At 74.1% G+C, this 56920-nt stretch carries 49 protein-coding genes and 1 pseudogene (1 of these 50 only partly in view); 19 read left to right on the forward strand and 31 right to left on the reverse strand.

What is annotated here, in order from left to right:
- Window positions 1-24 precede the first annotated feature (24 nt).
- Window positions 25-1941, reverse strand: coding sequence for an acetolactate synthase large subunit (locus AB0H28_RS07275; protein ID WP_358035533.1), 1917 nt, complete (start codon window positions 1939-1941; stop codon window positions 25-27).
- A 182-nt stretch (window positions 1942-2123) separates the two neighbouring features.
- Window positions 2124-4523 carry a bifunctional diguanylate cyclase/phosphodiesterase gene (locus AB0H28_RS07280; RefSeq protein WP_358035952.1) on the reverse strand — a complete coding sequence of 800 codons (2400 nt, stop codon included), beginning with the start codon at window positions 4521-4523 and terminating at the stop codon, window positions 2124-2126.
- Between the two features lie 146 nt (window positions 4524-4669).
- Between AB0H28_RS07280 and ilvD the strand changes: the two genes are divergently transcribed.
- Entirely contained in the window at window positions 4670-6517 is a 1848-nt protein-coding gene (ilvD, locus tag AB0H28_RS07285) for a dihydroxy-acid dehydratase (RefSeq protein WP_358035535.1), read from the forward strand.
- An 88-nt stretch (window positions 6518-6605) separates the two neighbouring features.
- Window positions 6606-7316: a hypothetical protein gene (locus AB0H28_RS07290; RefSeq protein WP_358035537.1), complete on the forward strand. Its 711-nt coding sequence runs from the start codon at window positions 6606-6608 to the stop codon at window positions 7314-7316.
- Here the strand turns inward: AB0H28_RS07290 and AB0H28_RS07295 are convergent.
- From AB0H28_RS07295 to AB0H28_RS07315, 5 genes are all read right to left on the reverse strand, one after another.
- Window positions 7313-7492, reverse strand: a complete 180-nt coding sequence (locus AB0H28_RS07295) for a hypothetical protein (RefSeq protein ID WP_358035539.1) — start codon at window positions 7490-7492, stop codon at window positions 7313-7315. The two genes, AB0H28_RS07290 and AB0H28_RS07295, sit on opposite strands and share 4 nt — an antisense overlap.
- 89 nt (window positions 7493-7581) lie before the next feature.
- A complete protein-coding gene (locus AB0H28_RS07300; RefSeq protein WP_358035541.1) occupies window positions 7582-10026 on the reverse strand; it encodes a glycoside hydrolase family 2 protein in 2445 nt (814 codons plus the stop codon).
- A complete protein-coding gene (locus AB0H28_RS07305) occupies window positions 10023-10898 on the reverse strand; it encodes a carbohydrate ABC transporter permease (RefSeq protein WP_358035543.1) in 876 nt (291 codons plus the stop codon). The genes AB0H28_RS07300 and AB0H28_RS07305 overlap by 4 nt, the downstream gene beginning before the upstream one ends.
- A complete protein-coding gene (locus AB0H28_RS07310; protein WP_358035545.1) occupies window positions 10895-11908 on the reverse strand; it encodes a sugar ABC transporter permease in 1014 nt (337 codons plus the stop codon). The genes AB0H28_RS07305 and AB0H28_RS07310 overlap by 4 nt, the downstream gene beginning before the upstream one ends.
- An 82-nt stretch (window positions 11909-11990) precedes the next feature.
- A complete protein-coding gene (locus AB0H28_RS07315; RefSeq protein WP_358035547.1) occupies window positions 11991-13274 on the reverse strand; it encodes an extracellular solute-binding protein in 1284 nt (427 codons plus the stop codon).
- A gap of 370 nt (window positions 13275-13644) precedes the next feature.
- On the opposite strand from AB0H28_RS07315, the gene AB0H28_RS07320 reads away from it, so the two are divergent.
- On the forward strand, window positions 13645-14664 hold the full coding sequence (locus AB0H28_RS07320) for a LacI family DNA-binding transcriptional regulator (protein WP_358035549.1): 1020 nt from the start codon (window positions 13645-13647) through the stop codon (window positions 14662-14664).
- Between the two features lie 18 nt (window positions 14665-14682).
- On the opposite strand, the gene AB0H28_RS07325 is transcribed toward AB0H28_RS07320, so the two are convergent.
- Window positions 14683-17196: a GGDEF domain-containing phosphodiesterase gene (locus AB0H28_RS07325; protein ID WP_358035551.1), complete on the reverse strand. Its 2514-nt coding sequence runs from the start codon at window positions 17194-17196 to the stop codon at window positions 14683-14685.
- 438 nt (window positions 17197-17634) lie between these two features.
- Between AB0H28_RS07325 and AB0H28_RS07330 the strand changes: the two genes are divergently transcribed.
- Window positions 17635-18039, forward strand: coding sequence for a PH domain-containing protein (locus AB0H28_RS07330; protein ID WP_358035553.1), 405 nt, complete (start codon window positions 17635-17637; stop codon window positions 18037-18039).
- On the opposite strand, the gene AB0H28_RS07335 is transcribed toward AB0H28_RS07330, so the two are convergent.
- The gene (locus tag AB0H28_RS07335) at window positions 18033-18959 is read right to left on the reverse strand and encodes a 2-hydroxyacid dehydrogenase (RefSeq protein WP_358035555.1); all 927 of its coding nucleotides are present in this window, start codon (window positions 18957-18959) and stop codon (window positions 18033-18035) included. The two genes, AB0H28_RS07330 and AB0H28_RS07335, sit on opposite strands and share 7 nt — an antisense overlap.
- Before the next feature lie 142 nt (window positions 18960-19101).
- Between AB0H28_RS07335 and AB0H28_RS07340 the strand changes: the two genes are divergently transcribed.
- The 3 genes from AB0H28_RS07340 to AB0H28_RS07350 all read left to right on the forward strand — a co-directional run bounded on the left by AB0H28_RS07340 (window position 19102) and on the right by AB0H28_RS07350 (window position 23933).
- On the forward strand, window positions 19102-20907 hold the full coding sequence (locus tag AB0H28_RS07340; protein ID WP_358035557.1) for a SpoIIE family protein phosphatase: 1806 nt from the start codon (window positions 19102-19104) through the stop codon (window positions 20905-20907).
- A gap of 170 nt (window positions 20908-21077) precedes the next feature.
- Window positions 21078-22253 carry a PQQ-dependent sugar dehydrogenase gene (locus AB0H28_RS07345; protein WP_358035559.1) on the forward strand — a complete coding sequence of 392 codons (1176 nt, stop codon included), beginning with the start codon at window positions 21078-21080 and terminating at the stop codon, window positions 22251-22253.
- A 54-nt stretch (window positions 22254-22307) separates the two neighbouring features.
- Window positions 22308-23933, forward strand: coding sequence for a metallophosphoesterase (locus AB0H28_RS07350; protein ID WP_358035561.1), 1626 nt, complete (start codon window positions 22308-22310; stop codon window positions 23931-23933).
- A gap of 1 nt (window position 23934) precedes the next feature.
- On the opposite strand, the gene AB0H28_RS07355 is transcribed toward AB0H28_RS07350, so the two are convergent.
- On the reverse strand, window positions 23935-26283 hold the full coding sequence (locus AB0H28_RS07355; protein ID WP_358035563.1) for a pyruvate dehydrogenase: 2349 nt from the start codon (window positions 26281-26283) through the stop codon (window positions 23935-23937).
- Window positions 26284-26385: 102 nt separating this feature from the next.
- Window positions 26386-27882 carry an Asp-tRNA(Asn)/Glu-tRNA(Gln) amidotransferase subunit GatB gene (gene gatB / locus AB0H28_RS07360; RefSeq protein ID WP_358035565.1) on the reverse strand — a complete coding sequence of 499 codons (1497 nt, stop codon included), beginning with the start codon at window positions 27880-27882 and terminating at the stop codon, window positions 26386-26388.
- A gap of 140 nt (window positions 27883-28022) precedes the next feature.
- Between gatB and AB0H28_RS07365 the strand changes: the two genes are divergently transcribed.
- Entirely contained in the window at window positions 28023-28274 is a 252-nt protein-coding gene (locus AB0H28_RS07365) for a hypothetical protein (RefSeq protein WP_358035567.1), read from the forward strand.
- An 89-nt stretch (window positions 28275-28363) separates the two neighbouring features.
- Window positions 28364-28927 carry a hypothetical protein gene (locus tag AB0H28_RS07370; protein WP_358035569.1) on the forward strand — a complete coding sequence of 188 codons (564 nt, stop codon included), beginning with the start codon at window positions 28364-28366 and terminating at the stop codon, window positions 28925-28927.
- Here AB0H28_RS07370 and gatA read toward each other — a convergent pair.
- The 4 genes from gatA to ligA form a co-directional block, all read right to left on the reverse strand.
- Complete coding sequence (gene gatA, locus AB0H28_RS07375) at window positions 28908-30383, reverse strand: Asp-tRNA(Asn)/Glu-tRNA(Gln) amidotransferase subunit GatA (protein ID WP_358035571.1); 1476 nt, start codon at window positions 30381-30383, stop codon at window positions 28908-28910. The genes AB0H28_RS07370 and gatA overlap by 20 nt on opposite strands.
- Window positions 30380-30685: an Asp-tRNA(Asn)/Glu-tRNA(Gln) amidotransferase subunit GatC gene (gene gatC / locus AB0H28_RS07380; RefSeq protein ID WP_091580658.1), complete on the reverse strand. Its 306-nt coding sequence runs from the start codon at window positions 30683-30685 to the stop codon at window positions 30380-30382. The genes gatA and gatC overlap by 4 nt, the downstream gene beginning before the upstream one ends.
- A gap of 106 nt (window positions 30686-30791) precedes the next feature.
- Window positions 30792-33530, reverse strand: a complete 2739-nt coding sequence (locus AB0H28_RS07385) for an EAL domain-containing protein (protein ID WP_358035573.1) — start codon at window positions 33528-33530, stop codon at window positions 30792-30794.
- Between the two features lie 140 nt (window positions 33531-33670).
- On the reverse strand, window positions 33671-35806 hold the full coding sequence (gene ligA / locus AB0H28_RS07390; protein WP_358035575.1) for an NAD-dependent DNA ligase LigA: 2136 nt from the start codon (window positions 35804-35806) through the stop codon (window positions 33671-33673).
- A 207-nt stretch (window positions 35807-36013) separates the two neighbouring features.
- Between ligA and AB0H28_RS07395 the strand changes: the two genes are divergently transcribed.
- The gene (locus tag AB0H28_RS07395) at window positions 36014-36586 is read left to right on the forward strand and encodes a type II toxin-antitoxin system PemK/MazF family toxin (protein ID WP_358035577.1); all 573 of its coding nucleotides are present in this window, start codon (window positions 36014-36016) and stop codon (window positions 36584-36586) included.
- A 12-nt stretch (window positions 36587-36598) separates the two neighbouring features.
- Here AB0H28_RS07395 and AB0H28_RS07400 read toward each other — a convergent pair whose 3' ends face one another.
- The 7 genes from AB0H28_RS07400 to AB0H28_RS07430 form a co-directional block, all read right to left on the reverse strand.
- The gene (locus AB0H28_RS07400) at window positions 36599-37609 is read right to left on the reverse strand and encodes an ADP-ribosylglycohydrolase family protein (RefSeq protein WP_358035954.1); all 1011 of its coding nucleotides are present in this window, start codon (window positions 37607-37609) and stop codon (window positions 36599-36601) included.
- A 29-nt stretch (window positions 37610-37638) separates the two neighbouring features.
- On the reverse strand, window positions 37639-38007 hold the full coding sequence (locus tag AB0H28_RS07405) for a VOC family protein (protein WP_358035579.1): 369 nt from the start codon (window positions 38005-38007) through the stop codon (window positions 37639-37641).
- Window positions 38008-38043: 36 nt separating this feature from the next.
- On the reverse strand, window positions 38044-39048 hold the full coding sequence (locus AB0H28_RS07410; RefSeq protein ID WP_358035581.1) for a methionine synthase: 1005 nt from the start codon (window positions 39046-39048) through the stop codon (window positions 38044-38046).
- Window positions 39049-39540: 492 nt separating this feature from the next.
- Window positions 39541-40617, reverse strand: a complete 1077-nt coding sequence (mnmA, locus tag AB0H28_RS07415) for a tRNA 2-thiouridine(34) synthase MnmA (protein ID WP_358035583.1) — start codon at window positions 40615-40617, stop codon at window positions 39541-39543.
- A 40-nt stretch (window positions 40618-40657) separates the two neighbouring features.
- The gene (locus tag AB0H28_RS07420) at window positions 40658-41833 is read right to left on the reverse strand and encodes a cysteine desulfurase family protein (RefSeq protein ID WP_358035585.1); all 1176 of its coding nucleotides are present in this window, start codon (window positions 41831-41833) and stop codon (window positions 40658-40660) included.
- Between the two features lie 102 nt (window positions 41834-41935).
- Window positions 41936-42607 (reverse strand): class F sortase, encoded by a 672-nt coding sequence (locus AB0H28_RS07425; RefSeq protein ID WP_358035587.1) that lies wholly within the window; start codon window positions 42605-42607, stop codon window positions 41936-41938.
- A complete protein-coding gene (locus tag AB0H28_RS07430; protein WP_358035589.1) occupies window positions 42604-43434 on the reverse strand; it encodes a DUF4397 domain-containing protein in 831 nt (276 codons plus the stop codon). Before AB0H28_RS07430 ends, AB0H28_RS07425 begins: the two co-directional genes overlap by 4 nt.
- Before the next feature lie 239 nt (window positions 43435-43673).
- Here AB0H28_RS07430 and AB0H28_RS07435 point away from each other — a divergent pair, with 239 nt between their 5' ends.
- Both AB0H28_RS07435 and AB0H28_RS07440 read left to right on the forward strand, forming a co-directional pair.
- Entirely contained in the window at window positions 43674-44279 is a 606-nt protein-coding gene (locus AB0H28_RS07435) for a sigma-70 family RNA polymerase sigma factor (protein ID WP_358035591.1), read from the forward strand.
- Entirely contained in the window at window positions 44233-44994 is a 762-nt protein-coding gene (locus AB0H28_RS07440; RefSeq protein ID WP_358035593.1) for an anti-sigma factor, read from the forward strand. The genes AB0H28_RS07435 and AB0H28_RS07440 overlap by 47 nt, the downstream gene beginning before the upstream one ends.
- A 106-nt stretch (window positions 44995-45100) precedes the next feature.
- Here the strand turns inward: AB0H28_RS07440 and AB0H28_RS07445 are convergent, their stop codons facing one another.
- From AB0H28_RS07445 to AB0H28_RS07460, 4 genes are all read right to left on the reverse strand, one after another.
- A complete protein-coding gene (locus tag AB0H28_RS07445) occupies window positions 45101-46060 on the reverse strand; it encodes an electron transfer flavoprotein subunit alpha/FixB family protein (protein ID WP_358035595.1) in 960 nt (319 codons plus the stop codon).
- A gap of 11 nt (window positions 46061-46071) precedes the next feature.
- Window positions 46072-46851 carry an electron transfer flavoprotein subunit beta/FixA family protein gene (locus AB0H28_RS07450; protein WP_358035597.1) on the reverse strand — a complete coding sequence of 260 codons (780 nt, stop codon included), beginning with the start codon at window positions 46849-46851 and terminating at the stop codon, window positions 46072-46074.
- Between the two features lie 188 nt (window positions 46852-47039).
- Window positions 47040-47444 carry a hypothetical protein gene (locus AB0H28_RS07455; protein ID WP_358035599.1) on the reverse strand — a complete coding sequence of 135 codons (405 nt, stop codon included), beginning with the start codon at window positions 47442-47444 and terminating at the stop codon, window positions 47040-47042.
- A 2-nt stretch (window positions 47445-47446) separates the two neighbouring features.
- The gene (locus tag AB0H28_RS07460) at window positions 47447-48244 is read right to left on the reverse strand and encodes a GNAT family N-acetyltransferase (RefSeq protein ID WP_358035601.1); all 798 of its coding nucleotides are present in this window, start codon (window positions 48242-48244) and stop codon (window positions 47447-47449) included.
- Window positions 48245-48285: 41 nt separating this feature from the next.
- On the opposite strand from AB0H28_RS07460, the gene AB0H28_RS07465 reads away from it, so the two are divergent.
- The 3 genes and pseudogenes from AB0H28_RS07465 to AB0H28_RS07475 all read left to right on the forward strand — a co-directional run.
- On the forward strand, window positions 48286-48672 hold the full coding sequence (locus AB0H28_RS07465) for a DUF202 domain-containing protein (RefSeq protein WP_358035956.1): 387 nt from the start codon (window positions 48286-48288) through the stop codon (window positions 48670-48672).
- A gap of 109 nt (window positions 48673-48781) precedes the next feature.
- Window positions 48782-49081, forward strand: a complete 300-nt coding sequence (locus AB0H28_RS07470; RefSeq protein WP_358035603.1) for a DUF202 domain-containing protein — start codon at window positions 48782-48784, stop codon at window positions 49079-49081.
- 26 nt (window positions 49082-49107) lie between these two features.
- A pseudogene (locus AB0H28_RS07475) lies at window positions 49108-49410 on the forward strand (PLDc N-terminal domain-containing protein); the annotation flags it as partial.
- A 72-nt stretch (window positions 49411-49482) separates the two neighbouring features.
- Here the strand turns inward: AB0H28_RS07475 and AB0H28_RS07480 are convergent.
- The gene (locus AB0H28_RS07480) at window positions 49483-51105 is read right to left on the reverse strand and encodes an acetolactate synthase (RefSeq protein ID WP_358035605.1); all 1623 of its coding nucleotides are present in this window, start codon (window positions 51103-51105) and stop codon (window positions 49483-49485) included.
- 72 nt (window positions 51106-51177) lie between these two features.
- Complete coding sequence (locus AB0H28_RS07485; protein WP_358035607.1) at window positions 51178-51951, reverse strand: enoyl-CoA hydratase-related protein; 774 nt, start codon at window positions 51949-51951, stop codon at window positions 51178-51180.
- Between the two features lie 99 nt (window positions 51952-52050).
- Between AB0H28_RS07485 and AB0H28_RS07490 the strand changes: the two genes are divergently transcribed.
- On the forward strand, window positions 52051-52566 hold the full coding sequence (locus tag AB0H28_RS07490) for a DUF6232 family protein (RefSeq protein ID WP_358035609.1): 516 nt from the start codon (window positions 52051-52053) through the stop codon (window positions 52564-52566).
- Here AB0H28_RS07490 and AB0H28_RS07495 read toward each other — a convergent pair.
- Entirely contained in the window at window positions 52512-52958 is a 447-nt protein-coding gene (locus AB0H28_RS07495; protein WP_358035611.1) for a nuclear transport factor 2 family protein, read from the reverse strand. The two genes, AB0H28_RS07490 and AB0H28_RS07495, sit on opposite strands and share 55 nt — an antisense overlap.
- 139 nt (window positions 52959-53097) lie before the next feature.
- On the opposite strand from AB0H28_RS07495, the gene AB0H28_RS07500 reads away from it, so the two are divergent.
- The gene (locus AB0H28_RS07500) at window positions 53098-53580 is read left to right on the forward strand and encodes a DUF6232 family protein (RefSeq protein ID WP_358035613.1); all 483 of its coding nucleotides are present in this window, start codon (window positions 53098-53100) and stop codon (window positions 53578-53580) included.
- Entirely contained in the window at window positions 53577-53948 is a 372-nt protein-coding gene (locus tag AB0H28_RS07505) for a hypothetical protein (RefSeq protein ID WP_358035615.1), read from the forward strand. The genes AB0H28_RS07500 and AB0H28_RS07505 overlap by 4 nt, the downstream gene beginning before the upstream one ends.
- Before the next feature lie 8 nt (window positions 53949-53956).
- On the opposite strand, the gene AB0H28_RS07510 is transcribed toward AB0H28_RS07505, so the two are convergent.
- Window positions 53957-55486, reverse strand: coding sequence for an alpha/beta fold hydrolase (locus AB0H28_RS07510; RefSeq protein WP_358035617.1), 1530 nt, complete (start codon window positions 55484-55486; stop codon window positions 53957-53959).
- Between the two features lie 105 nt (window positions 55487-55591).
- Here AB0H28_RS07510 and AB0H28_RS07515 point away from each other — a divergent pair, with 105 nt between their 5' ends.
- Window positions 55592-56350, forward strand: a complete 759-nt coding sequence (locus tag AB0H28_RS07515; protein ID WP_358035619.1) for a hypothetical protein — start codon at window positions 55592-55594, stop codon at window positions 56348-56350.
- Window positions 56351-56418: 68 nt separating this feature from the next.
- Here the strand turns inward: AB0H28_RS07515 and AB0H28_RS07520 are convergent, their stop codons facing one another.
- Window positions 56419-56920: the 3' portion of a ribokinase gene (locus tag AB0H28_RS07520; protein WP_358035621.1), read on the reverse strand. 395 nt of this gene lie beyond the right edge of the window; 502 of the gene's 897 nt are visible here — the last part of the coding sequence; the start codon falls outside the window, past its right edge — the gene reads right to left on this strand; the stop codon is at window positions 56419-56421.

Below are 56920 nucleotides of genomic sequence, written 5' to 3' on the forward strand. Positions count from 1 at the left end.
TGCGCTCGGTGCACTCGCTCATGACTAGATGTCGTCCTCGTCGAAAGCGGGGCGGACGCCCCGGGCGAACATGATCTCGTCGTTGCTGGTGCCGGCGGCCACCATCGGCCAGACCATCGCGTCCTTGCCGACCACGAAGTCGATGACCACCGGCGCGTCGTCGATCGCCATGGCCGCCTCGATGGTCTTGTCGACGTCGGCGGCGTTCTCGCAGCGCAGCCCGACGCAGCCGAGCGCCTCGGCCAGCTTGACGAAGTCCGGGATGCGGTGCTTGTGGGTGCCCAGCTCGGTGTTGGAGTAGCGCTCCCCGTAGAAGAGGGTCTGCCACTGGCGGACCATGCCCAGGTTGCCGTTGTTGATCACCGCGATCTTGATCGGGATGCCCTCCAACGCGCAGGTGGCCAGCTCCTGGTTGGTCATCTGGAAGCAGCCGTCACCGTCCACTGCCCACACCGTGGTGTCCGGGCGGCCGACCTTCGCGCCCATCGCCGCCGGCACGGCGTAGCCCATGGTGCCCAGGCCGCCGGAGTTGAGCCACGTGTTCGGCTTCTCGTACGAGATGAACTGGCTGGCCCACATCTGGTGCTGGCCGACCCCGGCCACGTAGATCGCGTCCGGGCCGGCGATCTCGCCCAGCCGCTTGATGACGTGCTGGGGGGAGAGCGTGCCGTCGGCCGACTCCTCGAAGCCGAGCGGGTACCGCTCGCGCAGGTCGTCGAGCTGGGTCCACCAGTCGGCCAGGTCGACCGCCGGGTGGGTGGCCTGCTCGGCGGTGACCGCCGCGATCAGCTCGTCGATCACGTGCCGCGCGTCGCCCACGATCGGGACGTCGGCGTGCCGGTTCTTACCGATCTCCGCCGGGTCGATGTCGGCGTGCACCACCGTGGCGTCCGGCGCGAACGAATCCAGCTTGCCGGTCACCCGGTCGTCGAATCGGGCGCCGAGCGCCACGATCAGATCGGCCTTCTGCAGGCCGTAGACCGCGGCGACGGTGCCGTGCATGCCGGGCATGCCCAGGTGCTGGCGGTGCGAGTCGGGGAACGCGCCGAGCGCCATCAGCGTGGTGACCACCGGAATCCCGGTCTGCTCGGCCAGCCGGCGCAGCCCCTCGGTGGCACCGGCCTTGAGCACGCCGCCGCCGACGTAGAGCACCGGACGCCGGGCCCCGGTCATCAGCCGGGCCGCCTCGCGGATCTGCTTGCCGTGCGGGTGCAGGGTGGGCCGGTAGCCGGGCAGGTCCAGCGTCGGCGGCCAGGAGAAGGTGGCCGGCGCCTGGAGGACGTCCTTGGGGATGTCGACGAGCACCGGGCCGGGACGGCCGGTCGAGGCCAGGTGGAACGCCTCGGCCAGCACCTGGGGGATCTCGTCGGCGGTCTGCACCAGGAAGTTGTGCTTGGTGATCGGCAGCGTGATGCCCTGGATGTCGGCCTCCTGGAAGGCGTCCGTGCCGATCGACGGCCGGGCCACCTGGCCGGTGATCGCCACCACCGGCACCGAGTCCATGTAGGCGTCCGCGATCGGGGTGACCAGATTGGTCGCGCCCGGGCCGGACGTGGCGATGCAGACGCCCACCCGGCCGGTGGCCTGCGCGTAGCCGGTGGCCGCGTGCCCCGCGCCCTGCTCGTGACGGACCAGGATGTGCCGGACGGTGGAGTCGTAGAGCGGGTCGTACGCGGGCAGGATCGCGCCACCCGGGATGCCGAAGACCACGTCGACGCCGAGCGCCTCCAGCGACCGCACCAGCGAGCCGGCGCCGGAGACCTGCGCGGTGGCGGACTGCCGCACGGGCGCGGCGGCGGTGTCCGCGGCGGCCGGGACGCTCCGGCTCGCGGCGGGGGCGGCACCGGCCCGGGCGGCGTGGTCGGGGTCGCCGGCCGCACCGGCACCCGGGCGGGCCCGCCGGGCGGAATGGGCGAGGGTTTCGGGCGTGGGTCTCGTCATGGCGGTTCAGGCCTTCGGCTGTGAGTGGGTGACGCGGTTGTCAGGGTGGGGGCTGCGAGCGCCCCGGCGATGGTCCGACGGCAACAAAAAAGCCCACGTGCAGGATGCACGGGGCCAGCGCACTCTCAGGCGGAGAGTGCGCTCAGGTAAGTACTCGCAGCGACCGGTTCGACGACATGCGGCTAAGCCTGACGCATCTCACGCGATGAGTCAACTGATCCCACATTCTGGTTCACGGACGTGGGCGCGTCACCCGTCGGCACCCCGTCCGCACCGGGTGCGAGCTGCGACGACGCGTCGACCGAGGGCCGCGGGGCGGGCGGGTTGTTCCGCAGCCGGGGCAGCAGCGGCGACGGGGTGCGCACCGGCGCGGACGGCGACGCGGACGGGAGCGACGCGGAGCGGTTGCCCGGCGCGGTGGCCGCCTCCAACATCGCCTCCAGGTGCTCGGCCGGCACCCCCCAGCCGAAGAGCGCGCCCTGCCCGAACCGGCAGCCGGCCGCCACCACGGCGGCCAGCTCGATGGGATTGGTGACCCCCTCGGCGATCACCTCCAGCCCGAACTGGTGACCGAGACGCATGACGATGTCGACCATCGGCGCGAACGCCGGGCCCTCCCGGCCGATCGGCCGCACCGGCTCGTGCTCGGCGACCAGGCCGTGGTCGATCTTGAGAATGTCGATCGGCAGCCGGCGCAGCTGCCCGAGCGAGGAGTAGCCGGCCCCGAAGTCGTCCAACGCGATGCGCACCCCGGTCAGCCGCAACGCGGTCAGCCGCCGGATCAGCTCGTCCAGATCGGTGGCGACGGCGTGCTCGGTCACCTCCAGCACCAGCCGCTGCGGCGGCACGTGGTGCGCGCGCAGCGCGTCGGCGACCTGGACCACGTATTCCGGGGCGTGCAGCTCGCGCGGCGACACGTTCACCGACACCCAGACGTCGTGCCCGTCGGCCAACCAGCGGGAGAGCTGGAAACACGCCTGGTGCAGCACCCACGCGCCGAGTTTGCCGATCATCCCGCACTCCTCGGCGAGCGGGATGAACTCGTCCGGCCGGACGTTGCCCAGCTCCGGGTGGTGCCAGCGCAGCAGCGCCTCGGCGCCGACCGGCCGGACCGAGGGCAACGAGGCCACCGGCTGGAAGACCAGCCGCAGCTCGTCGCGCTCGATCGCGCCGCGCAACTCGTGCTCCAGCCGGGTCCGCCGGCTCAACAACTGGTCGTAGGTGGCGTCGTAGCGCTCGATCCGGTTCTTGCCGCGCTGCTTGGCGTAGCGCAACGCCAGGTCGGCGTTGCGCAGCAGCAGCTCCACGTCGTGGGCGGCCTGGCTGCCGGCCACCCCGATGCTGACCGAGAGGAAGATCGGCCCGTCCGCCTCCTCGTACGGGCGGCCGAGCACCCCGAGCAGCCGGTCGGCCACCGGGCCGGGCTCCGCCGAGCCGTGCATCAGCACCGCGAACTCGTCGCCGCCCAGCCGGGCGGCCAGATCACCCGGGCGGAGGTTGCCGCGCAGCCGCCGGCCCACCTCGGCCAGCACCGCGTCACCGACATCGTGCCCGCGCATGTCGTTGACGTTCTTGAAGCCGTCCAGGTCGAGCCCGAGCAGCACGCAGGGGGCACCGGTCTCGGCGCACCGGTGCAGCGCGCGCAGCAGGCCACGCCGGTTGGCCAGGCCGGTGAGCGGGTCGGTGTGCGCCAGCTCGCGGAAGTGCGCCTCCCGCTCGGCCAGCCGGACGGCGTAGCCGCGGACGTCGTTGAGCGCCAGGTACTGCCGGGCCACCAGCGCGAAGCCCTCGACGCTGCCGGCCACGATGCCGTACCCGTCGAACCGGCCGCCCTGCGTCAGGTGGTACATCGCGGACGCGGCGATGGCGAACATCGGCACGAAGGCGTACTCGCCGTCGCGGCGGATCAGGTCGACGTCGAACCGGGTCGAGTCGGCCCGGCGCCCGGCGACGGCGACGGCCAGCAGGCCGACGGCGGTCACCACGGCACCCGTCGCCAGCACCTTCGGGCCACCCTGGCAGAGCCCGGCCGACACCCCCAACCCGCCGGCGGTCACCGCGATCGCCCCGGCGCCCAGCAGGGCCAGCCAGCCCCGGGGCGGCGCGGCCCGCAGCACCAGGATCAGCGTCAACCCGGCGATGAGGGCCGCGCTGACGGTGGCCAGCAGGATGGGTGGGCAGCCCACCGGGGTCGCCGCGCCGAGCAGGCGGGTCGGCTCGCTGAACGCCACCCAGCCGACGAACCAGAGCGCGGTGGCCATGATGACGCCGTCGAGGAGAAGCCGGGCGGTGGCGGCCCGGGTCGCCGCCGCGCCGGGCAGCCGGAGCAGCGCGGCGCCGAGACCGAGCCCGGCGAGCGTGGTGGACGCCGTGACGAGCGTCGCCCAGCCGGTGCGCTGGCCCTGCCGGTGCGCCCAGTGGTCGCCGGCGGCCAGCAGGCCGAGGAGACCGAGGAGCAGGCCGACCACGGCGACCGCGCCGGCGGCGGCCAGCAGCACGGGCGCCTGTCGCCGGGGGCGGGCGCGGCGACGGGCCGACCGGGCGAGCAGCACGGCGGCGCCCGCCGCAACCAGACCGCTCAGCGCCGCGACGGCGACCACGCCCGAGGACGACTGCACGGGTCAACTCTGCCGGATCCGCGCCCTCCGTGGGGCACCGGGTGTGCAACTGTTGGGACACAGGGTGCACGGCCGCCGGTGGCCGGACCGGCGGTGTCAGACTGGCACGCATGCCTGAGCTGCGGTCGAGGACATCCACCCATGGTCGGACGATGGCCGGCGCCCGGGCCCTCTGGCGGGCCACCGGGATGACCGACGACGACTTCGGCAAGCCGATCGTCGCCATCGCCAACAGTTTCACCCAGTTCGTGCCCGGTCACGTCCACCTGAAGGACCTCGGCGGCCTGGTCGCCGACGCGGTGGCCGAGGCCGGCGGCGTGGGGCGCGAGTTCAACACCATCGCCGTGGACGACGGCATCGCCATGGGCCACGGCGGCATGCTCTACTCGCTGCCCAGTCGGGAGCTGATCGCCGACGCGGTGGAATACATGGTCAACGCGCACTGCGCGGACGCCCTGGTCTGCATCTCCAACTGCGACAAGATCACCCCCGGGATGCTGCTCGCCGCGCTGCGACTGAACATTCCCACCGTCTTCGTCTCCGGCGGCCCGATGGAGGCCGGCAAGACGGTGGCGATCGAGGGCGTGGTGCACTCCAAGATCGACCTGATCGACGCGATGATCGCCTCGTCCAACGAGGCGGTCACCGACGACCAGCTCGGCGAGATCGAGCGCTCCGCGTGCCCCACCTGCGGCTCCTGCTCCGGCATGTTCACCGCCAACTCGATGAACTGCCTCACCGAGGCGATCGGCCTGGCGCTGCCCGGCAACGGGTCGACGCTGGCCACCCACGCCGCGCGCCGGTCGCTGTTCGTCGAGGCCGGCCGCACCGCCGTGGAGATCGCCAAGCGGTGGTACGACGAGGACGACGCCTCGGTGCTGCCCCGCGCGATCGCCGGCCGGGCCGCGTTCGAGAACGCGGTCGCCCTCGACGTCGCGATGGGCGGCTCGACCAACACGATCCTGCACCTGCTCGCCGCCGCCCGGGAGGCGGAGCTGGACTTCGACGTCGCCGACATCGACGCCATCTCCCGGCGGGTGCCGTGCCTGGCCAAGGTCGCGCCCAACTCGCCCGACTACCACATGGAGGACGTGCACCGGGCCGGCGGCATCCCGGCCATCCTCGGCGAGCTGGACCGCGCCGGCCTGCTGCACCGCGACGTGCGCGCGGTGCACTCCCCCACCCTCGACCGGTGGCTCGCCGACTGGGACGTGCGCGGCGGGTCGGCCACCCCGGAGGCGGTCGAGCTGTTCCACGCCGCGCCCGGCGGGGTGCGCACCACCGAACCGTTCTCCACCACCAACCGCTGGTCGTCGCTGGACACCGACGCGGCCGGCGGCTGCATCCGCGACCGGGAGCACGCCTACAGCGCCGACGGTGGGCTGGCCATCCTGCACGGCAACCTGGCGCCGGACGGCTGCGTGGTGAAGACCGCCGGGGTGCCCGAGGAGTGCCTGACGTTCCGCGGCCCGGCGAAGGTCTTCCAGTCGCAGGACGACGCGGTGACCGCCATCCTCGCCAAGGAAATCGTCGCCGGGGACGTGGTGGTGATCCGCTACGAGGGCCCGAAGGGCGGCCCCGGCATGCAGGAGATGCTCTACCCCACCTCGTTCCTCAAGGGCCGGGGCCTGGGCCGCGCCTGCGCGCTGCTCACCGACGGGCGGTTCTCCGGCGGCACCTCCGGCCTGTCCATCGGGCACGTCTCACCGGAGGCGGCCTCCGGCGGGCTGATCGCGCTGGTCCGCGACGGCGACGAGATCGTCATCGACATCCCGGGCCGGTCCATCTCGCTCGACGTGCCCGCCGACGAACTCCAGGCCCGCCGGGTCGCGGAGGAGAAGCGCGACCGCCCCTACACCCCCAACGACCGGCAGCGCCCGGTCTCGGCCGCGCTGCGCGCGTACGCCTCGATGGCGACCTCCGCCAGCGACGGCGCCTACCGCCGCGTCCCGGAGTAAGGAGGGGCCCCTTGTTAACGCCTCCGGCATAGCAGGGGCCCCCGCTTAACACCCGCCGCCGGTAGGGTCCGGCGACGTGGAGACGACGGTGAGTTACGCGCGACTGGTCCGACCGGCGATCGACCGGGTCTACGTGGGCGCCCGCTGGGCGGCCCGGCCCCGGATGGAGGCGTTCTACGCCGAACGCGGCTGCGACCTCGGCACGGAGAACAGCCTGTTCTCCGGCGTGCTGGCCCGGCCGGTGCCCGCCGAAGCGCTCGCCGACGGCCTGGTCTACACCTCCGGCAGCATGGACAAGGAACTGGCGCAGGGCGTCTTCGTCCGGGACGACGAGGGCGCCTGGCACCTCACCGAGCTGGGCCGGGAGCTGGCGTCGTTCGCGCAGCGGGCCACCGGCGAGGCCGCCGAGGAGAAGTGGGCGATGCTGCCCAGGGTCCTGCCCGGCCTGAGCATCGTGCCCCGGCTGGTGGCGTTGGTCGGCCGGGTACTGGCGCACGGGCGGGCCAGCGGCGGGCCGGCGTTCCAGGCCATGTCCCCGCCGTACGAGCCGGACGGCGCGTCGCCCGCGCTGCTGCTGGTCACCCGGCTGGGTTCGCTGCGGCACCACCGCGCGGACGCGCACCGGGCCGCGTGGCGGGCCGCCGGGCTGACCGCCGACGGGATCCGCGCGCTGCCGGACGGGCCGGAGCGCGCCGCGATCGAGGCCGAGACCGACCGCCGCGACGAGCCGGCGTACGCGGTGCTCACCGAGGCGGAACGCTGGGAGCTGCTGGCCGGTCTCGCGGCCCTGCCGAACTAGCCGTCGCCGCCGGGCCCGCCCGGAGCGTCGGCCGGGTCCGTGCCGTCCGCGGGCAGGCCGGCCTCCCGGGGCCACGTGTGCGGGTCGTCCCGGTCGGCGCGCGGGTCCTCGGGCGTCACGTGCTCGGGGTCGGCGCCGCCGGCGTGTTCCTCGGAAAGCTCAACCGGATCAGTCATGCCGTCCGGATACCCAGCGCGCTCCGCCCGAACCGGCTTGTTAAGCGGGGCCCCCTGTTATGCAGAATGCGTTAACAGGGGGCCCCTGCTTAGCTGTTCACGCAGCGCAGCACGGGCCGGCGCGTCAGTGCCGCCGCGTCGAGCGGGCGCGCGGCGCGCACCGTGAAGACGGCGCTCTCCCCCGGCAGCAGCGTCACCAGCGCGGTGTCGACCTGCGCGGACGGGTCCAGCCGGTCGGGGAACAGCGTCAGGTCGCGCAGCACCGTCCGCGCGGTCACCCGGACCCGCTGGCCGCCGTCCGCCGGCTCGACCGCCGCGTCCCACTGCGCCGCCGGCCAGTCGACGTCGCGGTCCTCGGCGAAGAACCACAGCGCCCGCTCCGCGGTGTCCCCGGCCTCCGCGACCAGCAGCTCGCGGCGTTCCTCGTCCGGCCGTGCCAGCTCCGCCGGCAGCGCCAGCACCACCGAGGAGTACGCCGGCACGTGGAGGTCGACCGAGGTCTTCGCCCTCGGCTCCCCGGTGAGGGTGTGCCGGGTGACGGTGGCCGGCGCGGTCCACGCCCGGGCGGTCTCGTTCACCGCGACCAGCGCCAGCCCACCGTCGCGCGGCTGCACGGTGAGCAGCCGGTCGGCGTAGGCGCGGCGCAGCGCGTACCACAGGGGTTTGCGCCGGCCGTCGCCGTCGACGGCGGCCCAGGAGGTGACCGGCCAGCAGTCGTTGAGCTGCCAGACGATGGTGCCCATGCAGACCGGCCGGTGCGAGCGGAAGTGTTCGACGCCGAGCTGGATGGCGCGGGCCTGGTTGAGCTGGGTCAGGTAGTGCCACTCGTCGAAGTCGGCCGGCGGCGGCAGGTGGGCGTCGAGCCCGCGTTGGAGCTTGCGGTCCCCGTCGGCCGCCTTCTGGTGATGGGCCATGCCCGGTGAGTCGTGCGCCAGCGGATCGTCGGAGATGGCCCGGCGCAGCGTCGCGTACGCGGGTGGGGCCTGGTAGCCGAACTCGGCGACGAAGCGCGGCACGTACGCGCGATATCTGGTGTAGTCGTCGTCGTTCCACACGTCCCAGATGTGCGTGGTGCCGTGCGCCGGGTCGTTGGGGTGCAGGTCCTCGCGGCCGGACCACGGGCTGCCCGGCCAGTATCCGACGGTCGGGTCGAGTTCGCCGACGACCGCGGGCAGCAGCTCCAGGTAGTAGCCGCGCCCCCAGGTGCGGCCGGCGAGGGGCTCCTGCCAGTCCCAGTCGTGCCAGCCCCAGATGTTCTCGTTGTTGCCGGTCCAGAGCACCAGTGACGGGTGCCCGGCGAGGCGGGTCACCTGTTCCCGGGCCTCCGCCTCGACCTCGGTGCGGAACGGCTCCTCCTCCGGGTAGGCGGCGCAGGCGAACAGGAAGTCCTGCTGCACCAGCAGCCCGAGGGAGTCGGCCAGCTCGTAGAAGTCGTCCGACTCGTACCGGCCGCCGCCCCAGATCCGCAGCAGGTTGATGTTCGCGCCGACCGCCTGGCCGAACCGTTCGGCGAGGCGGGCCCGGGTGACCCGGTTGGGGAACGCGTCGTCGGGAATCCAGTTGACGCCCTTGACGAAGATCGGCACGTCGTTGACGTGCAGCGTGAACGGGGTGCCGTGCGCGTCGGGTGTGGTGTCCAGGCGGACCGAGCGGAAGCCGATGCGGCGGGACGCGGCGTCCAGCTCCCGCCCGTCGGCGGCGTGCACCGTGACGTGGAGGTCGTGCAGCGGCTGGTCGCCGTATCCGACCGGCCACCACAGCGCCGGGTCCGGCACGGTGAGGGTGAGCACGGCGACCCGCTCCCCCGCCGGCACGGTGACGTCGGCGGCGACGCCCGCGACGGTGGCGCGCACGATCAGCGGCTCGTCGCCGGCCCGCTCGACGTCGACGTGCAGCTCGACCCGGCCGACGCCGTCCGACACGGTGACCAGCGGCCGGACCGACGCGAGCCGGGCGGTGGACCAGGCGTGCAGGCCGATGCCCTGCCAGATGCCGGCGGTGACCACCGTCGGTCCCCAGTCCCAGCCGAAGTTGCAGGCGGTCTTGCGGATGAAGTGGAACGGCTGCGGGTAGGCGTTGGGCCGGTCGCCGAGCCGGTCCCGGTGCGCCTCGGCATAGCGGTACGGCGAGTCGAAGCGTACGGCGAGGGTGTTGTCGCCGGGACGGAGCAGCGCCCGGACGTCGAACCGGTAGGACCGGTGCTGGTTCTCGGTGCGCCCCACCTCGACGCCGTTGAGCGTGACGGTGGCGACGGTGTCCAGGCCGGCGCAGGCCAGGTCCACCCGGTCTTCGCTGCCGATCGGCTGCCAGGCGAACGTGGTCTCGTAGACCCAGTCGGTGCGCCCGATCCAGTGCAGCCGGTTCTCGTTGTCGTCCAGGTAGGGATCGGGGACGAGGCCGGCCGCCAGCAGGTCGGTGTGCACGCACCCGGGCACTGTCGCCGGCACCGCCGTGCCGGCGATCTCCGGTGGCACCCGCGGGCCGGGCTCGGCCCGCAGCGTCCAGCCCTCGTGCAGCAGCGTGGAACGGCTCACGACTTCACCGCGCCTTCCATGATTCCGCGGACGATCTGGCGTCCACCGATGAACAGCATGAGCAGCAGGGGGATGGTGGCGATGAACGCGCCGGCCAGCACCCGCCGGTAGATCACGTAGTTGCCGCTGGCCAGGTCGGAGACCGCGACCATCGAGGTGGGGTAGTCGGTGCCGCTCAGCGTGATCAGCGGCCACTGGAAGTCGTTCCAGGTGGCCACGAACGTGAGCAGGCCGAGCACCGCCAGGGCCGGGCGGATCGCGGGCAGCACGATGGTGGCGTACACCCGCATGGTCGTGGCGCCGTCGACCCGGGCCGACTCGACCAGCTCGTCCGGGACGGTGTTGACGATGAACTGCCGCATGTAGAACACGCCGAACGCGGTGACCAGGCCGGGCGCGATGACCGCGAGCAGGGTGCCGTTCCAGCCGAGCTTGCCCATCACGATGTAGAGCGCGACGATGCCGAGCTGGTTCGGCACGGTCAGGGTGAGCACCACGACGAGCATCAGCGCGTTGCTGCCCCTGAAGCGCAGCTTGGCGAACGCGAACCCGGCCAGCGAGCAGAAGAACAGCACCGACGCGGTCACCACTGTCGACACGATGACGCTGTTGACGAGCGAGGCGGCGAAGTAGACGTCCTGGAGGGAGAAGACCTCGTCGACGTTTGTCAGGAACCGGTCGCCGGGGATGACCGCCGGCGGGAGTTTCGCCAGCGCCTCGTCGTTGCTGGTGGCGATGACGAACATCCAGTAGAGCGGGAACGCGGCGAACAGCATGCTGACCGCGAGGAGCAGGTAGGTCCAGAGGCCGGCCTGGGTGTCCTGCGGGGCCCGGGCCATGGGCCGCCGCCGGCGCGGGGCGATGACGCTCATCTGCGACCTCCGGAGAGTCGGTTCGTCAGCAGGTAGTTCAGGCCGGCGACGACCAGGATGATCAGGAACAGGGCCCAGGACATGGCGGCGGCGTAACCGAGGTTGAGATCCCTCCAACCGACCTTGTAGATGAGCTGGGCGATGGTCTGCCACTCGCCGTTCGGCCCGCCGGTGGCGGCCTGGGCGTTGGGGTCGAAGAGCATCGGCTCGGTGAACAGTTGCAACCCACCGATGGTGGAGAGGATCACGGTGAACAGCACCACCGGTTGGATCATCGGCACGGTGATCCGCCAGAGCTGCTTCCACTGGCCGGCGCCGTCGATCGCGGCGGCCTCGTAGACGTCACGCGGGATGGACTGCATGGCGGCCAGGTAGAGCAGCGCGTTGTAGCCGATCCACTTCCAGTTGACCATGGTGGCGATGGCGATCCAGGCGTGCGTCTTGTCGGCCCGCCAGTCGATCGGGTCGTCCGCGCCGCCGATGCCGAACAGCCCCAGCACCCAGTTGGCCATGCCGAAGTCGCGGGAGAAGAAGACGCTGAACACCAGGGTCGAGGCCACGATCGGCGTCACGTACGGCAGCAGCACGCCGACCCGCCACCAGGTCTGCGCCCGCAGCCGGCGGTTGAGCAGCGAGGCGACCAGCAGGGCGAGCAGCAACTGCGGCACGGTGGAGAGCAGGAAGATGCCGAAGGTGTTGTAGAGCGCGTTCCAGAAGTCCTCGTCGGCGACGAGCCGGCTGAAGTTCTCGAACCCCGCCCAGTAGGGCAGCGTCGGGTCGTCCAGGCGGTAGTTGCGCAGCGACACCACCGCGTTGAACAGCAGCGGGAAGAGCCCGAAGACGAGGAAGAGCAGGAAGAACGGCGCGATCATGAGGTACGGCATGTAGCGCATGTCGAAGCGGTACAGCCGGTTTCGCCAGGTCAGCCGCCGGTCGTCGGCCCTCCGCCGGCCGCGCTCCGGCGCGGGTCGGCGGCTCGGCGGCGCGGGCGCGGCACGGGTGCTGGACATCGGATCACTCCAGAGCCGAGGAGGGTGGACGGGTACGCCGGCGCCGGAGCGGGTCGGGTCCCGCTCCGGCGCCCGTGGCGGGTCAGGACGTGGCGGCCTTCTCGGCTTCCTTGACCGCCTCGCTCCAGGCGGCGTCGGGCTTCAGCGACTTGTTCTCCACCCGGCGGATCACGTTCTCCACGGCGACCCGGGTCGGGCCGTTCTTCTTGCCCAGGTACTGCGGGGTGAGACCCTGGGCCATCGTCGGGAAGATCTGGCCGACCGGGGCGTCGTTGAAGAACGGGTTCTTGAAGTCGGCGATGGCCGGGTCGGCGTAGAGCGCCGGCTGCGACGGCAGGTTGCCGACCTTCTTGAAGATCTCGATCTGCTGCTCCGGAGCGACCAGCCACTCCAGCAGCTGGTACGCCTCGTCGACGTGCTTGCCCTGTTTGGGGATGGTCAGGAACGAGCCGCCCCAGTTGCCGCCGCCCCCGGGGACGGCGGCGATGTCCCACTTGCCCTTGGTGCCGGGGGCGGTCTGCTGGATGTGGCCGAGCATCCACGCCGGGCAGGCGAGCACCGCGAACGCGCCGCTGGTGAAGCCCTTGTCCCAGTCGGCCTGGAAGCTGACCAGGTTGGCCGAGAGCCCGGACTGGACGGCCTTGACGGTGTAGTCGAATGCGACCTTCGGGCCCTGCTCCATCCGGAGCTGCTCCTGGTCGTCGTAGAAGCCGACCGGCTGCTGCCCGAGGACCGGGTTGAACAGGTTGGTGCCGGCGTCGATGAACTTCTTCTTCGACTTCGCGGTGTACTGCTGGCCGACCTCGATGAACGTGTCCCAGGTGGGCCAGAGCGCGGAGACCTGGTCGCGGTCGGTGGGCAGGCCGGCTGCCTTGAACAGGTCGGTGCGGTAGCACATGGCGAGGCCGCCGACGTCGGTGCCCAGGCCGATCTGCGTCTTGCCGTCGGCCGACAGCGACTGCTTCCACTTCCAGGGCAGGTACTTGCTCTCGTACGACCCGGCGCCCTTGTCGAGCAGGTTGACGAACTTGTCGGACTGGCTGCGGAACTGGACCATGAAGCCCTCGTCGATCGCCGCGATGTCCGGCGCGCCGTTGCCGGCGACGAGTTTCTTCTGCAGGTCCTCGTGCTGGGCGTTGTACTCGCCCGAGTTGAGCTGGATCTTGACATTGGGGTGCTCGGACTCGTACTTGGCCTTCAGGTCCTGGAGGCCGAAGTCGCCCCAGAAATTGATCTTCAAGGTGACCTGACCGTCGGCCGCGTCCGAGCTGCCGGTGGTGCTCCTGCCGCTACAGGCGGCGATCATGACCAGGCTGACGGCACCGACGGCGGCCGTGCGCGCCAGGTGCGTCCAGGACCGTTTCATGTCATCCTCCGCGCCGAATGGGAACGCTCCCGACATCGAGAGACGTTGACTGAACCGGATAAGTGAGGCCACCGTACGGTTCGCCCCCTGCACTGTCAACGGCCGGTTAACAACGAGGCCGTCCGGTAACCCACGAGGCCCTCTGGGAGCGCGACATGCGTGGTGGAGCGCTTCCCGGAGCAGAATCGGGAGCGGGCGGATGCTGGACAGGCACGAGGCTGCCCGTACGCTGAACCGCACAAGTGACGAGCTGTGCGGTTCAGCTCCGCCCACCCCGCCGCGTCCACCGGCGCGGGGGCGGGTGCAGTAGCGTCACTCCCGCCCGTCGAGAAGCGCCCGCGAGGGCCGGACACAGTGGAGGAACGCTCCGGTGAAGCGGCCGACCATCGCCGACGTCGCCCGGCGCGCCGGGGTCTCCAAAGGCGCGGTGTCGTACGCGCTGAACGGACAGCCCGGCGTCTCCGAGGCGACCCGCCAGCGCATCCTGGCGATCGCCGCCGAGATCGGGTTCAGCCCCAGCAGCGCCGCCCGGGCCCTCTCCGGCGCCACCGCCAAGGCGGTCGGCCTGGCGCTGTGCCGGCCCGCCCGGATACTCGGCATCGAGCCGTTCTTCATGGAGCTGATCAGCGGCGTCGAGTCCGAACTGTCCGCCCGCTCGTACGCGCTGACCCTCCAGGTGGTCACCGACCAGGAGGCGGAGATCGCGGTCTACCGTCGGTGGTGGGCCGAGCGCCGGGTCGACGGCGTCTTCGTCTGCGACCTGCGCACCGACGACCGGCGGGTGCCGGCATTGGAGGAGTTGCAACTGCCCGCTGTGGTCATCGGCGGCCCCGGGCACACCGGCGCGCTGGCCAGCGTCTGGTCCGACGACGCGGCGGCCCTGGTCGAGACCGTGGAATACCTGGTCGCGCTCGGGCACCGGCGGATCGCCCGGGTCGGCGGGCTGCCCTCGCTGCTGCACACCGAGATCCGCACCGACGCGTTCACCGACGTGTGCCGGCGCCTCGGGCTGGACGAGGCGAGCACCGTCTGGTCCGACTACACCGGCGAGGAGGGGGCGCGGGCCACCCGCCGGCTGCTCAGCTCCGCCCGGCGGCCCACCGCGGTGATCTACGACAACGACGTGATGGCGATCGCCGGCCTCTCCGTGGCGCAGGAGATGGGGCTCGCCGTCCCCGGCGACCTGTCCATCGTGGCCTGGGACGACTCGCCGCTCTGCCAGCTCGTGCACCCGCCGCTGACCGCGCTGGGCCGGGACATCCCGGCGTACGGCGCGCACGCCGCCCGCCAGCTCCTCGCCGTGATCGCCGGCGAGGAGGTGACCGGCGCGCAGGACGAGACCGCCCACCTCACCCCGCGCGGCAGCACTGCCCCGCCGCGCGCCACCTGAACCGGTTAAGCAATCCGTTCACCGCGACGCCGAGGGAAACTCCTCGAACCACGCCTCGACCCGCTCCGCGGTCGCCGGCCGGGCCAGCGCGAAGCCCTGCCCGTACCGGCAGCCGGCCCGCCGCGCGCCGGCCACCTGACCGTCGGACTCCAGCCCTTCCACCACGACCTCCACACCGAGCCGGTCGCCCAAATTCGCCACCACGTCGATCAGCGGACGCTGCCCGTCCGCGCCCGGCGCGACCAGATGCGGGCCGACCTTGAGCAGGTCGATCGGCAGCCGGCGGAGCTGGGCCAGCGAGGCGTGCTCGGCGCGGAAGTCGTCGAGCGCGGTGCGGACGCCGAGAGACCGCAGGCCGGCGAGCCGGGCCACCACCGTCGACAGCTCCGCCCCCACCGCCGGCTCGGCCACCTCCACCACCAGCCGCTCCGGCGGCACGTCGTACGCCGCCAGCGCGGTCGCGGTGCGCGCCACGAAGTCCTTCGCGGCCAGCTCGCGCGGCGTCACGTTGACCGCCATCCACAGCTCGCGACCCCCCTGCGACCAGGCGGCGAGCTGCCGGCAGGCCCGGTCCACCACCCACCACCCGACCTCGCCCAGCAGGTCGAGGTCGGTCGCCACCGGCAACAGCTCCGCCGGCAGCACCGTGCCCAGCACCGGGCTCCGCCAGCGCAACAGTGCCTCGGTGCCCGCCGGCATCCGGTCGGCCAGCGCCACCACCGGCTGGTAGACCAGATCCAGCTCGCCCCGGGCCACCGCCCCGGGCAGCTCCCGCTCCAGGTCGAGCCGGCGGACCAGCTGCTCCTCCAGGTAGGCGTCGTACCACTCGACCCGGTCCCGGCCGAGCTGCACCGCCCGCCGCCGGGCCAGGTCGGCCTGGCGCAGCACGTCCTCCGGATCGCCGCCGGTGGTCTCGGCCAGCCCGACCGCGACCCGGAGCCGGACCAGGCCACCCGGCCGGGGGTACGGCTCGGCGAGCGCCGCCAGCAGCCGGATGCCCAGCGCGTACGCGGGCACCGGTCCGAGGTCGGTGAGCACGGCGTACCCGGTGTCGCCGAGGCGGGCGACCAGGTCGCGCGGGCCGCACCCGGCGCGCAGCCGCCGCCCGGCCTCGGCCAGCACCGGCCCGTCCGGCGCCCCCGCGTCGTCGCCGTGCAGGTCCACCATCAGCAGCGCGCCGCCGCTGTGCAGGGGCAGCGCCCGGACCAGCTCGGCCCGGGTCATCGGCGCCGGCTCGGCGGGTTCGCCGTCCGCGCCGACGAGCCGCCGCAACCACGCCTCGCTGGCGACCAGCCGCTCGAGCCGGCGGCGCTGGTCGGCGGCGGCGAGCAGCTCCCCCACCATGATCGGCGGAATGACCGCCAGCCCGAGGGCCATGGCGGTCGGGGTGAACTGCCCCGCCGTCCCCAGATGCACCCCGGCCGCCACGGCGGCGATGCCGGCCGGCGCGGTGAGCCGCGGCCAGGCGGCCGGCGCGGCGTCGCTGCGCGGGCGCTCCCCCGCCGAGGTACGCCGCGCGCCGGCGGCGGTGAGCAGCGCGCCGGCCAGCACCGGCGGCGCGACGGCCGACAGGGCCCACTCCGGGGCGTGGTAGGCCAGCAGCGCCACGAGCAACGCCAACCCGCCCAGCGTGAGGCCGGCCCCGGCGTGGCAGCGCGCGGCGCCCGGCCGGCGGCGGCGTTCGGCGAGCGCCGCCATCGTGAGCACGGCCAGCGCCGCCGCTGCCCCCACGCTGGCGATCAGCGCGGCCGGCGGCACCGGGCCGGCGGGCAGCAGCATCCAGCCGGCGAAGACCAGACTGACGCCGAGGGCGAGCACGTCGACGGCGCGGCGCAACCGCTCCGGACCGGGCAGCCGGGACCGGCCGGGCAGCCGGAGCAGGGCCGCGGCGTGCAGCGACGCGGCCAGGCCCAGCCCGGCCAGCGCGACCGGCAGCCGGTGCACCGGGTCGCTGAGCGGCAGCACCGCGACGGTGAGCCCGGCGACCAGCACGCCGGCGTCGAGGATCGCCGCGACCCGGCGGGACAACGCCGCCCGGCGGGCCCGCCGCCCGGTGTCGGAGGCCCCGCCCGCGCCGGCGGTCGGCTCCGGCGGGCCGACGTGCGGCCGGTCGCTCCGGCCCCGGAACGCACGACCCTGCGGGGTCGGGGCGGCGTGCGGCGTCGGACGCTCCGACACCGGCCCGACGCGCGCCCTCGGGGACGGCGCCGGGCGATGCGGCCACGACTCGATGGCGGGCGTCGGGTACGGCGCCGGAGCGCCGGCAGGCGTCGGAGACGGTGCCGGAGGGCTGGCAGGCGCCGGACGCTCCGGCGCCGGAGCGCCGGCCCGGGTCGCGGGTGGGACGCCGGCCAGCCAGGCGAGGCGGACGCAGGCGAGGGCGCAGCCGCCGGCGACGGCGAGCGCTGCGGCAGCGGGACCGGGCATGAGCCCGGCGACCCCGGCCAGCAGGAAGAACGCGCCGGCGAGCGAGACGGCGAGATCGGGCGTTGCGAGCCACCGGCGGGGACCGGCGGGAGGGGTGACGGGCACGGCGGTCGCCTTCGTGAGGGGGCACGGGGCGGTGCGGTTGCGGTGCGGGGTCGTCGGGACGTTACGGCCGCATCGGCGCGGATCGCTGCGGCCATGCCAATGAACGATCCCGGAAGCAACCGGTTACGCAGAACGACTAGTGACGTGCGTCACAGGTTGCCGTCGTAATCGCCATGCTCATCCATGACTCCCTCCCGGCAACAGGAGATCCTTCCGCTGCCGAGATCTGCCGCCGTGCCCGCGCCGCGGACACCCGGGCCGGCCGAGCGACGCGCGGCCCGGCCGGCTCGGCGGCTCGTGACGCAGCGGGCGGCTCGGCGGCGGGGTGCGGGTCCGCCGTCGACGGCCACGGCGGCGAGGGTGGCGGCGCGACGAGACGCGCGCTCGCCACCGTCGCCCCGAAGAGAGGATGACCTGGTCGGATGCGATCATTCGGGGGTGAGCCGCGCCGACACCGTCCGTTTCCGCCACAACCAGGCCATCCTGGCCGCCGCGATCGTCGCCTTCATCGGCGCGCTGCCGCTGGCCACCGCCCGTTGGTGGCTGCTCTGGGTGCTGCTCGTCCCGCTCGCGGTCGGGGTCTGGGCCTGGCGGGCCGGCACCGACGTCGACGACCGGGAACTGCGACTGCGCGCCGTCGTCGGGCAACGGCGGGTGCCCTGGACCCGGGTGGCGGAGCTGGGCGCGGATCCCCGCGGCCGGGCGGTCGCCCGGCTCGACGACGGTCAGGTGCTGGCGCTGCCGGCGGTACGCGCCACCGACCTGCCCCGGCTGATCGCCGCCACCGGGCAGGACCTGCCCGGGGAGCACGCCGAGGCGGGCCCGCCCGACGACGGTCAGTAGCCGTCCGTCACCCGGTTCGCCAGCTCCGCACCGGCCACGAATCGGCGCAGCTGATCCCCCACCAGCCGGTAGGCGCGCGGCAGCAGGCCGCGCACCGAGCCGGCCACGTGCGGGGTGAGCAGCACGTTCGGCAGCTCCCACAGGGGATGGTCGGCCGGCAGCGGCTCCGGGTCGGTCACGTCCAGCGCGGCCCGCAGCCGCCCCGACCGCAGCTCCGCGACCAGCGCCGGGGTGCGGGTCACCGGCCCCCGCGCGGCGTTCACCAGCAGCGCGCCGTCCGGCATCGCGGCGAGGAAACGCTCGTCGACCAGGCCCCGGGTCTGCTCGGTGAGCGGCACCAGCACCACCACCACGTCCGCCGCGGGCAGCAGCGCGGGCAGCTCCGCCACCCCGTGCACGCCCTCGTCCGGCCGGGGCGTGCGGGCGACGAGGGTGAAACTCACCTCGAACGGGGCGAGCCGGGCCCGCACCGCCGTGCCGATCGAACCGGCGCCGACGATCAGCACCCGCTTGCCGGCCAGCTCGTCGGTCGGTGCCACCTCGTCGTACGCCCACTCCCGGCGAGCCTGGGCGCGGGCCAGCGGCGCGAAGCCACGCAGCGCGGCCAGGATCGCGGCGACCACCCACTCCGCGGTGGCCGAGTCGTGCACGCTGCGGGCGTCGCAGAGCGTCACACCCGCCGGGATCCGGCCCACCCAGGCGTCCGCACCGGCGGAGAGGAGCTGCACCACCTCGACGTCCGGCAGCTCGGCCAGGAGCGCACCGGCGCCCGGGCCGGCCAGGAACGGCGGCACCCAGAACCGCACCCCGGCCGGGGCGGACGGGAGCCGCGCCGGATCCGCCAGCACCTCCACCGTGACGTCGGGTGGCAGCTCGCCGAGGAGCCGGCGGCCGTCGGGGTGCGGGATCCATGCCTTCACGACCGTCGACGATATCCGTACCCGCGGGCCGACGCCGGGTCGACCGTGACGAACGCCCCGCCGCGGGTCGGACCCGCGCGCGACAGGGTTTAATCGGGAGCGGGCGCCGGCCGGCGTCCCTCGGCGCTGAGGACGGGTGGCCATGAGCGAGGACGACCCGGAGCGGAAGGCCGCGCCGATTCCGGCGCTGACCGACCCCGACCGGCTGCGCTCCCTCGACGAGACCCGCCTCGACGCGGTGCCGGACGAGGCGTTCGACCGGTTCGCGCGCCTGGTCAGCGACCTGCTCGACGTTCCGGTCGCGCTGGTCTCCCTGGTCGACGCGGAACGCCAGTTCTTCCCCGGCGAGACCGGCCTGCCGCAGCCCTGGGCGGCCCGCCGGCAGACCCCGCTCAGCCACTCGTTCTGCCAGCACGTCGTGGACACCGAGGCGCCGATGGTGCTGCCCGACGCCCGCCTCTACCCCCGGGTGCGGTTGAACCTCGCCATCGAGGACCTGGGCGTGGTGGCGTACGCCGGGATGCCGCTGACCGACCTGGACGGGCGGGTGCTCGGCTCGCTCTGCGCGATCGACAGCAAGCCCCGGGCCTGGACCAGGGAGCAACTGCGGACGCTCGCCGACCTGGCCGCCGCCTGCTCCTCGGAGCTGCGGCTGCGGATCGCGGTGCGCGGCGCCGAGCAGGCCCGTCGCCGCGCCGAGGAGGCGCACGACCGGCTCGCCATGCTGGCCGGGATGAGCGAGCTGCTCGGCGGCACGCTCGACGTGACCACCGCGGTCGACCGCCTCGCCGACGCCATGGTGCCGCTGCTCGCCGACTGGTGCCTGATCACCCTGGTCGATCCGGCCGGCCGCCCCCGAGGCGTCTCCGGCGCGCACCGGGACCCCGAGCGCGACGCCGACCTGGCCCGTTTCACCCAACTGCTGGTCACCGGGCTCGGCCCGGAATCGCTGATCCGGTCGGTGCTGAGCACCGGCCGGCCGGTGATGCGCGGCACCGCCGGGATCGAGGACGTGACGCTCGGCACCACCCGCCCGGAGCTGGCGCCGCTGGCCGACCGGCTCGGCATCGGCTCCCACCTCACCGTGCCGATCACCGCCGTCGGCGACCGGGTGATCGGCGCGGTGACGCTCGTCAACCGCCCCGGCCGGCGCGGCTTCGACGCGAGCGACCTGCGGACCGCGCAGGACATCGGCGTACGGGCCGGCCAGGCGGTCGGCAACAGCCGGCTCTACAGCGAGCAGCGGCACGTCGCGGAGGTGCTCCAGCACAGCATGCTGCCGGCGCTGCCGGCGGTGCCGGGGATCGAGCTGGCCGCCCGCTACCTGCCGGCCGCCGACCGGGTCGAGGTCGGTGGTGACTGGTACGACGCCTTCGTCCAGCCCGACGGCGAGCTGATCGCCGCGATCGGCGACGTCGCCGGCCACGACATCGAGGCCGCGGCCACCATGGGCCAGTTGCGCAACCTGGTCCGCGGCAACGCGTACGGGCGGGGCGACCCGGTCGAGGAGCTGGTGGCAAACCTCGACCGGGCCATCGGTGGGTTACGGGTGCCCACGGTCGCCACCGCGGTGCTGGCCAGGGCGCGCCCCGGCGACGGCGGGCTGCGGGTGCGCTGGTGCAACGCCGGGCACCCGCCGCCGCTGCTGCTGCGCGCCGACGGCACGGTGGCGGTGGCGGAGGGACGCGGCCCGTTGCTCGGCCTGGCCCGCCCGCCCCGGCGCACCGGCCGGACGCTGGCCCTCGCCCCGGGCGACACGCTGCTGCTGCACACCGACGGGCTGATCGAGCGCCGGGACCAGCCGATCGACGAGGGCCAGGCGGAGCTGCTGGCCCGGCTCGCCACGGCCGGCCCCACCGCGCCGCTGGCCACCCTCTGCGACCGGTTGCTCGCCGCCGGGGACCGCCGGGAGGACGATGTCGCCGTGCTCGCCCTTCGGGCCGCCTGAGGCTGCGCCAACCAGGTCCTCACCGAGGCCGCCGGGCCGGCCGCCGGGCGCGGGCCGGCCGGCTGTTCGGCGGCAGCCGGCGAGCCGTCGCGGCGGACCTGAGCGGCGGGTCGGTTGCCGGCACCGCCGACCCGCCCGGCTCGCCCGCACGTCCGGCTAGGCTGGGCCGGGTGAGCCCGCGTCTGTCGTACCCCCGCGTCCGCCGCCTCCGGACGGCGCTGGCGGCGTCCTGCGCGGCGCTGCTGCTGGGCACCGCCGGCTGCGCCCTCGGCGAGCCCGAGCCGGACCCGGCCGGCGAACCGCCCAACCTGCCGACGCCGTCGGACACGGCCAGCCCCGGCGGGGCCGGCCAACAGGTGGTGGCGACGGTGCTGGCGAAGGGGCTGGAGGTGCCGTGGTCGATCGCGTTCCTGCCCGACGGCGCGGCGCTGGTCACCGAGCGCGACAGCGGGCGGATCCTCCAGGTCGGCCCGGAGTCCGGGCCGGACGGGCTCGCGGTGCGACCGGTGCAGACGGTGCCGGGCGTGGTGTCCGGCGGCGAGGGCGGGCTGCTCGGCATCGCCGTCTCCCCCGGTTACGCGCGTGACCGCACGGTCTTCGTCTACTACACCGCGCAGGACGACAACCGGGTCGCGAAGCTGCAACTCGGCCAGCCTCCGACGGTGATCCTCACCGGGATCCCCAAGGCCGGCAACCACGACGGCGGCGGCCTGGGCTTCGGTCCGGACGGCTTCCTCTACGTCAGCACCGGTGACGCCGGGCGCACCGCGAACGCGCAGGACCCGAAGAGCCTCGGCGGGAAGATCCTGCGGATCACGGCGGACGGCAAGCCGGCCCCGGGCAACCCGACCGCCGGTTCGCCGGTGTGGTCGACCGGGCACCGCAACGTGCAGGGCTTCGCCTGGACGCCGGACAAGCGGATGTACGCCGTCGAGTTCGGTCAGAACACCTGGGACGAGATCAACCAGATCACCCAGGGTGGCAACTACGGCTGGCCGCAGGTCGAGGGACGCGCCGACGACCAGCGCTACGTGGACCCCATCGTGCAGTGGCGCACCGCCGACGCCTCCTGCTCCGGCCTGACCGCGGTGGACCGGCTGCTGGTCACCGCCTGCCTGCGGGGGCAGCGGCTGTGGCTGGTCGAGCTGGCCGGCAACGGGACCGTCCTCGGCCAGCCGCGTGATCTGCTCACCGGCCGGTACGGTCGGCTGCGCGCCGCCGCCGTGGCGCCGGACGGCTCGATCTGGGTGAGCACCTCGAACCGGGACGGTCGGGGCAAACCGACCCCCGAGGACGACCGGATCCTGCGGCTGGTCTTCGCCGACGGCGGCGCCGGCCGTAGCTGATCCACTTCCGGCGGGTTTGCCAAGATCGATCCAGGGGCAGGTCAGAATCTCATCATGAACGACCACGAGAACGAAGAGCACCGCGCCGGGGACGGGACCTCCCCGGAGACCGGGCGGGCCCGCCGCTGGACCGCGTGGCGGCCGGGCCGCCGGCTGCGCCGCGCCGGCCTGGTGCTGGCCCTGCTCGCGGTCACGCTGGGCGGCATCGTGGTCGGCACCTACACCGGCGGCCACGTCAGCACGGACATCGGGCCGTTCCGGGCGGAACTCAAACTGAGCCCGTCGCTGAACGGCGGCACCACCGTCGACATCCCGCCGCTGGGCGCGCTGCTGCTGGACAGCCACGACGGGCCGGCCTACCTGACCGTCGAGGTGGGCTCGCTGGACCAGGGGCGCACCGAGGCGCTGATCGGCGACCCGGCGAGCATCAGCCGGGCCAGCCAGTCGGCGGTGCAGGACGTCCGCGACGGCGTCACCCGCCTCGGCCTGAAGACGCTCGCCTCGACGGTGCTGGCCACCCTGCTCCTGGCCGGGCTCGTCTTCCGCGACGTGCGGCGCACCGCCTGGGCGGGCGGGCTGGCGCTGGCCATCACCGCCGGCAGCCTCGGCCTGGCCGCCGCCACCGTGCGACCGCAGGCGATCGAGGAGCCGAGATACGAGGGCCTGCTCGTCAACGCGCCCGCGATCGTCGGTGACGCGCGGCGGATCGCCAACGACTACACCAAGTACGCCGAGCAGTTGCAGCGGCTGGTCGGCAACGTCAGCAAGCTCTACACCACGGTCTCCGCGCTGCCGGTGGTGCAGCCGTCCCCCGGCACCACCCGGGTGCTGCACGTCTCCGACATGCACCTCAACCCCACCGGGTGGCAGTTGATCCGCACGGTGGTCGAGCAGTTCGGCATCGACGTCGTGATCGACACCGGCGACATCACCGACTGGGGCAGCGAGCCGGAGGCGTCCTACGTCGGCTCGATCAGCCTGCTCAAGAAGCCCTACGTCTACATCCGGGGCAACCACGACTCGCCCCGCACGGCGTCGGCGGTGGCCCAGCAGCCGAACGCCGTCGTGCTGAACAACTCGACCACGACGGTCGCCGGGTTGACCATCGCCGGCATCGGCGACCCCCGGTTCACCCCGGACAAGGAGACCTCACCCGCCGGCAGCGGTCTCACCTCGGCCGTCGCCGACCAGGTGATCGGCACCGGCGAGCAGCTCGCCGCCACGATCGAGAAGTCGCCGCGGAAGGTGGACATCGCGCTGGTGCACGACCCGGCGTCGGCCGGTCCGCTCTCCGGCCTCACCCCGCTCGTGCTCGCCGGGCACAAGCACGCCCGGCAGGTGTCGAAGCTGCCGGAGGTGCCGGGCGAGCAACCGACCACGTTGATGGTGGAGGGGTCGACCGGCGGGGCCGGGCTGCGCGGGCTGGAGGGCGAGGAGCCCACCCCGCTGACCATGACGGTGCTCTACTTCGACAAGCAGAAGCTGCTCCAGGCGTACGACGAGATCACCGTGGGCGGCACCGGCCAGTCGCAGGTCAGCCTGGAGCGGCACGTGATCCGCGACCCGGCCAAGGGCGACGAGGTGCCGGTCACCCCGACGCCGACGCGCGGGGCGCCGGAGTCGCCCTCGACCTCGACCTCGACCTCGACGAGCGCGACCCCGGCACCGACCCCGAGCTGAGTCAGCGCAGGGCGAGCGCGGCCAGCGCGGCGTTGACGATGCTGCCGGGCAGCAGGTCGTGCAGCTCGTACAGCTCCCGGACGCCGCCCGACTGGCCGAACTCGTCCACCCCGAGCGGCACCGCCGGCGCCCCGACCGCCGAGCCCAGCCAGGCCATCGCGTGCGAGGCCGCGTCGTGCACGGTGACCACCGGCACCCGGTCGGCGAACGCCGACCGCAACGCGCCGGGCACGCTCGGCACGGTGGCGGTCCGCACGCCCTGGCGCAGCGTCCGCTGCCACGCCCGGTAGAGCCGGTCCAGGCTGGTCACGTCGACCACGTGCGCCGCCACGCCCTCCTCCGCCAGCTCCGCGGCGGCGGCCAGCACCTCCGGCAGCACCGCGCCGGACGCGGCGAGCTGCACCACCGGTGCGTCCGCCAGCTCCGGATACGCCTGGTGCGCGTCGACCAGCCGGTACGCGCCGGCCACCACCTGCCGGCGCAGCACCGCGTCGCCGAGCCGGGCCCGGGCCGCCTCGAACGGCGCCTGGTCCACCGGCCGGGTGCTGAGCCGGAAGTAGTACGCCCCGTCCTCGGCCGGCGCGGCGGTGGCGGCCGGGGCGCCACCGCCGGCGATCTGCCCGAGCGCGTCGCAGAGCAGCCAGTCCAGGCTGCCGGCGTACGCGGGCTCGCAGAACGTCACCCCGGGCAGCTCCAGGCCGACCGAGGCGGTGATGGTGGACTGGTGCGCGCCGCCCTCCGGGGCGAGGGTGATGCCGGACGGGGTGCCGGCCACCACGAACCGGGAACCGGAGTAGGTGCCGTAGAGGAACGCGTCCAGCCCGCGCAGCACGAACGGGTCGTAGACCGTGCCGACCGGCAGCAGCGGCTGGCCGGACAGGTCCCACGACAGGCCGAGCTGCCCCAGCAGCAGGAACAGGTTCATCTCGGAGATGCCCAGCTCGATGTGCTGCCCGGCGGGGCTCTCCGTCCAGCGCAGCATCCGGTCGGAGGTCCAGGACCGCTGCTCGGTGGGGGCGAACACGCCGGTCTTGTTGATGAACCCGGCCAGGTTCGTCGAGGTGGCCACGTCCGGCGCGGTGGTCACCAGATAGGGCGCCACCTGCGGGTCCCGGGCCAGGTCGACCAGCACCCGGCCGAACACCTCCTGGGTGGAGACCGGCTTGTTCGCGCGTACCCGGGTGGTTTCCGGAACGGTGACGCCCAGCGCCCGCTCGCGCGGCGGGCGGGACAGCGCCTCCCGGCGCTCGCCGGCCCGGATGCCGGCCTCCGACGCCGGGTCGAGCCGGTCCCACTCGGTCTGCGGGGTGAGACCGTTCGCGGACCGCAGCGCGTCCACCTGCTCGGTGCTGAGCAGCGCCGAGTGGTTGCGCGGGTTGCCGGCGATCGGCAGGCCCCAACCCTTGACCGTGTAGGCGAAGACCACGCTGGGCCGGTCGGTGACCGCGTCGCACTGGGCGTACGCGTCGAGCATCGCTTCCAGGTCGTGCCCGCCCAGGTCGGTGACGAGCGGACCCAACTCGTCGTCGGCGACGTCGGCGACGAACGCGGCCACCTCGGCCGGCGCACCGTCCAGGAACTGCTTGCGCAGGGCCGGCCCGGCCAGCCCGAACAGCGACTGGTACTGCTCGTTCGGCATCAGGTCGATCCAGTCGCGCAGCGCCGCCCCGCCCGGCCGGGCGTACGCCTCGGCCAGCTTGCGGCCGTACTTGACCTCGACGACGTGCCAGCCGGCGGCCTCGAACTGGCCGCGCCACTGGTTGATCCGCACCCCGGGGACGACCCGGTCCAGCGACTGCCGGTTGAAGTCGACGAGCCACATCACGTTGCCCAGCCCGGCGGTCGCCGGGTCGGCGACCGCCTCCCAGATGTTGCCCTCGTCCAGTTCCGCGTCGCCGATCAGCGCGATGAACCGGGAGTGCGGGCGGGCGCCGAAGTGCGCGTCGACGTAGCGGCGGGTGACGGCGGCGAACAGCGGCGCGGCGGCGCCCAGGCCGACCGAGCCGGTGGAGAAGTCCACCTCGTCCGGGTCCTTGGTGCGCGACGGGTAGGACTGGAGGCCGCCGCGCGCCCGCAGCTTCGGCAGGTAGGACTTGTCGAGGTTGCCGAGCAGGTACTGGATGGCGTGGAACACCGGGGAGGCGTGCGGCTTCACCGCGACCCGGTCCTCGGCGTCCAGGTGCTGGAACCAGAGCGCGGTCATCGCGGTGACCAGCGAGGCGCTGGACGCCTGGTGGCCGCCGACCTTCACCCCGTCGCCGGTGTCCCGGTCGTGGTTGGCCGCGTCGACGATGCGGGTGGCGAGCCAGAGCACCCGGCGCTGGATCTCGTCGAGGACGTGCTCGTTCACGCTTGCTCCATCCGGGGCGTCGCCGTTGACGCCCTCTCCGAGGGTAAGGAGGGGCCCCCGCTTAACGCATTCTGCATAGGCGGGGGCCCTTATTAACACACGTCAGGCAGCGCCGAGGCGCTCCAGGATCAGCTCACGGACGGTCTTCGCGTCGGCCTGGCCGCGGGTGGTCTTCATGACCGCGCCGACGAGCGCACCGGCCGCCGCGACCTTGCCGCTGCGGATCTTGTCGGCGATGTCGGGGTTGGCGGCGATCGCCTCGTCCACCGCGGCGGTCAGCGCCCCGGTGTCCGAGACGACCTCCAGGTTGCGGTTGGTCATGATGTCCGTCGGCGAGCCCTCGCCGGCCACCACGCCCTCCAGCACGGTGCGGGCCAGCTTGTCGTTGAGCTTCCCGGCATCGACCAGGGCCTGAAGCTCCGCGACCTGCGCCGGGGTGGCGCCCACGTCGGCCAGTTCCACGCCGGTCTCGTTGGCCCGGCGGGACAGCTCGCCCAGCCACCACTTGCGGGCCGCGGCCGGGGTGGCGCCGGCGGCCACGGTCGCCTCGATCAGCTCCACCGCGCCGGCGTTGACCACCGACTCCATGTCCAGGTCGGACAGGCCCCAGTCCTGCTGGATCCGCTTGCGGCGCAGCCGCGGCAGCTCCGGCAGGGCGGCCTTCAGCTCGGCCACCCAGGCGGTGTCCGGCGCCAGCGGCACCAGGTCCGGCTCGGGGAAGTAGCGGTAGTCGGTGGCGGTCTCCTTGGACCGGCCCGACGTGGTGTCACCGGTGTCCTCGTGGAAGTGCCGGGTCTCCTGCACGATCCGGCCGCCCGCGTCCAGCACCGACGCCTGGCGCAGCATCTCCGAGCGGACCGCCCGCTCCACCGAACGCAGCGAGTTGACGTTCTTGGTCTCGGTGCGGGTGCCCCACTCCGCGCCCGGCAGGTTCAGCGACGTGTTGACGTCGCAGCGCAGCGAGCCCTCCTCCATCCGCACGTCCGAGACGCCCAACGAGCGGATCACGTCGCGCAGCTCGGCGACGTACGCCCGGGCGATCTCCGGGGCGAGCGCGCCGGTGCCGGGGATCGGCTTGGTGACGATCTCCACCAGCGGGATGCCGGCCCGGTTGTAGTCGACGAGCGACTCGGTGGCGCCGTGGATGCGGCCGGTGGCACCCCCGACGTGCAGCGTCTTGCCGGTGTCCTCCTCCAGGTGCACCCGCTCGATGCCGATGCGCACCAGCTCGCCGTTCACCTCGACGTCGAGGTGGCCGTCGAAGCACAGCGGCTCGTCGTACTGGCTGATCTGGAAGTTCTTCGGCATGTCCGGGTAGAAGTAGTTCTTCCGGGCGAACCGGCACCACTGCGCGATCGAGCAGTTCAACGCCAGGCCGATCCGGATCGTCGCCTCGATCGCCGCGGAGTTGGCCACCGGCAGCGAACCGGGCAGGCCCAGGCAGACCGGGCAGACCCGGGTGTTCGGCTCGCCGCCGAAGTCGGTCGGGCAGCCGCACCACATCTTGGTGTTCGTGCCCAGCTCGACGTGGGTCTCCAGGCCGATCACCGGTTCGTAGCGCGCGACGACCTCGTCGTACGCGGGCAGTGTCGTCGTCATCTGAGCTCCAGGCGCGATCCGGACAGAACCGTTCCAGCCTAATCGGCTGGCCGCGCCACCCCGCTGCCGGGCTTCGAGATCACCGCGCGGGGGCGCGCCGTGCCGGCATGAGAAAAGCGACACCGGGGTACGGGTCGACCATGACGAATACGGGGGACGACTCGACGCCGCGGCCGGACGACCCGTCGCGGACGAGGCAGACCGGTGTGGTGCTGCTGGCGGTCGCGGCGGTATGGCTGCTGGCCATGCTGCTCAGCTGGGCGTACTGGGTGGCCGGCGACGACCGCGATCCTGACAACCTGCTCGCGATGGTGGTCGGCACCGCGGTGCCCGGCCTGCTCGCCATCGCCGCCGCCCTGGTGCTGACGCGCCGGTCGCGCGACCGGCGGTGAACCCGACGGACCGGGGCGGGACGGAGGTCGGACCGGACGGACCCGGGGAACCACCGAGGACGCCCCTCTTTCGAAACGGTCGACAGGTCGTGGTGGGGGTGGGCGCCGTCTTCGTCGGGGCGGTGGCGCTCGGCCTGCCCGCGCTGCTGACCGGGATCTGGGTGGCGGACGGCGACTACGACTTCCAGGACGTGGTGGGCATGGTCGTCGTCACGGCGGTGCCCGCCGTGATCGGCGCCGCGGCGGCGCTGCTGCTCGCCCGTCGACTGGTGCCGCGGATGCGTACCCCGGCCGGAAGCCCGGGCGCCGCGGCGCGGGACGCGCTGCGCGTGGGCCGGGCCACCGACCCGGCCGTCGACGCCGCCGCCCGCCGGGAGGCTGACCGCCGGCTCGGCCAGCGCTGGTACGTGTGGTTCTGCGTCGTCCTGGCCGCTGTTCAGGCGCTGCTGGCGGTCGGCGCGTCCCGGTGGTCCAGCCGGCTGATCGCCATGGTCGCCGTGCTGCTCTGGTCGGGCGCGGCGTGGTGGCGCTGGCGCGGCATCCGGGAGGCCCGCCGCTACCTGGACGCGGCGGAGCGCCCGGAAACGCCGACCGGTACCGACGGGGATCCGTCGACGCCGGTCGGCGGCGGTGCTACAGAGCCGGCGGGGTGAACGTGCCGACGCTGGACTCCAACGCGGCGGCCACCCGGTACATCCGGTCGTCGGCCATGGTCGGGGCCATGATCTGCAGGCCGACCGGCAGCCCCTCGGACAGCCCGCACGGCACCGAGATGGCCGGGCCGCCGTAGAGGTTGGTCGGGATGGTGAACAGATCCGCCAGGTACATCTGGTAGGGATCCGAGGTGCGCGCGCCGATCGGGAACGCCACGAACGGGGTGGTCGGCGAGATCAGCGCGTCCACCTGCTCGAACGCGCTGGTGAAGTCGCGCGTGATCAGCGTGCGGACCTTCTGCGCCTGGCCGTAGTAGGCGTCGTAGTAGCCCGACGAGAGCGCGTACGTGCCGATCATGATGCGGCGCTTCACCTCGGGGCCGAAGCCGGCCTCGCGGGTCAGCGACATGACCTCCTCCAGCGACCGGTTGCCGTCGTCGCCGACCCGCAGGCCGAACCGGACGCCGTCGAACCGGGCCAGGTTGGAGGAGCACTCGCTCGGCGCGATCAGGTAGTAGGCCGGCAGCGCGTACCTGAAGTGCGGGCAGGACACCTCGACGATCTCGGCGCCCAGCTTCGCCAGCGCCTCGACCGACTCGCGGAACGCGGCCATCACGCCCGGCTCGGCGCCCTCGCCGGTGAACTCGGTGACCACGCCGAGCTTCACGCCGGTCAGGTCACCGTTCGCGCCGAGCTTCGCCGCGCCCACCACGTCCGGCACCGGAGCCGGGATCGAGGTGGAGTCGCGCGGGTCGTGGCCGCCGATCACCCGGTGCAGCAGCGCGGCGTCCAGCACGGTACGCGCGCACGGGCCGGGCGTGTCCAGCGACGACGAGAACGCCACCAGGCCGTACCGGGAGGTGCCGCCGTAGGTGGGCTTCGCGCCCACCGTGCCGGTGACCGCGCCGGGCTGGCGGATCGAGCCGCCGGTGTCCGAGCCGATCGACAGCGGCGCCTCGTACGCGGCCAGCGCCGCGGCGCTGCCGCCGCCGGAGCCGCCCGGGATGCGCTCGGTGTCCCACGGGTTGCGGGTCGGCCCGTACGCGGAGTATTCGGTGGAGGAGCCCATCGCGAACTCGTCCATGTTGGTCTTGCCGAGCATCACCGTGCCGGCGGCCCGCAGCCGCTCGACGATCGTCGAGTCGTACGGCGGGCGCCAGCCTTCGAGGATCTTCGACCCGACGGTGGTCGGCACGCCCTTGGTGGTGAGCACGTCCTTGACCGCGACCGGCACGCCGGCCAGCGGGCCCAACTCCTCGCCGGCGGCCCGGCGCTCGTCCACGGCCCGCGCGGCGGCCAGCGCGCCGTCGGTGTCGACGTGCAGGAACGCGTGCACCCGGTCGTCGACGGCACCGATCCGGTCCAGGTGGGCGCGGGTGACCTCGACCGCGGAGGCGTCACCGGACGCGACCAGCCCGGCGATCTCGACGGCGGTCAACTTCGTCAGGTCGGTCACGATGCCACATCCTCGTCCAGGATCCGCGGGACGCGGAACCGCTGCTCCTCGGCGTCGGGCGCGCCCGACAGCACCTCCTGCGGGGTCAGGCTCGGCGTCACCACGTCCTCGCGGAGCACGTTTGTCAACGGCACCGAGTGGGACGTCGGCGGGATGTCCGCCGCGGCGACCTCGCCGACCTGCGCGACCGACTGGAGGATCACGTCCAGCTGGCCGGCGAAGGTGTCCAACTCCTCCTCGGTGACGGCGAGCCGCGACAGTCGCGCGAGGTGCGCGACCTCCTCGCGGGAGATGGCGGCCATCGGGTGCCCCCTTCGTGACTGTCTGAGAGACGTCTTCGGTGTGCCGGCCGCGCACGACGGTGAAACGATGACGCGCGGTGACCGGAGCGAGTCTATTGTCCCGCCGTCACGACGACGCCCTCGACTCCCCCTCCGCCGCCGGGCCGCCCCGGCCCTCGGCCTCCACCGCCACCGGACGGACCGGGCGGTAGCGCGACAGCCAGGCGATCAGCTTCTCCGCCGGCATCGGCCGGGCGTGGAACCAGCCCTGCGCCACGTCGCAGCGGGCGGCGTGCAGCAGCCGCCAGGTGCGCTCGTCCTCCACGCCCTCGGCCACCACCCGCAGCCCCAGCGCGCCGGCCAGCTCGATCATCGACCGGACGATCGCCGCGTCGTCCGGGTCGTCGGCCATGCCCAGCACGAACGACCGGTCCACCTTCACCTCGGACAGCGGCAGCCGGCGCAGGTGCTGCAACGAGGAGTAGCCGGTGCCGAAGTCGTCGAGCGCGATGCCCACCCCGATCCGGTGCAGCTGGGTGATGCTGGCCAGCACCCGCCGGGGGTCGGCCATCAGCGCGCCTTCGGTGATCTCCACCTGGAGCCGCTGCGGCGGGACCCCGTACCGGGTGAGCCGGTCGGCGATCTGGTCGGCGATCTCGCCGGTGTGCAGGTCCCGCACGCTGACGTTGAGCGCGGCGCGCAGCGTCAGGCCGGCCGCCGACCACTTGGCGACCTGCTCCACCACGTCGTCCACCACCCGGCGGGTGAGCAGCCGCATCACCGCGCTCTGCTCGGCGACCTGGATCAGCTCCCCCGGGTCGACCATGCCCCGGCGCGGGTGCCGCCAGCGCAGCAGCGCCTCCACGCCGACCACCTCGCCGGTCGCGATGGCGATCTGCGGCTGGTAGTACATGGTGATCTCGCCCGGGTCGCCGGCCGGGTCTTCCGGGTCACGCACGCCGGCCCGCCCGGCCGGCTCGCCATCCGGCCGCCCGGCGGCCTCCGCACCCCCGGCGGCACCGCCGGCCGGTGTCGCCTCGGTGACCGGCACGGTCTCCCCGGGTACGGCCGGCGCACCCCGGCCCGCAGGCGCGGCCGGCACCGCCCCGGCGGACACGGCCGAACCGGCGGACACAGTGGAGTCGGTCCGGCCCGAAGACGTAGCCGGCACCGCCCCGGCGGACACGGCCGGGTCGGCCGGCACGGGCTGCGACACGTGCCCGGTTCCCGCGGCCCGGACGGCGTCGCCACTGCCGGAGCCCGCGGGGCCGGCGGGTGCGCCGCCGCGGGCGGCCCGACGGCGGATCGGGTCGGCGCCGGTGAGGATCCGCTCGATCAGGTCGTCGTCGGGTCGCGCCTCGACCCGCTCCCGCCGACGTCGCAGCCGCCAACGGACCGGCCCGGCACCGGGGCGCACCCCGCCGGGACCGCCGTCGCGCGCCGGCCGCTCGTCGTGGCCCCGTCGCTCGTCGCATGCCGGCCCGGCGGCGGGCAGACCCGGTGCCAGCGCGGCGCCGTCACCCCCGCGTACGCCCGCCGGCTCGCCGCCGGACGCGCGGTGCGGTGACTCCAGCACCCGGCGCAGGTCGGCCAGGAGACTCAGTCGCTCGGCCGAGTTGTGGTCGGACTCCGGCGCATAGACCGCGACGGTGTCGTTGCGGTGCTTGGCGTCGTACATGGCGACGTCGGCGTGCCGCATCAGGGTGGCGAAGTCCTCGCCGTGCTCCGGGTAGAGCGCAACGCCGATCGAACCGCCGACGTCCAGCGGCAGCCCGTCCAGCGGCACCGGCTCGGCGAGCGCGGCGACCACCCGGTCGGCCCGCTCCCGGGCCTCGCCGATGCCGGCCAGCCGGGGTACGACGATGGCGAACTCGTCACCGCCGAGCCGCGCCACCAGCTCACCGTCGTCGACCACGTCGATCAGCCGGGCGCTCACCTCCACCAGCAGCCGGTCACCCACCGCGTGGCCGAGGGCGTCGTTGACGTGCTTGAACCGGTCGAGGTCGAGCAGCAGCAGGGCCAGGTGTGCGTCCGACTCGCCCCGGGCGGCCCGCTCGGCGTGCAGGTGCACCTGCTCGGCGACCTCGGTGAGCAGCGCCTTGCGGTTGGGCAGCCCGGTGAGCGGGTCGACGTCGGCGAGTTGTTCCCGTTCGGCGGAGAGCCGGGCCATCCGGTAGACCGCGAAGAGCGGCACCAGCACCAGCGGGATCAGCGCCGCGCTGGCCCGGGCGGCGGCCACCAGCACCGGCGCGAGCAGCAGCAACGAACCGGTGGAGAGCAACTCGTAGGCCAGCCCGAGCCGGATGCTGGGCCACCACCGGCCACCGAAACGCAGCCGGATGGCGGAGTTGACCAGGCCGTAGTTGACCACGAACCAGGCCACCGTGGCGCCGCCCAGCGCCGCCACGTCGGTCCAGTGCAGCCGGTCGCCGCCGAACAGCTCGCCCGCGCCGAGGCGGCCGACCGCGTACGCGGCGGCGAGCGCGCAGGCGTACTGGGCGGCGTTGAAGCCGGTGCGCCAGGCGGTGTAGCCGAGCCGCCAGCCGGACACGGCCACCGCGACGGCCTGCACCGCCACGGCCGGGCCGAGGCCCCAGCCGAGCAGGATGGCGAAGGTGAAGCAGGTCGACGGGAAGAGCGCCGAGGTCTGCCGCCGCCCCGGCGGGACGAACGGACGGGCGTCGCAGGCGACGGCGAGCGCCGCCATGGTCCAGAAGGCGACCGGCAGCTCGGTCAACCGGCCCGGGAGCGCGGCCAGCGGCCCGGCCGAGACGAGCACGGCGACCCCGGCGACCGCGCCGACGAAGCCGAAGAACGACCGGACCCGCCCAGGCGGGACGGCGTTGCGTGGGTCGCCGGTCGCCATCGCACCTCCCGGGGAGCGGTCGTGGCGTGCGCCGTCACACGCCGTACGCCAATGAAACGCCCTCCGGGTCACTTTCCCCGACACGACAGACACGAATCGGTCGTAGTCGTAATTAAATTGGTATACGCCGCGTCCGGCCCTCAGTCCTCCACCCGGGCCACCGCCCGGGCCGCCTCCGGGCCGGATTCCAGCAGCACCCGGAACCCGTCCTCGTCGAGGATCGGCAGTTTCAACGTCGCCGCCTTGTCGGCCTTCGAGCCGGGATTGTCGCCGACCACCACGAAACCGGTCTTCTTGGAGACCGACCCGGTGACCTTCCCGCCCCGGTTCTGGATCTCCTCGGCGGCCTGGTCACGGCTGAACCCGGACAACGTGCCGGTGACCACGACGGTGACGCCGTCGAGCGGCCGGGGCCCCTCGTCACCGGACTCCTCGACCATCCGTACGCCCGCCGCCGCCCACTTGCGCACCACGTCGCGGTGCCAGTCGACGGCGAACCACTCCTTCAGGCTCGCGGCGATGGTCGGGCCGACGCCGTCCACCGAGGACAACTCCTCCTCGGCGGCCTCCTCGATCGCGGTGATCGAGCGGAAGTGCCGGGCGAGCGCCTGGGCCGCGGTGGGGCCGACGTGCCGGATGGAGAGCGCCACCAGCACCCGCCACAGGTCGCGGTCCTTCGCCACGGCCAGGTTGTCGAGCAGCTTGGTGGCGTTGCTGCCCAGCGTGCCGTCCTTGTTGACGAAGAACGGCGACCGGCTCAACTGCTCGGCGTCGAGAGCGAACAGGTCGCCCTCGTCGGTGATGATCCCGGCGTCGAGCAGCGCGGCGGCGCCCTTGTAGCCGAGCACCTCGATGTCGAAGCCGCCGCGTCCGGCCAGGTGGAAGACCCGCTCCCGCAGCTGCGCCGGGCAACTGCGGGAGTTGGGGCAGCGGATGTCGACGTCGCTCTCCTTGGCCGGCGCGAGCGGCGTGCCGCAGGCCGGACAGACGGTCGGCATGACGAACGCCCGGGCGTCGGCCGGACGCAGCTCGACCACCGGGCCGAGCACCTCGGGGATGACGTCGCCGGCCTTGCGCAGCACCACCGTGTCGCCGATGAGCACGCCCTTGCGCTCCACCTCGCGGGCGTTGTGCAGGGTGGCGAGCGCGACAGTGGAACCGGCCACCCGGACCGGCTCCAGGACCGCGAACGGGGTGACCCGGCCGGTGCGCCCGACGTTGACGTCGATGTCGAGCAGCTTGGTGTTGACCTCTTCCGGCGGGTATTTGAAGGCGATCGCCCAGCGCGGCGCGCGGCTGGTCGAGCCGAGGCGGCCCTGGATGGAGACCGGGTCGACCTTGACCACCACGCCGTCGATCTCGTGCTCGACGTCGTGGCGGTGCGTGCCGTAGTGGGCGATGTATTCCGCCACCCCGGCCAGGTCGTCCACCACCTTCCACCGGTCGCTGGTGGGCAGCCCCCATGCCTTGAGCGCGGCGTAGGCCGCGGACTGCGCGGCCGGCCGGTAGCCCTTGCGGGCGCCGATGCCGTGCACGACCAGGCGCAGCGGCCGGGAGGCGGTGACCCTCGGGTCCTTCTGCCGGAGACTGCCCGCGGCGGCGTTGCGCGGGTTGGCGAACGGCGCCTTGCCCTGCTCGACCAGGCTCGCGTTGAGGTCGGCGAACCCGGCCACCGGAAAGTAGATCTCGCCGCGCACCTCCAGCAGCTCCGGCACGTCGGGGAAGTCGTCGGCCGGGGTGAGCCGCGCCGGCACGCCCCGGATGCTGCGTACGTTGGCGGTGACGTCCTCCCCGGTGCGGCCGTCACCGCGGGTGGCCGCGCGCACCAGCCGGCCCTCGGCGTAGGTCAGGTTGATCGCCAGCCCGTCGACCTTCAGCTCGCACAGGTAGGGCACCGGGCCGCCGGCGTCCCGCTCGACCCGCTCGGCCCAGGCGGCCAACTCCTCGTCGGCGAACGCGTTGTCGAGCGAGAGCATCCGCTCGGCGTGGGTGACCGGGGTGAAGTCGGTGGAGAAGGTGCCGCCGACCCGCTGGGTGGGCGAGTCGGGGGTGCGCAGCGCGGGGTATTCCGCCTCCAGCGCCTCCAGCTCGCGCAACTGCTTGTCGAACTCCGCGTCGGTGATCGTCGGCGCGTCCAGCACGTAGTAGCGGTATTGGTGCTCGGTCAGCTCCTGGCTCAGCGTGGCGTGCCGCTCCCGGGCCTCCGGGGTCGGCTCGGCGCCGGCCGCCGCCTCCTGCGCGGCGTCGACCGTCTGGGGAACCGCTTCTTCGGACACGCCGCCTTCGGACACCGCTGTCGACCTCCCGTGCTCGCGCTACCTCCGAACCGTAGCGGTCGGCTGTGACACCCGTCCGGCCACCCGCGCTGAGCAGGCACGTCCGCCGCGGTTCGGCATGCCTCGCGCCACCGGAGCGGATCGGCCGCGACCGTGCGACGATCGCGGCGGCGGCGGTGGGCCGAAACGGACGGAAGGCGGCGACGGATGCGCGACGGGCTGATCTGGGGACTGGTGATCGTGGCCTGCGTGGCGGCGGGATGGCTGTGGAGCGAGTGGCGTCGCCGCTCCGCCGACCGCTCGGCCGGGACCGGCCGGCGCGGCCGGCCCGGGGACGGTCGGCGACCCGGCACCGGTGGTCGGTCCGGGGGCCCGCCCGGTGGTCGCGCCGCGGGCGGGCCCGGTGGCGGCCGGACCGGCGCCCCACCGCGCCCGCGTGACGCCGGGCGGCCGGACCGCGGCGGCCCGCGCCCGGGGGAGATCTGGTGGGCCGACGTGCCCTACGCCGACGGCACCGGCTCGAAGGTGCGCCCGTGCCTGGTGCTGCGGGTCGACGGCCACGGCGCCGAGGTCCTGAAGATCACCAGTCAGGACAAGTCGGACCGGGACGACCACGTGTTGATCCCCACCCGGAGCTGGGACGCCGACGCCGAGCACGACAGCTGGCTGGACGTCAGCGAGCCGATCCCGGTGCCGGTCGCCGCGTTCGCGGACAAGGCCGGCGACTGTGACGCGGGCGTGTGGCGCGGCGTGCGCCGCCTGCCGCATCTCACCGCGTGACGCCGGGACCGCTCAGTCGAGCGCGGCGGCGAGAGTGGTGAGCTGGTCGGCGTACTCGATGCGGGTGGCCCAACCGGCCGGCCAGGCCGACATGCCCTGCGCGGCCCCGACGAACGCGCCGGCCAGGGCCGCGATGGAGTCGGAGTCACCGGCCGTGGTGGCGGCCCGGGCCAGCGCGCCGACCGGGTCGTCCGGGTGCCGCAGCGCGCAGAGCAGCGCGGTCGCCAGCGCCTCCTCGGCGATCCACCCCTCGCCGGTGAGCCGGCACGGGTCGCCGCCGTCGTCGGGACGGGCCAGGGCCGCGTCGAGCCGGCCGAGCGCCAGCAGGCAGTCGTCCCAGCCGCGGGCGATGAACTCCGCAGCGGTGGTGACCCCGGGACGCTGCCACAGGTCGCCCAGCCAGTCGTCCCGGTAGATCGCGCGCTGCTCGTGGGCCCGCGCGGCGAGCAGGCCGGGCAGCTCCGGCAGCGCGGTGCCGTCGCGCAGCAGCCGGACCGCGTACGCGGTCAGCTCGCTCGCGGCCAGCCCGGTCGGGTGGCCGTGGGTGAGGCCGGCCTGGAGCTGGGCCAGCCCGGCCAGCGTGTCGAGGTCGACGTCGAGCAGCCCGACCGGGGTGACCCGCATGTTCGCGCCGCACCCCTTCGAGCCGGCGACCGTGGCCTCCTGCCACCGGGTGCCCCGGCTCAGCTCGGCGCAGGCACGCAGGCAGGTCATGCCCGGCGCGCGGTTGTTCTCCGGGCTGACCGACCAGTCGACGAAGCGCTGCCGCAGCAGCGGCTCCACCGCCTCCGGCGTGCGGGCGGGCGCGTCGTGCAACGCCCACGCGACCGCCAACGCCATCTGGGTGTCGTCGGTGACCTGCGCCGGGTCACCGTCCAGCTCACGCGGGCCGGCCGGGCCGTAGCGCCGGACGATCTCGCCGACGGTGAGGAACTCGGTGGGCTTGCCCAGGGCGTCGCCGTAGGCCAGGCCGAAGAGCGAGCCGGCGGCACGACGATCGGTGGTGGCGGTCACGGTGCTGATCATGCACGGGCCGCGCAAGCCCGGTGAGGTCAGTCCCAGCAGAGGCAGAACGGGTGGCCGGCCGGGTCGGCGTAGATCCTCCAGTTGTCGCCCTCGCCGGGCAGCCGCCGGGCGCCGAGGGCCAGCGCCGCCCGCTCGGCCGCCTCGATGTCGTCCACCGTCACGTCCAGGTGGAACTGCTGTGGCCGCTCCGGGTCCGGCCAGGCGGGGGCGCGCAGGTCGGGCGCCTTCTGGAAGGCCAGTCGCGGCTGGTGCCCCGGCGGACCGCCGAGCACCACCCAGTCGTCGCCCTCGGAACTCTCCTCGATCAGTGGCAGGCCGAGCAGTTCCGCGTAGAAGCCGGCCAGGGCGCGCGGATCAGGGCAGTCGATCACGGTGGAACGCAGTCGTCCGATCATGTGCGCCATCCTGCCCCCACGGTACGACAGGAAACCTCACTCCTCGGCGAGCCGCCGGCCCGCGTCGCGGCAGGCGGCAAGCACCGCCCGGGCGTACGCTCCGGTGGCGCCGGCCAGGCCGCACGCGGGGGTGACCACCACCTGTTCCGCCAGCCTGCGGCGGGGGAAGCCGAGCTGGTCCCAGACCCGGCGGACCCGGTCGGCGACCTCGGCGGACGTCGGCGCCCGGCCGGACGGCGGCGGCAGCGTCGGCGCGGCCCCGGCCAGCAGGCCGAATCCGGCGTCGATCGCCTCGCCGAGCGGGTCCAGGTCGGTGACCAGGGACAGGTCGAGGGCGACGCCGGTGGCCCCGGCGGAGCGGATCAGGTCCAGCGGCACGTCCGCCGCACAGCAGTGCACGAGCGTGGGCACCCCGGCCGCGCCGAGCACGTCGCGCAGCAGCGCCCGCGCCACCTCCGTCTCCACCGCACGGTGGGTGCCGAAGCCGCTCTCGGTGGGCACCCGGCCGGCCAGCACCGCCGGCAGCGACGGCTCGTCGAGCTGAAGCAGCACCGAGGCGCGGGGCAGCCGCCGGGCCACCGCGGCCACGTGGCCCCGCAGCCCTTCGCCCAGCGAACCGGCGAGGTCGCGCACCGCGCCCGGGTCGCGCAGCACCCGGCCGCCGAGCGGCAGCTCCAACGTGGCGGCCAGGGTGAACGGGCCGGCGGCCTGGACCTTGACCGGGCCGGCGTACTCCTCGGCCTGCTCGGCGAGCTGGTCGAGGTCGCGTTCCATCAGGTCCCGGGCACGGCGCAGGTCCCGCCCGGGTCGCGGGGCGATCCGCCACCGGGCCGCGTACAGCTCGACCGGCAGTTCGACCAGCAGGCCGGCGGCGCGACCGACGAGGTCCGCGCCGGGGCCCCGGGCGGGCAGCTCCGGCAGGTGCGGCAGGGCGGGCAACTCGCCGAGCACGATCCGCTGCGCCTCGGCGATGTCGGTGCCGGGCAACGAACCGATCCCGGTCGCCGCCCCGGCCGGCCACGGCCACTGCTGATCAGTCACCGCCGCAGCCTATCCGCCGCTGTCGGAGGCCGAGTCCGGACGGGCCGGCACCGGGACCGGTCCGAGGTGCCTTTGGAGCTGAGATCAGAAACGACTCATCTGCTCGCCCGCACCCGGCCAGCCCGCCCGCCCGGCCCAGCCCGCCCGCCCGGCCCACCCCACCCCGCCCCGGCCCAGCGAACCCGGCCCAGCCCGCGCCGGCCCAGCGAACCCGGCCCAGCCCAGCCCGCCCCGACCCGGCCGGCTCGGCGGAGAGTACCGACCGGTGAGTCGTCTGTGACGTCAGCTCCAAAGGCATGCGGGGGACTTGGTCGACGGCGTGGCCCGAGGCGCGCGGCGGCCAGGACGTGTCGCCGGCCCGGCGGCCGGTAGGCCCGAATGCCCGGGCCGAACGAGGTCCGAGGGCCCGAAGCCCCTAGTGTGAAGGCTCAGGAGCCCGCAGCCCCGGAAGCCCGCAACCCCGGAGGCCGAGGGCCGGGAGCGCAGGCGGGGTCAGACAGCGGCGATGGTGGCGGAGCCGAGCACCACGTCACCGTCCGGGTCCGGCCGGTAGGCCACGATCGCCTGGCCGGCGGCGACGCCGCGCAGCGGGCGGCGCAGCGAGGCGTGCAGTCCGTCGGCGTCCACCGTGACGGCGGCCGGCACCACGTCACCGTGCGCCCGCAACTGCACCTCGCACTCGATCGGCCCGTCCGGGCGCGGCCCGCCGGTCCAGACCGGGCGGGTGGCCCGCACCGAGGAGACCTCCAGCGCCTCCGCCGGGCCGACCGTCACGGTGTTGGTCTTCGGCGTTATCGAGAGCACGTAACGGGGGCGGCCGTCCGGCGCGGGACGATCCAGGTGCAGCCCACGCCGCTGCCCGACGGTGTACTGGTAGGCGCCGCTGTGGTTGCCCACGACCGCGCCGGTGAGCGCGTCCACCACCTCGCCCGGCGCCTCGCCGAGCCGCTGGGCCAGGAAACCACGGGTGTCACCGTCGGCGATGAAGCAGATGTCGTGCGAGTCCGGCTTGTCGGCCACGGCCAGGCCGCGCCGGGCGGCCTCGGCACGCACCTCGGCCTTGGTGGAGTCGCCGAGCGGGAAGATCGACCGGTCGAGCTGCGCGCGGGTCAGCACCGCCAGCACGTACGACTGGTCCTTGGCCGCGTCGACGCTGCGCCGCAGCAGGCCGTCCGGGCCGAGCCGGGCGTGGTGGCCGGTCACCACCGCGTCGAAGCCCAGGGCCACGGCGCGGTCCAGCACCGCGGCGAACTTGATCTTCTCGTTGCAGCGCAGGCACGGGTTCGGGGTACGCCCGGCGGCGTACTCGGCGACGAAGTCGTCGACCACGTCGTCGTGGAACCGGTCCGCCATGTCCCACACGTAGAACGGGATGCCCAGCACGTCCGCGGCGCGCCGGGCGTCCCGGGAGTCCTCCAGCGTGCAGCAGCCCCGGGCACCGGTGCGATAGGTCTGCGGGTTGCGGGCCAGCGCCAGATGCACCCCGGTCACGTCGTGCCCGGCCGCCACCGCCCGCGCCGCCGCGACGGCGGAGTCCACCCCGCCCGACATCGCCGCCAGAACCCTCACCGGTTGACTCCCCTCGTCGTCATCACCGAGGGTATCCGGCTCAGCGGGGCGTGCGGAGAGCGGCCGCGCGACGGGCCCGTTCCACCGCGGCCGGAAGCGCGGCGATGAGCGCGTCGACGTCCGCGCCGGTGCTGGGGTGCCCGAGCGTGAAACGCAACGAGGAGCGGGCCCGGTCGTCGTCGGCACCCATCGCCATCAACACGTGCGAGGGCTGGGCCACCCCCGCCGAACAGGCCGACCCGGTCGAGCAGGCGATGCCCTGGGCGTCCAGGAGCAGCAACAGCGCGTCCCCCTCGCAACCCGGGAAGGAGAAGTGCGCGTTGCCCGGGAGCCGGTCCGCCGGATCGCCGTTGAAGATCACCTCGGGGACCGCCCGCCGGACCCGCTCGACCAGGTCGTCGCGGAGCGCGGCGACGCGGGTCGCGTACTCCTGCTGGCCCTTCACCGCAGCCTCGACGGCGACCGCGAACGCGACGATGCCGGCGGTGTCCAGCGTCCCGGAGCGGACGTCGCGCTCCTGACCGCCGCCGTGCAGCAGCGGCGTCGCGGCCACGTCGCGGGCCAGCAGCAGCGCGCCGACGCCGGTCGGCCCGCCGAGCTTGTGCCCGGTCACGGTGAGCGCGGCCACCCCACTCGCGGCGAAGTCGACAGGCACCTGGCCGACCGCCTGGATCGCGTCGGTGTGGAACGGCACCCCGTGCTCGGCGGCGACCGCGGCCAGTTCGGCCACCGGCTGGACGGTGCCGACCTCGTTGTTGGCCCACATGGCGGTGATGACCGCCACCCGGTTGCCGTGCTCGGCCAGCTCGGCGCGGAGCCGCACCGGGTCGAGCCGGCCGGCCGCGTCGACCGGCAGCCAGCCCACCTGCGCGCCCTCGTGACCGACCAGCCAGTCCACCGAGTCCAGCACCGCGTGGTGCTCGACGGCGCTGGAAACCACCCGGACCCGCTCGGCCCGGGCGTCGCGGCGGGCCCAGAAGATGCCCTTCACGGCGAGGTTGTCGCTCTCCGTGCCGCCGCCCGTGAAGATCACCTCGGATGGGCGGGCGCCGAGCGCGGCGGCCACCCGCTCACGCGACTCCTCCACCCGCCGCCGGGCGCGGCGGCCCGCCGCGTGCAGCGCCGACGCGTTGCCCACCTCGCGGGCGGTGGCGACGTACGCCTCGAGTGCCTCGTCCAGCATCGGGGTCGTCGCCGCGTGATCCAGGTATGCCATCACCGTTCAGCCTAACGGCCGGTCGATCGGCGATCGGTGGCCGGACCGTCCGTCCTGGCCCGACCGGGACGGACGGTCCGCAAACCGGCTCACTCCTCGCGCTCACGCGGGAACCGCGGTGACCACGATGTTGTCGCGGTAGTGCCGGGTCTTCGGGTCGAACGGGCCGCCGCAGGTGATCAACGTCAGGCGCGGCTTGCCGTCGCGGGCGAAGTAGCGCTCCAGCGGGATCTTCGTCTTCGTGTACTCCTCCCGGGCCACCACCCGGTAGCGGCGGTCCTCGCCGTCCGACCCGGTGGCGGTCAGGGTGTCCCCCCGGTCGAGCTCACGGAGCCGGAAGAACGCCCCCTTGCCCTGGTCGGCGCTGTCCACGTGCCCGGCGATCACCACCGAGCCGGCGGCGGCCTCCAGACCCGGGCCGTAGCGGTACCAGCCGACCTGGTTCACACTGGGCGGCACCTCGAACTCGTCGGTGCGCGCGTTGATGCCGACCGGGTTGACGGTCGCGGTGACCTTGATCGGCGGGATCCTCAGCCGAACTGGGGGCACTGTCGCGCCGTCCGCCGGCAGGGTGCCGGCGCTCACCGGCACCGACGCGTCCCCGGCCGCCGTGGGCGTCGCCGGCGGTGCGGGCGTGGAACTGGCCAGGGCCGCCGCCTCGTCGGCGCCGACGTCCTCGGCGGGCTGCGAACCGCAGGCCACCAGGGCCGCGACGGTGAGCGCGGCGGCGCCGGCGGCCATCGCCGCCAGCGCCCCGCGGTTGCGTACCGTCATCGGCGAGCGGTCCGGGCGGTGGCCACCCGCGCCCCGCCGCCGACCAGGAGCAGCACGCCGGCGCCGGCCAGCACGTACCACCAGGTGCCCACGCCGGTGCCGGCCTGGCCACCGGTGCCGCTGGGCACGCCACCCGGGGCCGAGTGCAGCCCGCTGATGGTCTGCGCGACCAGGTCCAGGTTCTTGGCGTCGGCGGAGCCGATCGCGTAGACGATGGTGGCGGTGCCCTCCTTCAGGTTCAGGTCCGCCGGGCCGATCGCGACGGTGTCGGTGCCGGCGAGCACCACGTCCGCCTTCACGGTGCCGGCATCCACGTCCGCCTTGGCTTCCTTCGGGTTGGTCAGGCCCTCGAAGACCGGCTCGCCGCCGGCCCGCACGTCGACGGCCGGCGCGGCGGCGGTGTGCCGGACGATCAACCGGGCCTTGCCGGCGCCCACCTTGGACACGTCGTTGACGAACGGGGTGATCTGCGGCTTGCCGTCGGCGCTCAGGTGGGCGGCGAGGCTGATGTTCGCCCCACCCGGGACCTCGGCGTCGTCGACCTTGAGGATCGCCTTGTCGATTGCCTCGCCGGGCTTGGTCAGGGCGATGTCGTACTCGCCCTCGGGCAGGGTCAGCGGGCCGGCCACGTCACCGGGCTTGAAGTTGTTGAGCGTCTTCTCGCCGTTGACGTAGACGTCGACCGGGGTGTCCGGGATGCCGTGGACCACGGAGACCTTCGACGAGGCGGCGTAGGCCGGGCTCATGGTGGCGGCGCCCACGCCCGCGAAGGTGAGGGCGGCCACCGCGCCGCCTGCGGCGACCCGACGGAACATGGCGAGCTGCATTGTCTGCCTCCTGGTGATTGGTGCTGATTCGTCAGGCCTGGCTTGCAGAACGGGTTACGCCGGCCCGGGCGCACCCGGATGCGCTTCGGATCCGATTTCTTTTTCCGGCCGCGGACGCATCCGCCCGGGCCCCCGGCGACGAATGGGAGGTGACGGGGTTGCGCGGGACACACCGGGAGAGTGGGGCGGGGGCGGTGGGAGTTACAGTCGGGCATGCCCCACGCAAGGCGAGCCGCCCGGTGACGGCGGCCAGGCAGGGACCCGAGCCGCCGGCCGACGACGATCTCGCGGTGCGGTTCCGCGACGGCGACGAGGCCGCGCTCAAGGAGGCGTACGACCGGTTCGGCCGAGCGGTGCTGCACCTGGCCACCACGACGCTCGTCAACCGGACCGACGCCGAGGACGTGACCCAGGCGACGTTCGTCGCCGCCTGGCTCGGCCGGGAGACGTTCGACCCGGCGAAGGGTTCACTGATCGGCTGGCTGCTCGGCATCGGGCGACGCAAGGTGGTCGACCGGATCCGGGCCGCGGCCCGGGAGACCCGGGTGGTCGAGACGGTGAAGCAACTACCCGAGCCGGTCGACACCGGCCCGGATCCGGACACGGTGGTCGACCGGCTGGTCGTCGCCGACGAGCTGGCCCGGCTTCCGGACGAGCAACGCCGGATGCTGGAGCTGGCGTTCTACGACGACCTGACACACCAGCAGATCTCGACCGTCACGGGAGTGCCGCTCGGCACGGTCAAGAGTCACATCCGGCGCGGCATGCAGAGCCTGAAACGCAGATGGGAGGTGGACGGTGCAGCACCTGGACCGCGACCGGCTGGTCTTTCTGGCGCTCGGTGAGAGTGAGGCGGCCGACGGAGAATCCACCCACCTCCGCGCCTGCGGCCACTGCCGGGGCGAGTTGGAGACGCTCCGGCACGTCGCCGGGCTCGGCGCGGGCACCCAGGGCCTGACCGACCTGCCCGATCCGCCGGAGCACCTGTGGCAGGGCATCGTCGCCGAGATCCGGGCCGCCGAGGAGCTGCCCACGCTGAACGGCCGGCGCCCGGCGCAACCCGGTGACGCGGCCGACCGGCCGGCTGCCGCGAATCGCTCCCGTCCCGGTCGCCGCTGGCCGCGCTGGGCGAGCACCGCGGTCACCGCCACCGCCGCCGCGGTGATCGGCGTGGCCGGCACCGCGGTGGTGCTCGGTGCCGGCGGGGACGAGCCGACGCCGCAGCCGACGGTGCTGGCCAGCGCGCCGCTGGCCGCGTTCGGCTCGACGCCGAAGGACGCCTCGGGCGACGCCCGGGTGTTGGGCGACAACCAGTTGCATCTGCACGTGGCGAATCTCCCGAACGTTCCGGGGTACTACGAGGTCTGGCTGATCGATCCGAAGACGATGGAGATGCTCTCCGTGGGTACGCTGAGCAACGGATCAGGGGACGCGCTGCTGCCGATCCCCTCGAACGTGGACCTGCGCACCTACTCGGTCGTCGACGTCAGCGCCGAGCAGTACGACAACAAGCCCGCCCACTCCGGCGACAGCCTGCTGAGGGGCACCCTGACGGGCTGATCGGCGGGCCGGCTCAGCTCCCCGGCCCGCCGATCAGCTCCCTGCGAGAGAGAAGGCCGCCGCCCGGTGATCCGGGCGGCGGCCTTCTTCTGCGTGACCTCGAGTGTCACTTGCGCTTGCGGATCTCCTCGGCGGCCTGCGGGACGACCTTGAACAGGTCACCGACCACGCCGTAGTCGGCCAGCTCGAAGATCGGCGCCTCGCCGTCCTTGTTCACCGCGACGATGGTCTTCGAGGTCTGCATGCCGGCCCGGTGCTGGATCGCGCCGGAGATGCCCAGCGCCACGTAGAGCTGCGGAGACACCGTCTTGCCGGTCTGGCCGACCTGGAACTGGTGCGGGTAGAAGCCGGAGTCGACCGCCGCGCGGGACGCGCCGACCGCGCCGCCGAGCAGGTCGGCCATCTCCTCGACCAGCTTGAAGTTGTCCGCGTTGCCGACACCGCGACCGCCGGAGACGACGATCGAGGCCTCGGTCAGCTCGGGGCGGGAGCCCTTCTGCTCGGCGACCCGCTCGACGACCTTGGCCAGCTTGTCCGCGTCGGCGACCGACACGGTGAGCTGCTCGACGGCCGGGGTGGCCGCGGCCGGCGTCGGGTTGAGCGAGTTCGGCCGGACGGTGACCAGCGGCAGGCCCTTGGTGACCTTGGCCTTGACGATGGTGGAGCCGGCGAACGCGACCTGGGTGGCGATGCCGTCGGCGGCCAGGGCGACCACGTCGGTCAGGATGCCGTTGTCCAGCTTGACCGCCAGGCGGGCGGCGATCTCCTTGCCCTCCTGGGACGAGGCGAGCAGCACGGCGGCCGGCTGCACCCGGTTGACCAACTCGGCGACCACTGTCGCCTTGGGCGCCACCAGAAAGCCGTCGATCTCGTCACCCTCGGCGGCGTAGATCTTCTCCGCGCCGTACTCGCCCAGCTTGGCGCTCAGCGCCTCGGCGGCGCCGGCGCCACCGAGCACGACCGCGCTCGGCGTGCCCAGCTCGCGGGCGAGGGTGAGCATCTCGAGGGTGACCTTCTTGACGCCGAATTCCCGGGTGGCTTCGACGACGACGAGAACCTCAGACATGTCCAGACCCCTCACACGAACTTCTCGGTGGCGAGGAACTCGACCAGCTTGACGCCGCCCTCACCCTCGTCGGTGATCTTCTCGCCGCCGGAGCGCGGCGGGCGCTTGGTGTGCTCCAGCACCGCGCTGGTGGCGCCGTCGAAGCCCACCTCGGCGGGGGCGACACCCAGGTCACCCAGGGAGAGCGTCTGCACCGGCTTCTTCTTGGCGGCCATGATGCCCTTGAAGGACGGGTAGCGCGGCTCGTTGATGGTGTCCCAGACGGAGACCACGGCCGGGGTCGAGGCGGTGATGACCTCGTAGCCCTCCTCGGTCTGCCGCTCGGCGGTCAGCGTCGAGCCGTCGACGGTGAGCTTGCGCGCGCCGGTCAGGGCGGCCACGCCCAGCCGCTCGGCGATCATGTGCGGCATGACCTGCACCCGGCCGTCGGTGGACTCGGCGCCGCAGATGACCAGGTCGGCGTTGAGCTGCCCGAGGGCGGCCGCGAGCACCTTCGAGGTGGCCACGGCGCAGGAGCCGTGCAGCGCGTCGTCGACGACGTGGACGGCCTTGTCCGGCCCCATGGAGAGCGCCTTGCGGATCGACTCGGTCGCCCGGTCCGGACCCATGGTCAGGATGGTGACCTCACCGCCGTGCGCCTCCTTGATCTTCAAGGCCTCTTCGATGGCGTACTCATCCATCTCGTTGATGACGTTGTTCGCCGAGCCGCGGTCGACGGTGTTGTCGTCAGGACGCAGGTTGCGGTCCGCGCCCGAGTCGGGCACCTGCTTGACGAGTACGACGATGTTCATCGCGCTTCGACGACCCTCCTGTTTGGTGTAGCGATCATTCGCCCGGTCACGGGCGCAGCCTCCCGCGTGACTTAACGCTCGGTCAACCGCGAGGCGCTGTGCACTTGCCCACGAGGCAATGTTACCCGCAAGTAGCATCGTCTCCCCGGTGACCCGGAGTGACGCAACTCACCGTAACCCGGCGGCGCTCAGGCCGCCTCGGCCAACGCGGCCCGGATCTTGTCGATCGCCGCCACCTCGGCCGGCTCCATCCCCCGGTGCGCCTGCGCCACCCGGTCCGCGGCGGCCAACACCACCGACCGGTACGCCTCGACGTCGGCCGGCGACTTGGCGCGCAGGATCTCCACCGCCCGGCCCAGCGCGGGCAGCACCACCGACTCGATCTCCAGCGCGGAGTCGCGGGGCAGCTGCGGCAGCGGGCCGGTGGTGAGCGCCTCCTTGACCACGCCCCCGGCGTCGGCCAGCGCGCCGGACGCGGCGATGCTCTCCCGCACCATGGCCAGCACCCCGGGCACGGCGTTGGAGACCAGGAAGACCGCCCCGAACGCGCCGGTCTTGAGGGTGAGCTGCTCGTCCGCCGTCAACCGGTCCATGATCACGGAGTGTAGACGTAGGGCGTGGTGGTGGTGACCGCAACGAGCCCGAGCCGCTCCAGGATGGGCCGGCTGTCCGGCGAGCAGTCCACCTGCACCAGCGTCTTGCCGCGCTGCTGCGCCAACCGCGCCCGGTACGCGACCAGCGCCCGGTAGATGCCCTTGCGCCGCCACTGCGGCAACGTCGAGCCGCCCCAGAGGCTGGCGAACCCGGCGCCCGGCTGGTAGCGGATCCACCCGGCGCTGACCACCGTCTCCCCCGCCTCCGCCACCACGATCGCGATCGACTGCGGGTCGGCCTCGATCTCCCGGGCCAGCGCGTAGACCAGGTGGCTGCGGTCGGCCTGCCAGACCTCCTCCTCCATGGCGGCGATCCGCTCCAGGTCGGCCCGGCCGGTGACCTCGCGCAGGCGTACCCCGTCGGGGAGCACCGGGACGGCGGCGGCGAGCGGCGCCACCGGGCCGACCACGACGGTCTCCAGATCCTCCGGGACGAAGCCGGCGGCCCGCAGGCGGTCACCGAGGTCGGCCGGCTCGTCGTGGCCGGCGAGTTTCCACTCGACCGCCTCGCCCCGGGCCCGGAAGAACTCGACCTGCCGGGCGATCAGCGCGTCCAGCTCGGCGCCGGCCAGGCCGTCGAGCGTCCGGTAGGTGAGGAAGCCGCGCTGGTCCAGGCCGAGCACGCGGAACAGCGGGCCGTCCCGCTCGATGGTCACCCCGGTGGGCACCGGGTCCGGCAGCTCCGGGCGGATCTGGTTGTCGTAGGCCTCGCGCAGGGCGCGCGCGTCAAGATCGGTCATCCCCTCAGGCTAGGCCGGTGGCAAAGCGGATAATCGGTGCCGTGTGGGAGTCGATCAGGCGCTGGTTCGACCCGCGGGAGCTGCGGTCGGTAGGCACCCCGCCGGACTACCGTTTCTCGCTGGCCAACGAGCGGACGTTCCTGGCCTGGCTGCGGACCGGGTTGGCGCTGGTCGCGGGCGGGCTGGCCGCCGCGCAGTTCCTGCCCCCGCTTCCCCTGGCCCACCTGCGCGAGGCGCTCGCCGTCGGGCTGCTGCTGCTCGGCGGCACCGTGTCGATCCGGGCGGTGGACCACTGGGCCCGCACCGAACGCGCGATCCGGTTGGGCGAGGAACTGCCGGCGTCCCGCTTCCCCGCCGTGCTGGCGCTGATCGTCGCGGCCGGGGCCCTGCTGCTGGTGGCCGCCGTCCTGCTGCGGGGCCCCGCATGAGCGAACGCACCGAGCGCAGCGAGGGCCGTGAGCGCATGCCCGGTCAGCCCCGCATGAGCGAACGCACCGAGCGCAGCGAGGGCCGTGAGCGCATGCCGGTCGGCTCCCCATGAGTCGGGACGCCGGCCTGCAGCCGGAACGCACCCGGTTGGCCTGGCGGCGCACCCTGCTCGCCCTCACCGTGGTGATGCTGCTCCAGCTCCGGCCGGCGTTCAGCGGTCGCGGGGTCGACGCGGCGCTGGCCGGGACCGCCGTCGCGGTCTGGCTGGCGGTGCTGGTCGCCGCCTGGCGGCGGGCCACCGGGGCCGGCCCGCGCCGGCCGGGGCACGTCGCGATGCCGCTGGCCGCGCTCGGCGCTACCGCACTCGCCCTGCTCGGCGTGGCGCACGTGCTGGCAAGGGTGCACTGACCCCGCCCGGTGCGCCATCATGGGGCATGGCCCGCGTCTTCATGCTGCTGTTCCTGGTTCTGGTCGTGCTCGCCGCGTGCGCGCTGATCAGCTGCCTGTCCGCCGAGGACGGGCAGGTCAAGGCGCTGCCCCGGCTGGTCTGGGTGCTGGTCGTCGTGTTTGTCCCGCTGGTCGGCCCGATCGCCTGGTTCGTCGCCGGCCGCCAACGCCCCACCGGGCCGGCCGGCGCTCCCCGGTCCGGCGGGCACGCCGCCCCGGCCCGCCGCCCGCTCGCGCCGGACGACGACCCGGACTTCCTCGCCTCGCTCGACGAGCGTTCCCGCGGCGAGGACCGCCCGGAGGTGTGAGCCCACCGACGGCCGCCACCGGTCACCCGGCGAGCGGCCGTCGCGGCGTCGCGCTCAGGCCAGGTTCGACGACCGGGGGTACGCGTCGGCCGGGTCGGTCAGCACGTTGACCAGGTACGGCACCCCGGCGTCGAACGCCCGACCCAGCGCCGGGCCGAGGTCGCTGGCCTTCTCCACCGTCTCGCCCGCGCCGCCGAGCGCCTCGACCACCTTGTCGTAGCGCAGCCCGGGCTGGAGGTCGGCGGCGACGTCGTAGCCGTACATGGCGCGCATCGGGTGCTTCTCCAGCCCCCAGATGCCGTTGTTGCCGACCACGATCACCACCGGCAGCTTCTGCCGGGCCAGCGATTCCACGTCCATCAGTGAGAAGCCGGCCGCGCCGTCGCCCATCAGCACGCAGATCTGCCGGTCCGGGTAGCTGACCCGGGCGCCCATGGCGTAACCCATGCCGGTGCCGAGGCAGCCGTACGGGCCGGGGTCGAGCCAGGTGCCGGGCTGGGCGGGCTCCAGGTACTTCCCGGCGTAGGAGACGAAGTCGCCGCCGTCGCCGATGGTGATGGCGTCCGGGGCGAGCACCTTGCGCAGCTCGCCGTAGACCCGGGCCGGCCGGATCGGGTCGGTCTCGGCGGCCATCTCCTCGGCGTCGCGGGCCTTCGCCGCGTCCTCGGCGGTGCGCAGCTCGGCGATCCAGTCGGCGTGGTCGGCCCGGTCGCCGGGGTGCTCGGCGAACGCGCCGAGGATCAGTCGCAGGTCGCCGGCGGGCGCGGCGGCGGGCTGCACGTGCCCGGCGCGCTGGCTGGGCGCGTCCACCACGTGCACGACCCGCGCGTCGCCGAAGTCGCCGAAGGAGAGCCGGAAGTCCAGCGGGGTGCCGACCACCACCACCACGTCGGCGCCCTTCAGCGCGACGCGGCGGGCCTTGGCGAAGGCGAGCGGGTGCGTCGGCGGCAGCGCGCCCCGGCCCATCCCGTTGGTGAACACCGGCACCCGCAGCGCCTCGGCGGCGGCGCGCAGGGCGTCGACGGCGTCCCCGGCGTACACGTCGGAGCCGGCGATGATCACCGGCCGGGACGCGCCGGCGATCAGGCCGGCTGCCTTCGCCACCTCGTCCGGGTCCGGCTCGATCGGCGCCGGCGCGGCGACCGCCGGCAGTTCGGCGTCGCCGACGGAGAAGATCGCCTCCAGCGGGAAGTCGAGGAAGACCGGGCCGCGGTGCGGGGTGAGCGCGGTGGTCAGCGCCGCGGAGACGGCCCGCGGGATGTCGTCGGCGCTGAACACCGTCTCGGCGTGCTTGGTGACCGGGGCGACCAGCGGAAGGTGGTCCATCTCCTGGAGACTGCCCGAGCCCCAGCGGAACTGCGGGGCCCGCCCGCCCAACACCAGCACCGGCGAGGCGTTGAAGAAGGCGCTGGTCAGCCCGGAGACGCCGTTGGTCACGCCGGGGCCGGCGGTGAGCACGGCCAGGCCGGGGCGGCGCTGGAGCTTGGCCACCGCCTCGGCGGCGAAGACCGCGGACTGCTCGTGCCGCACGTCGTAGAGCGGAAAACCGGCGGAGTGCGCGGCGTCGTAGAGCGGGAAGACGTGCCCGCCGGAGAGCGTGAACATCTCCCGTACGCCGTGGGCGCGCAACGCCGCCAGCGCCAGCGCGCCGCCGTGCCCCTCGAGGTGTTCCGTCATGCCACTTCCCTTCGTCGCGCGACCGGAGTCACACGTTACTGGCCGGTAGGCGAGATGTGAACCGCTCTCGCGTCAGCGGCCGGTGAAGCCGGGCTTGCGCTTCTCGACGAACGCGGCCATGCCCTCGCGCCGGTCGTCGGTGGCGAACAGCGCCGCGAAGAGCTGGCTCTCCCAGGCGAGGCCGGAGGTGAGATCCATGTCCAGACCGGCGTCCACCGCCACCTTCGCCGCCCGCAGCGCCTGCGCCGGCCCGGTCAGGAACGGCTTCACGTACGCCAGCGCGGCGTCGTAGACCTCGGCGGCCGGCACCACCCGGTCGGCCAGGCCGATGCGCAGCGCCTCCTCGGCGTCCACCATCCGCCCCGTCATGATCAGATCCTTGGCGCGGGCCGGGCCGATCAGCCGGGCCAGCCGCTGGGTGCCGCCGGCGCCCGGGATGACGCCCAGCTTGACCTCCGGCTGGCCGAGCTTGGCGTCGTCGGCCACGATCCGCCAGTCGCAGGCCAGCGCCAGCTCACAACCCCCGCCGAGCGCGTAACCGGTGACCGCGGCGACGACCGGCTTGGGGATCCGGGCGATCGCGCCCAACGCGCTGGACAGGTCCGCGGCCCGCTCCGCCATGTCCACGTAGGACATGTCGGCCATCTCCTTGATGTCCGCGCCGGCCGCGAAGACCTTCTCGCCGCCGTACACGACGACGGCGCGGACCTCGGCATCCGCGGTGGCCGCCGTCGCGGCGGCGCGCAACTCCTCCTGCACCTGCGTGTTGAGCGCGTTCATCGGCGGCCGCTCCAACCGGATCGTGCCGACGCCGTCCTTCACTTCCAGCCTGACGAACTCGCCCACGCTGCCCTCACTTCCTCGTCGAAGTCGCGTGCCAACCTTACGACCCGTCTCGTTGGGGTAGACAGTGTGGTAGACGTCCCGCGACCGGGAGTGAGGCCGATGACCACCTACTACGACGACCGGTCGGTCCGGGTCACCGCCACCGCCCTGCGGGTCGACGACCGCACCTACCCGCTGGCCGAGCTGACCATGGTGTGGCACCGGCGCGGCAGCCGCTCCTGGCGGGTGCTCGCCGGCCGGGGCGCGATCGGCGCCGCGCTCGCCGGGCCGCTGGTGGCCGCGCTGCTGGGCGTCGCGCTCGCGGTCTGGCTGCACCGCTCGCTCACCGTCACCATCGCCGTCGTCGGCGCGTCCGTGCTCGTCGGCCTCGCCGTCGGGCCGCTCGCCGACGTGCTCTTCGAGCACCTGGACCGCTCCTACGTGCGGGGCAGCCGGGAGCTGGAGATGTGGGCGACCTGGCGGGGCCGGCCGGTGCGGCTGCTCGGCACCGGCGACGCGCTGCGCTTCGGTCAGATCTACCGTGCGGTGCAGCGGGCCATGGAGCACGCGCCCGCCGCCACTCAGAACGTGATCGGCTCGTCCGGCAGCAGGCCGAGCCCGCGCAGCAGGCCGTAGGTGTCCTGCTCGCCCCAGAACTGCACGATCCGGTCGCCGGCCAGCCGGTACATCTTGCACGCGCTCTGCACCGTGGTCGCCCCGGTCGCGTCCCGCCGGTAGGTCTGCGCCACCGACACCACCACCCGGTCGCCGGCCGCGAAGATCTCCAGGATCTCCTGGTCGAGCACGGTCAGCCCGGGCGAGGAGATCGCCGCCTCCGGGTAGCGCCGGCCGCGAACCGCCGTGCCGGAACCGTAGATCTCCACGTCCTCGTCGACCACCTCGGCGAGTTCGGCCAGATCCTTCGTGACGAAGGTCCGCAGGTAACGCCGGACCACCTCCACGTTGCGCGCCTGCTCGTCCCCGTCCGGCCCGACGCCGTGCGCGCCCGTCCCGATTCGACCCGTCATCTCCGACACGCTAGCGAGCCGAACCCGTCACCGCGCGCCGATCCGACCGCCGGCCGACGGTGCCCGCCTGCTCGACACCGCCACTCCGCCGAGATGGAGTTGACCAAGAGCGGAGGCGCGCGGGTGGTTAGGCTGATTCATGACCCTCTATTACCGGGACGACGCGGTACAGGTCACCTCGGCGGCCATCCACGCCGGCGGGCAGGTCGTCCGACTCGCTGACGTCACCTACGTCTGGCATGCCCGGGGACGCACCACGGCGGCGGTGCGGGGCCGGGTGCTGGGTCGCGGGGTGCTGGTCCTGCTGCTGTCGCTGCCGCCGCTGGTGGCGCTGGTCTGCGTGCTCTCGCTGGCCTGGGCGGCCCAGGACCGGGGCGACTGGAAGCTGGCCCTGATCATCGTGGCCGCGTTCGTGGTGGTCGGGCTGGCGCTCACCCCGTTCCTGGAGGTGCCGCTCGGCTGGCTGGACCGCTCCTACGAGCGCGGCAACCGGGTGCACGAGCTGTGGGTCCAGGTGCACGGGCGGGAGATGATGCTGATCCGCACGCCCGACGCGCTACGGTTCGGGCAGATCTACCGGGCCGTGCAACGCGCCGTCGAACAGCAGGGAGACCGACGATGACCCACCGTCGCGGCGAGGCCGTCGCGCTCGCCGGGCTGCTCGCCGCCGCGGGCGTCACCCACTTCGTCCGGCCCGGCTTCTACGACCCGATCGTGCCGCGGGTGCTGCCCGGACCGGCCCGCTTCTGGACGTACGCCTCCGGGGCCGCGGAGCTGGCCGTGGCCGCGGCGGTGGCGCGTCCGGCGACCCGCCGGCGCGGTGGCATGGCCGCGGCGGCGCTGTTCGCCGCGGTGCTGCCGGCGAACGCGCAGATGGCCTGGGACTGGCGCCGACGCCGGCCCGCCCGGCGGGCGATCGCCTACGGCCGGGTGCCGATGCAGGCGCCGCTGATCTGGTGGGCGCTGCGGGTCGCCCGGCCGGGCCGCTGACGCCCGGCTCAGGCCAGCGGCAAGGTGGTGGCGACCGGCCAGGCGAGCAGGACCGTGCCGACCGCCGCCGGCAGCCACCACGGCGCGCCCCGTCGGCGCACCACCCCCGCCCAGGCCGCCTGCCAGGCCACCAGCGCCGCGAAGAGCGGCACCACCAGCAGCACGAACCCGGGTGCCAGACCGGACACCGCCGCCCCGGCCAGGACCGCCGCGGCGATCCCGCCGATCGCCGCGTAGCGCCCACCCCGGCCTTCGGCGGCCAGTTCGGCACCGAGCAGGAAGACCAGGCAGCAGAGCGCCACCAGGGGCAGCAGCCACCAACGGGATCCGACCGGCGCGGCGGAGGTGAACCCGAGGTGCAGCGGCAGCGCGACGGCGAGCGCCGCGTACCCGAGGAGCACCACCGCCACCACGGCGGTGCGCCACGGCCCGGCGGTGTCCCCCGCCGGCGGCCGACCCGGCCGGAACAACAGGTGCCCCCCGGCCAGCAACGCACCGGTGAGCAGCAGGAACACGGCCACGTGCCCGCCGACCGCGAGCGGCAGCCGGGCAGTGGGCAGCGGAGCGGTCAACGCCGCGCCGAGCCCGACCGCCGGCAGCGCCACCGCGAGCCACGACGACGGCCGGGAAGGCGGCCCGCCGGGCGCGCTCGCGGGCCTGCCGGCCGACGAGCGGGGCCCGGCGGCGGTCACCGGCCGGCGACGCGGCAGCAGATCGGCCAGCGGCACGAAGCCGAGCCCCAACCCGAGCAGCAGCAGTGCCGCGGCGGCCGGGCGGATCAGCGGGGCGGGCGCCGGACCGCCGGGCCGCCCCGGGAGGGCGGCGACCACCGCGTCGTGGGTACGCGGCGCGAACAGCACCGAGATGTGCTCGGTGCCCGGCGCCACCACCCGCTCCCGCGTCCCCGGTGGCCCGCCGCGTGCCACCTCCTCGGCGGCCCGCCGGAAGTCGGGGAACTCCAACCCGCCCACCACGAGCGTCAGGTTCCCGGCCCAGCCGGCCGGCACCTCGCCCGCGTCGGGCAGCGACACGGCCACGGTCCGGGCGATCTCCGGGTGGGCCACCGCGTATCGGGTGACCGCCCCGGCGCCCATCGAATGCCCGATCAGGACGAGCTGGTCCCCGTCGACGCCGGGCCGGCTCCGCAGCCAGGCCAGCGCCACGTCCAGGTCGTGCGAGAGGACCGCGCGGGCCCGCTCGTCGTCCCGGCCCGCCCCGGGCAGCCGGGACGGGTTCGCGCCGTGCCCGGCGAAGTCGAGCAGCACCGCGACCGCGCCGTGCCGGGCCACCGAATCGGCCAGCGAACGCATCAGCCGGGCGGAGCCGGCGAAACCGTGCGCGATCACCACCCCCGGTCGCCGCTCGCCGCCCGGTCCGGCCTGGCGTACCTCGGTGAGCGGCACCCCGGCGACGATCGCCCGCCGGGTGCTCAGGCCGGCGTCCGCGCGGACCAGCAACAGGGTGCCGAGCACGACGGCGAGCAGGGCGATCGCGCCGAACACCAGGAGTCGCCGAGGGGCCGGGCCGGGGGCGGGCATGCCGGCACCCTACGCGGCGTGGGCCGCCCGGCGGGAGGGCCGGCGTGACGTGCGCCGCCCCGCGCCGACGGGCACCCCTGGCCGGCACGACGCACACTTGTGGGCATGGCGATCCCACTCCCCCGGCCCAGCGCCGTCGTCGGCCTCACCCGTTCCGCCCTGGACCAGGCGTTCGGCTCGGCCGCCGCGTTCGCCGCCGTGCCCGCCCGCGCGTTCGCCGTGCTCGACGAGGTGGAGGCGCTCATCCGGCGGATCGACGGGGTGGTCGACCGGATCGAGGGCACGCTCGACCGCACCGACCGGGTGCTCACCGACGCGGAGGCGGCGGTGCGCGAGGTGGGCGTGATCAGCGCCGCCGCCACCACCGCCATCGACACCGCGACCGAGGTGGCCGCCGCGGCGGCGGCGGTGGTCGGCGAGGCGGAGCGGGTGTCCGCCGCCGCGGGCACGGTGGTCGGCGAGGCCGACCGGGTGGCACGGGCGGCGGCCGGCGTGGTCGCCGAGGCGGACATGGTGGCGGTCCGGGCCGCCGGCACGGTGGCCACCGCCGAGGCGGCGGCCGGCACCGCGACCGAGCTGTTGACGGCGTACGCGGCGACGCTGCGCCGGGCCGCGCCGATGGCGGCCCGTTTCGTCGAGCAGCTCAGCCCGGAGGAGGTGACCGCCGCGATCCGGCTCGTCGACGAACTGCCGAAGTTGAAGGAGCACCTCACCTCGGACGTGCTGCCGATCCTGGCCACCCTGGACCGGGTCGGCCCGGACCTGCACGACCTGCTGGACGTCACCCGCGACCTCAAGCTCGCGGTGGCCGGCATCCCCGGCCTCGGCATGCTGCGCCGCCGCGGCGAACGCGCCGAGGGTTAAGAAGGGGCCCCTTCTTAACGTCTCCGGTAGAGAAGGGACCCCCTCTCACACCTCGCGAAGGGCCACGCTCAACCGCGGGCGTACAGCGCGTCGATCTCGGCGCGGTGCGGGAGCGCCACGGAGGCGCCGAGCTTGCGGACGCAAGCCGCCCCGGCCGCCGACGCCCAGCGCACCGCCTCGGGCAGGTCCCGCCCCTCGCCCCAGGCCACGGCGAGCGCGGCGGTGAACGCGTCCCCGGCGGCGGTGGAGTCGACCACGTCCACCGGCACGGCCGGCACGTGCATCGCCGCGGTGTCCCGGTCGACGTACCAGGCGCCGTCGCCGCCGAGCGTGAGCACCGCGCGGGGCACCAGGTCGAGCAGCGCCGCCGGCTCGTCCCGGCCGCGGCCGGTAAGTGCCTGCGCCTCCGGCTCGTTGACCACCAGCAGGTCGGTCGCGGCCAGCAGTTCCGCCGGCAGCGCCCGGGCCGGCGCCGCGTTGAGCACCACCCGGGTGCCGGCGGACCGGGCCGCCAGCGCCGCCCCGGTCACCGTCTCGACCGGCACCTCAAGCTGGGCGACCAGCACGTCC

This window comes from Micromonospora sp. NPDC050980 (genome assembly GCF_040653835.1).
GTDB lineage: Bacteria > Actinomycetota > Actinomycetes > Mycobacteriales > Micromonosporaceae > Micromonospora.

Bases quoted from the DNA above. Each gene is read 5' to 3' on its own strand.
- AB0H28_RS07275 (WP_358035533.1), bottom strand. From the start codon at position 1,941: ATGACGAGACCCACGCCCGAAACCCTCGCCCATTCCGCCCGGCGGGCC.
- ilvD (WP_358035535.1), top strand. From the start codon at position 4,670: ATGCCTGAGCTGCGGTCGAGGACATCCACCCATGGTCGGACGATGGCC.
- AB0H28_RS07295 (WP_358035539.1), bottom strand. From the start codon at position 7,492: ATGACTGATCCGGTTGAGCTTTCCGAGGAACACGCCGGCGGCGCCGAC.
- AB0H28_RS07305 (WP_358035543.1), bottom strand. From the start codon at position 10,898: ATGAGCGTCATCGCCCCGCGCCGGCGGCGGCCCATGGCCCGGGCCCCG.
- AB0H28_RS07310 (WP_358035545.1), bottom strand. From the start codon at position 11,908: ATGTCCAGCACCCGTGCCGCGCCCGCGCCGCCGAGCCGCCGACCCGCG.
- AB0H28_RS07315 (WP_358035547.1), bottom strand. From the start codon at position 13,274: ATGAAACGGTCCTGGACGCACCTGGCGCGCACGGCCGCCGTCGGTGCC.
- AB0H28_RS07340 (WP_358035557.1), top strand. From the start codon at position 19,102: ATGAGCGAGGACGACCCGGAGCGGAAGGCCGCGCCGATTCCGGCGCTG.
- AB0H28_RS07350 (WP_358035561.1), top strand. From the start codon at position 22,308: ATGAACGACCACGAGAACGAAGAGCACCGCGCCGGGGACGGGACCTCC.
- gatB (WP_358035565.1), bottom strand. From the start codon at position 27,882: ATGACGACGACACTGCCCGCGTACGACGAGGTCGTCGCGCGCTACGAA.
- AB0H28_RS07365 (WP_358035567.1), top strand. From the start codon at position 28,023: ATGACGAATACGGGGGACGACTCGACGCCGCGGCCGGACGACCCGTCG.
- gatC (WP_091580658.1), bottom strand. From the start codon at position 30,685: ATGGCCGCCATCTCCCGCGAGGAGGTCGCGCACCTCGCGCGACTGTCG.
- AB0H28_RS07385 (WP_358035573.1), bottom strand. From the start codon at position 33,530: ATGGCGACCGGCGACCCACGCAACGCCGTCCCGCCTGGGCGGGTCCGG.
- AB0H28_RS07395 (WP_358035577.1), top strand. From the start codon at position 36,014: ATGCGCGACGGGCTGATCTGGGGACTGGTGATCGTGGCCTGCGTGGCG.
- AB0H28_RS07405 (WP_358035579.1), bottom strand. From the start codon at position 38,007: ATGATCGGACGACTGCGTTCCACCGTGATCGACTGCCCTGATCCGCGC.
- AB0H28_RS07420 (WP_358035585.1), bottom strand. From the start codon at position 41,833: ATGGCATACCTGGATCACGCGGCGACGACCCCGATGCTGGACGAGGCA.
- AB0H28_RS07425 (WP_358035587.1), bottom strand. From the start codon at position 42,607: ATGACGGTACGCAACCGCGGGGCGCTGGCGGCGATGGCCGCCGGCGCC.
- AB0H28_RS07430 (WP_358035589.1), bottom strand. From the start codon at position 43,434: ATGCAGCTCGCCATGTTCCGTCGGGTCGCCGCAGGCGGCGCGGTGGCC.
- AB0H28_RS07445 (WP_358035595.1), bottom strand. From the start codon at position 46,060: ATGTCTGAGGTTCTCGTCGTCGTCGAAGCCACCCGGGAATTCGGCGTC.
- AB0H28_RS07450 (WP_358035597.1), bottom strand. From the start codon at position 46,851: ATGAACATCGTCGTACTCGTCAAGCAGGTGCCCGACTCGGGCGCGGAC.
- AB0H28_RS07455 (WP_358035599.1), bottom strand. From the start codon at position 47,444: ATGGACCGGTTGACGGCGGACGAGCAGCTCACCCTCAAGACCGGCGCG.
- AB0H28_RS07460 (WP_358035601.1), bottom strand. From the start codon at position 48,244: ATGACCGATCTTGACGCGCGCGCCCTGCGCGAGGCCTACGACAACCAG.
- AB0H28_RS07470 (WP_358035603.1), top strand. From the start codon at position 48,782: ATGAGTCGGGACGCCGGCCTGCAGCCGGAACGCACCCGGTTGGCCTGG.
- AB0H28_RS07480 (WP_358035605.1), bottom strand. From the start codon at position 51,105: ATGACGGAACACCTCGAGGGGCACGGCGGCGCGCTGGCGCTGGCGGCG.
- AB0H28_RS07490 (WP_358035609.1), top strand. From the start codon at position 52,051: ATGACCACCTACTACGACGACCGGTCGGTCCGGGTCACCGCCACCGCC.
- AB0H28_RS07495 (WP_358035611.1), bottom strand. From the start codon at position 52,958: ATGACGGGTCGAATCGGGACGGGCGCGCACGGCGTCGGGCCGGACGGG.
- AB0H28_RS07500 (WP_358035613.1), top strand. From the start codon at position 53,098: ATGACCCTCTATTACCGGGACGACGCGGTACAGGTCACCTCGGCGGCC.
- AB0H28_RS07505 (WP_358035615.1), top strand. From the start codon at position 53,577: ATGACCCACCGTCGCGGCGAGGCCGTCGCGCTCGCCGGGCTGCTCGCC.
- AB0H28_RS07510 (WP_358035617.1), bottom strand. From the start codon at position 55,486: ATGCCCGCCCCCGGCCCGGCCCCTCGGCGACTCCTGGTGTTCGGCGCG.
- AB0H28_RS07515 (WP_358035619.1), top strand. From the start codon at position 55,592: ATGGCGATCCCACTCCCCCGGCCCAGCGCCGTCGTCGGCCTCACCCGT.